This is a genomic window from Brachybacterium nesterenkovii (assembly GCF_900163655.1).
Lineage (GTDB): Bacteria > Actinomycetota > Actinomycetes > Actinomycetales > Dermabacteraceae > Brachybacterium > Brachybacterium nesterenkovii.
Genome location: NZ_FWFG01000108.1, coordinates 1 through 42,628, shown reverse-complemented (window position 1 = coordinate 42,628; position 42,628 = coordinate 1). Strand labels below are relative to the sequence as shown.

Annotated in this window: 33 protein-coding genes; 14 read left to right on the top strand and 19 right to left on the bottom strand. The window is 72.1% G+C overall.

Annotated features, from left to right (window positions below; all coding sequences use genetic code 11):
* Positions 1-94 precede the first annotated feature (94 nt).
* The 3 genes from FM110_RS12525 (at position 95) to FM110_RS12515 (ending at position 3,572) form a co-directional block, all read left to right on the top strand.
* The gene (locus FM110_RS12525; RefSeq protein ID WP_087105088.1) at positions 95-1,084 is read left to right on the top strand and encodes a PTS sugar transporter subunit IIA; all 990 of its coding nucleotides are present in this window, start codon (positions 95-97) and stop codon (positions 1,082-1,084) included.
* 172 nt (positions 1,085-1,256) lie between these two features.
* Positions 1,257-2,915, top strand: a complete 1,659-nt coding sequence (locus FM110_RS12520; protein WP_087105087.1) for a PTS ascorbate transporter subunit IIC — start codon at positions 1,257-1,259, stop codon at positions 2,913-2,915.
* A gap of 366 nt (positions 2,916-3,281) precedes the next feature.
* Positions 3,282-3,572 carry a DUF2316 family protein gene (locus FM110_RS12515; RefSeq protein ID WP_087105086.1) on the top strand — a complete coding sequence of 97 codons (291 nt, stop codon included), beginning with the start codon at positions 3,282-3,284 and terminating at the stop codon, positions 3,570-3,572.
* Between the two features lie 12 nt (positions 3,573-3,584).
* Here the strand turns inward: FM110_RS12515 and FM110_RS12510 are convergent, their stop codons facing one another.
* From FM110_RS12510 to FM110_RS14185, 4 genes are all read right to left on the bottom strand, one after another.
* Positions 3,585-5,150, bottom strand: a complete 1,566-nt coding sequence (locus tag FM110_RS12510) for a glycoside hydrolase family 32 protein (RefSeq protein WP_087105085.1) — start codon at positions 5,148-5,150, stop codon at positions 3,585-3,587.
* Positions 5,147-6,001 (bottom strand): putative RNA methyltransferase, encoded by an 855-nt coding sequence (locus tag FM110_RS12505; protein ID WP_200810246.1) that lies wholly within the window; start codon positions 5,999-6,001, stop codon positions 5,147-5,149. The genes FM110_RS12510 and FM110_RS12505 overlap by 4 nt, the downstream gene beginning before the upstream one ends.
* A gap of 426 nt (positions 6,002-6,427) precedes the next feature.
* Positions 6,428-7,402 carry a hypothetical protein gene (locus FM110_RS12500; protein ID WP_087105083.1) on the bottom strand — a complete coding sequence of 325 codons (975 nt, stop codon included), beginning with the start codon at positions 7,400-7,402 and terminating at the stop codon, positions 6,428-6,430.
* 434 nt (positions 7,403-7,836) lie between these two features.
* A complete protein-coding gene (locus FM110_RS14185; RefSeq protein WP_087105082.1) occupies positions 7,837-9,552 on the bottom strand; it encodes a RodZ family helix-turn-helix domain-containing protein in 1,716 nt (571 codons plus the stop codon).
* A 221-nt stretch (positions 9,553-9,773) separates the two neighbouring features.
* Between FM110_RS14185 and FM110_RS12490 the strand changes: the two genes are divergently transcribed.
* Both FM110_RS12490 and FM110_RS12485 read left to right on the top strand, forming a co-directional pair.
* A complete protein-coding gene (locus FM110_RS12490) occupies positions 9,774-10,265 on the top strand; it encodes a DUF3592 domain-containing protein (RefSeq protein WP_159458085.1) in 492 nt (163 codons plus the stop codon).
* A gap of 12 nt (positions 10,266-10,277) precedes the next feature.
* A complete protein-coding gene (locus FM110_RS12485; protein WP_234992454.1) occupies positions 10,278-10,955 on the top strand; it encodes an HAD family hydrolase in 678 nt (225 codons plus the stop codon).
* Positions 10,956-11,095: 140 nt separating this feature from the next.
* On the opposite strand, the gene FM110_RS12480 is transcribed toward FM110_RS12485, so the two are convergent.
* The 3 genes from FM110_RS12480 to chrA form a co-directional block, all read right to left on the bottom strand.
* The gene (locus tag FM110_RS12480) at positions 11,096-11,860 is read right to left on the bottom strand and encodes a class F sortase (protein ID WP_087105080.1); all 765 of its coding nucleotides are present in this window, start codon (positions 11,858-11,860) and stop codon (positions 11,096-11,098) included.
* 256 nt (positions 11,861-12,116) lie between these two features.
* Entirely contained in the window at positions 12,117-14,213 is a 2,097-nt protein-coding gene (locus tag FM110_RS12475; RefSeq protein ID WP_087105079.1) for a VaFE repeat-containing surface-anchored protein, read from the bottom strand.
* A 288-nt stretch (positions 14,214-14,501) separates the two neighbouring features.
* A complete protein-coding gene (chrA, locus tag FM110_RS12470) occupies positions 14,502-15,743 on the bottom strand; it encodes a chromate efflux transporter (protein ID WP_087105078.1) in 1,242 nt (413 codons plus the stop codon).
* Between the two features lie 140 nt (positions 15,744-15,883).
* On the opposite strand from chrA, the gene FM110_RS12465 reads away from it, so the two are divergent.
* The 6 genes from FM110_RS12465 (at position 15,884) to FM110_RS12440 (ending at position 24,977) form a co-directional block, all read left to right on the top strand.
* On the top strand, positions 15,884-16,732 hold the full coding sequence (locus FM110_RS12465) for a hypothetical protein (protein WP_087105077.1): 849 nt from the start codon (positions 15,884-15,886) through the stop codon (positions 16,730-16,732).
* 47 nt (positions 16,733-16,779) lie between these two features.
* Positions 16,780-18,753, top strand: a complete 1,974-nt coding sequence (locus FM110_RS12460) for a type I restriction-modification system subunit M (RefSeq protein ID WP_087105076.1) — start codon at positions 16,780-16,782, stop codon at positions 18,751-18,753.
* Between the two features lie 263 nt (positions 18,754-19,016).
* Positions 19,017-19,994 (top strand): restriction endonuclease subunit S domain-containing protein, encoded by a 978-nt coding sequence (locus tag FM110_RS12455; RefSeq protein ID WP_143276394.1) that lies wholly within the window; start codon positions 19,017-19,019, stop codon positions 19,992-19,994.
* Complete coding sequence (locus tag FM110_RS12450; RefSeq protein WP_087105074.1) at positions 19,991-23,107, top strand: type I restriction endonuclease subunit R; 3,117 nt, start codon at positions 19,991-19,993, stop codon at positions 23,105-23,107. Before FM110_RS12455 ends, FM110_RS12450 begins: the two co-directional genes overlap by 4 nt.
* Before the next feature lie 617 nt (positions 23,108-23,724).
* Positions 23,725-24,192, top strand: a complete 468-nt coding sequence (locus tag FM110_RS12445) for a hypothetical protein (protein ID WP_143276393.1) — start codon at positions 23,725-23,727, stop codon at positions 24,190-24,192.
* Positions 24,193-24,314: 122 nt separating this feature from the next.
* Entirely contained in the window at positions 24,315-24,977 is a 663-nt protein-coding gene (locus FM110_RS12440) for a nucleotidyl transferase AbiEii/AbiGii toxin family protein (protein WP_143276392.1), read from the top strand.
* 172 nt (positions 24,978-25,149) lie between these two features.
* Here FM110_RS12440 and FM110_RS12435 read toward each other — a convergent pair whose 3' ends face one another.
* The 9 genes from FM110_RS12435 to FM110_RS12395 form a co-directional block, all read right to left on the bottom strand.
* The gene (locus tag FM110_RS12435) at positions 25,150-27,372 is read right to left on the bottom strand and encodes a 3-hydroxyacyl-CoA dehydrogenase NAD-binding domain-containing protein (RefSeq protein ID WP_087105071.1); all 2,223 of its coding nucleotides are present in this window, start codon (positions 27,370-27,372) and stop codon (positions 25,150-25,152) included.
* 29 nt (positions 27,373-27,401) lie between these two features.
* The gene (locus tag FM110_RS12430; RefSeq protein WP_087105070.1) at positions 27,402-28,661 is read right to left on the bottom strand and encodes an acyl-CoA dehydrogenase family protein; all 1,260 of its coding nucleotides are present in this window, start codon (positions 28,659-28,661) and stop codon (positions 27,402-27,404) included.
* Positions 28,662-28,801: 140 nt separating this feature from the next.
* Positions 28,802-30,022, bottom strand: coding sequence for an acetyl-CoA C-acetyltransferase (locus FM110_RS12425; RefSeq protein ID WP_087105069.1), 1,221 nt, complete (start codon positions 30,020-30,022; stop codon positions 28,802-28,804).
* A gap of 248 nt (positions 30,023-30,270) precedes the next feature.
* Complete coding sequence (locus tag FM110_RS12420) at positions 30,271-31,458, bottom strand: type II toxin-antitoxin system HipA family toxin (RefSeq protein ID WP_200810248.1); 1,188 nt, start codon at positions 31,456-31,458, stop codon at positions 30,271-30,273.
* Positions 31,455-31,667, bottom strand: a complete 213-nt coding sequence (locus FM110_RS12415) for a helix-turn-helix domain-containing protein (protein ID WP_087105067.1) — start codon at positions 31,665-31,667, stop codon at positions 31,455-31,457. Before FM110_RS12415 ends, FM110_RS12420 begins: the two co-directional genes overlap by 4 nt.
* A 194-nt stretch (positions 31,668-31,861) precedes the next feature.
* On the bottom strand, positions 31,862-33,667 hold the full coding sequence (locus FM110_RS12410) for a dipeptide ABC transporter ATP-binding protein (RefSeq protein ID WP_087105066.1): 1,806 nt from the start codon (positions 33,665-33,667) through the stop codon (positions 31,862-31,864).
* On the bottom strand, positions 33,664-34,713 hold the full coding sequence (locus FM110_RS12405; RefSeq protein ID WP_234992455.1) for an ABC transporter permease: 1,050 nt from the start codon (positions 34,711-34,713) through the stop codon (positions 33,664-33,666). The genes FM110_RS12410 and FM110_RS12405 overlap by 4 nt, the downstream gene beginning before the upstream one ends.
* 65 nt (positions 34,714-34,778) lie before the next feature.
* Positions 34,779-35,867, bottom strand: a complete 1,089-nt coding sequence (locus FM110_RS12400; RefSeq protein WP_087105064.1) for an ABC transporter permease — start codon at positions 35,865-35,867, stop codon at positions 34,779-34,781.
* On the bottom strand, positions 35,864-37,501 hold the full coding sequence (locus FM110_RS12395) for an ABC transporter substrate-binding protein (RefSeq protein WP_087105063.1): 1,638 nt from the start codon (positions 37,499-37,501) through the stop codon (positions 35,864-35,866). The genes FM110_RS12400 and FM110_RS12395 overlap by 4 nt, the downstream gene beginning before the upstream one ends.
* Before the next feature lie 201 nt (positions 37,502-37,702).
* Here FM110_RS12395 and pdxH point away from each other — a divergent pair, with 201 nt between their 5' ends.
* Positions 37,703-38,470, top strand: a complete 768-nt coding sequence (gene pdxH / locus FM110_RS12390; protein ID WP_087105062.1) for a pyridoxamine 5'-phosphate oxidase — start codon at positions 37,703-37,705, stop codon at positions 38,468-38,470.
* Positions 38,471-38,680: 210 nt separating this feature from the next.
* Positions 38,681-38,974: a hypothetical protein gene (locus tag FM110_RS12385; RefSeq protein WP_087105061.1), complete on the top strand. Its 294-nt coding sequence runs from the start codon at positions 38,681-38,683 to the stop codon at positions 38,972-38,974.
* A 142-nt stretch (positions 38,975-39,116) separates the two neighbouring features.
* Here the strand turns inward: FM110_RS12385 and FM110_RS14785 are convergent, their stop codons facing one another.
* Positions 39,117-39,251, bottom strand: a complete 135-nt coding sequence (locus FM110_RS14785) for a hypothetical protein (RefSeq protein WP_268802204.1) — start codon at positions 39,249-39,251, stop codon at positions 39,117-39,119.
* 299 nt (positions 39,252-39,550) lie between these two features.
* On the opposite strand from FM110_RS14785, the gene FM110_RS12380 reads away from it, so the two are divergent.
* Positions 39,551-40,084: a GNAT family N-acetyltransferase gene (locus tag FM110_RS12380; protein WP_087105060.1), complete on the top strand. Its 534-nt coding sequence runs from the start codon at positions 39,551-39,553 to the stop codon at positions 40,082-40,084.
* A gap of 143 nt (positions 40,085-40,227) precedes the next feature.
* On the opposite strand, the gene FM110_RS12375 is transcribed toward FM110_RS12380, so the two are convergent.
* Together FM110_RS12375 and FM110_RS12370 are read right to left on the bottom strand one after the other, a co-directional pair.
* Positions 40,228-40,899 (bottom strand): response regulator transcription factor, encoded by a 672-nt coding sequence (locus tag FM110_RS12375; protein ID WP_234992453.1) that lies wholly within the window; start codon positions 40,897-40,899, stop codon positions 40,228-40,230.
* Positions 40,896-42,314: a sensor histidine kinase gene (locus tag FM110_RS12370; protein ID WP_159458084.1), complete on the bottom strand. Its 1,419-nt coding sequence runs from the start codon at positions 42,312-42,314 to the stop codon at positions 40,896-40,898. The genes FM110_RS12375 and FM110_RS12370 overlap by 4 nt, the downstream gene beginning before the upstream one ends.
* Between the last annotated feature and the right edge of the window lie 314 nt (positions 42,315-42,628).

The following is a 42,628-nucleotide window of genomic DNA, read 5'->3' as shown; positions in this document are numbered from 1 at the left end:
CGCCCGCTCCCTCCCCCCACGCGACGATTCGTACGAGTACCGTCAGGGTGGGCGCACAGTCGCGCCCCTCCTTCCCCACCCCAGCGAGGTCCCCATGTCCCAGCTCAGCGATCTGGTCGATCCCTCGGCCATCCGCCTCGACGTCCCCGCCGACGACTGGCGCTCCGCGATCCGCGCATCGGGCGAGCTCCTGACCGGCGTCGGCGTCGCCTCCGACGCCTACACGGACTCCATGGTCCGCACGGTCGAGGAGCACGGCCCCTACATCGTCATCGCCCCCGGCTTCGCGCTCGCGCATGCCCGGCCCGACGAGTCCGTCGCCCGCACGGGCCTGTCCTTCGTGCGCCTGGCCGAGCCCGTCGCGTTCGGCAACGCCGACAACGACCCGGTCACGATCGTGATGGCCCTGGCCGCGGCCGACTCGTCGGCCCACCAGCAGGCGCTCGCGAGCCTCGCCGGGGTGCTCTCCGACCCCGATCGGCGTCGTGCCCTCGACATCGCCGCCACCCCCGACGAGGTGCTCTACGCCCTCGGTGCCGGGGACGACGAGGCCCCGCGCGGGCGCCGCGCAGCCCAGGCCGACGATGCCGCTCACGCCGACGACGCCGCCGCAGCTGGCACCGCGGACGCGGCGGCAGGCGCCGCCGCAGCTGGCACCGCGGGCGCGGGGGCAGGCGCCGCCGCAGCTGGCACCGCGGGCGCGGGGGCGGGCGCCGCCGCAGCTGGCACCGCGGACGCGGCAGGCGCCGTCGCGGCGAGTGCGGCCGCCGTGCCGGAGAACGAGGACACCGTCCCGTCGAAGAACTTCATCCTGACCGTCTGCGGCAACGGCGTCGGCACGAGCCTGTTCCTCAAGAACACGGCCGAGAAGGTGCTCGAGCGCTGGGGCTGGACGCGGTTCGTCTCGATCGAGGCGACCGACACGATCTCCGCCAAGGGCCGCGCGAAGGAGGCCGACGTGGTCCTGACCTCGGGCGCCATCGCCGACGCGCTCGGAGACGTGGGCGTTCCCGTGGAGATCATCCGCGACTTCACCTCCCAGGCCGAGATCGACGCCGCCCTGCGCCGCACCTACGCGGTCTGATCCGCGCCGCCGCCGTCGCCCAGCATCTCCGCTGAGGCACGGCATCGCCGCCACCGCCGCACCCCGCACCGCCTGACGCACCCGTCACCGAGCTCCCGGCGCGGCACCGAGTCCCCGCGGGCACCGCCCGCTCCCCCGCCCCTATCCCCCCTTCTGCATCGGAGTGAGACCCATGGACGTCCTCCTCGCGATCGCCCAGTTCTTCGTCAACGAGATCCTGAGCGTTCCCGCCTTCCTCATCGGCATCATCACCGCGATCGGCCTGATCGCCCTGCGCAAGAGCATCGGCCAGGTGGTCGGCGGCGGCGTCAAGGCCGTCCTCGGCTTCCTGCTGATCGGTGCCGGCGCTGGCCTGGTCACCGCCTCCCTGACCCCGCTGGGCGCGATGATCCAGGGCGCGCTCGGCGCACAGGGCGTGGTCCCCACCAATGAGGCCATCGCCGGCATCGCCCAGGAGCAGTACGGCGCACAGGTCGCGTGGCTGATGATCCTCGGCTTCATCGTCGCGATCCTCCTGGCGCGCTTCACGCCGCTGCGCTACGTGTTCCTCACCGGCCACCACATGCTGTTCATGGCCACGTTGATCACGATCGTCATGGCGTCGGCGGGTATGCCCACCGTGGTCGTGGTGGGCCTCGGCTCCCTCCTGCTGGGCATCCTGCTGGTGGCGCTGCCCGCGCTCGCCCAGCCGTACACCCGCAAGGTCACCGGCGACGACTCCATCGCCATCGGCCACTTCGGCACCCTCGGCTACGTCACGGCCGGTGCCGTCGGCCGCCTCGTCGATCCGAAGGGCACGAGCCGCTCGACCGAGGACATCAAGGTCCCCGAGGGCCTGCGCTTCCTGCGCGACTCGATGGTCGCCACCGCCCTGTCGATGGTGCTCATGTACCTCGTGGTCGCCACCGCATACCTGCTGCGCGCCGGCCAGGAGACCGCGTTCACCGCGTTCGAGAACGGCGCGAGCGGCGTGGGCAACTACCTCATGCAGTCGGTGACCCAGGGCCTGCAGTTCGGCATCGGCGTGGCCGTGATCCTCTTCGGCGTCCGCACCATCCTGGGCGAGCTCGTCCCCGCCTTCCAGGGCATCGCCGCGAAGGTGGTCCCCGGGGCGATCCCCGCGCTGGACTGCCCGATCGTCTTCCCCTACGCGCAGAACGCCGTGCTGATCGGCTTCCTCTCGAGCTTCGCGGGCGGCCTCGTGAGCCTGCTCCTGCTGGGCACCGTGTTCGGCCCGATGTTCGGCCTCGCGCTGATCCTGCCGGGCCTCGTGCCGCACTTCTTCACGGGCGGTGCCGCCGGCGTGTACGGCAATGCGACGGGCGGGCGCCGCGGCGCGATCGCCGGCGCCTTCGCCAACGGTGTCCTGGTCACGTTCCTTCCGGCGCTGCTGCTGAAGGTGCTCGGCTCCTTCGGCTCGGCGAACACCACCTTCGGCGACACCGACTTCGGCTGGTTCGGCATCCTCATCGGCTACGGCGCGAAGCCGGGCGTGGTGGTCGGATCGATCATCCTCGCGGTGATCGGCCTGGTGATCCTGGGCCTCGCGATCCTCGCCCAGCGCACTCTGGTCGACGGCGGCTGGGATCCGGCCCGGGCCCGCGGCAACGCCGACGGCGCGCTCGCGGCGGTCGCCGGGGCCGGTGCGGCGACCGGTGCCGCAGCGGGTGCCGGTGCCGGCGTGGGCGCTGGCGTCGGGTCGGCGGGCACCGCGGCGGGAGCTGCGCCGCGCTCGACCGGTTCCGCAGGGGCCGACGGGGCCGCGCGCCGCTACCCGCGGGTGGCTCCGCCGGTCGGGGCCCCGCGGCCCCCGGCACCGCCGCAGGGCTGAACCGAGGCCCTGCACCGCCACCAGTCTGAACCGGTCCCCGGCACCGCCGCAGGGCTGAGCCGGCGGCCGGGCTGAGCCAGCGGCCGGGCTGCGCCAGCGGCCCGGGCTTCACCGGTATCCGGCACCATCGGCGGTGCTGAACCGGCGGCCGGGCTGCGCTGACGGCCGGGCTGGGGCGGGCCGCGACAAATATGGGCGCTGGAGAGCCGGTCACCTGCATATGTGCGGGTGACCGGCTCTCCAGCGCCCATCTTTGCTACGGGGTCCGCTGAATGTGGGACCCCGGGCACCCGTCCGGCCTGCAGATCCGCGACGGAGCCCACATCGGCCTCCCCCGCAGCCGCCGCGGGGCGACACAATGGGGGCATGTCGCTCTCCGCCGCACAGCGCGCCCGCACGGCCACCGAGTTCGCCTCGAATCTGGCGGCCTCGGGCCTGTCCCGGGACGAGCTGCGGGAACGCACCGGCCTGCTGCCCGCACGCTTCGACTCCGCGCTGTCGATGGCACCGGGGACGGATCCCGCCGATGCCTGGCTGGTGCGCGACACCCTCGAAGCCGCAGTCGCAGAAGCCGGAGCCTCGCTGACCCCGTTCACGGTCCTCACCGAGGAGGCGCGGACGGCGATCGACGGGTCGGGGATCACCGACCGCCGCTGACGCCGAGGCCGATCAGCTCTCGGCCGGGACCCGCAGCTCCCAGGCTCGCAGGCCGGAGCCGCCACCGAGTTCCGACCCATCGCGCAGGCCAGACCCATCAGCCGGAACAGCCCCGCCCCCCAGGCGCAACCCGCCACCGAGTTCCGACCCATCGCGCAGGCCGGACCGGTCGCCCGGGCCAAGCCCGTCGCCGAGGTCAGCCCCGTCTCCGAGATCAGACCCGCCTCCGAGGGCGCTCACCCGCAGATGCTCCCCTGCGGCGGGATGCACGCGCACCGTCTGCGGCGTGGCCGCGGTGGGCAGCAGCTCGACGATGCTCGCGTCGATGAGCACCACCGTCTCGTCAGCACCGGCCACCGCACCGACCTCCGCGACCGTGCGCACCACGGCACCATCGGCACCGATCAGGTCCACGCGCACCCCGTCACGGGTTCGCACCTCCGCCCGGGCGGGCGAGGGCAGGTCCAGCACGCCGTCGTCGTCGACCAGCGCCTCACCGCGCAGCGCCGCGAGCTCGGGCACCGGTGCGGACACCAGGAGTCCGTCGCGCAGGGACAGCTCGCGCGGGAACGTGAGGCAGCCCGCCCAGCCCTGTTCATCGGCCTGCTCGAGGGTGCGGTGCTCGCCCTCCCAGGACCAGCCCCACAGCATTGCGCGATCGCCGTCGACGCACACCTGGGGCGCGTAGAAGTCGGGGCCCTCATCGACGGTGCCGCCGGTCTCGGGGCTGAGGCGCGGGCAGCCGGCCGCGTCATCCCAGGTCAGCTCGCCGACCACATAGCCGACACCGCCGAGGGTGTCGGGCGCGCCGTCGTGGCCCTGGCGCCATTTGCCGCCGGTCAGGACCCAGCGCTCGCGGTCGCCGTCGGCCAGGCGCACCAGCTGCGGGCACTCCCACAGCTCGGCGGGGATGTGCCGGGCGGCGATCGGGTCCTCCCCCGTCAGGACGACGCCCAGGTAGGTCCAGGAGGCGAGGTCGCTGCGGTCCCAGGCGAGCAGGGCGGGGATGATCCGCTCGGTGCCGTCCGCCGCGGTGCGGCGCAGCCCGGCGCCCTGGACGGCGAGGCGGCGGCTGTCGAGCTCGAACAGGAACGGGTCGCGGACGCCGATGATCCCGGGCTCGGCGGGGACGTCGGCCGCGACGGCGGGCAGGGGCTCCCAGGTCCTCATCGTCGCATCGCCGCGGAAGACGAGGACCCGGGACAGGGCGAGGTCGCCGCCGGAGACGCCCGAGTACACGAGGTGGGGCACGCCGTCCTCGAGGGTCGCGACGCCGCTCCAGCAGCCGTCGGCGTCGGCGGTGCCGGGCCGGGGCTCGGGGCCCATCGGCTCGACGCGCCAGGTCACGAGGTCCGGGGAGGACATGTGGCCCCAGCGGATCAGGTGGTGGTGAGCGGAGTCCGGGTTGTGTTGGAAGAACACGTGCCAGCGGCCGTCGTGGCGGATGATCCCGTTGGGGTCGTTGAGCCAGCCGCGCGGGTGGACGCGATGCAGCGCCGGGAAGTGCGGATCGGCATCGGCAGGCGCAGGGGTCTCCAACGCGAGGCTCTCACCTGCAGGGGTCTCGGGCGCGGTCATGCTCGGCTCCTCGGGGCGTAGGCGCTGACCAGGACGGACAGCGTGACGGTCAGGCCCGCGCCGTCGGCGGCGAGGGCGGCAGGGTCCAGGTGGCGGGCGCTCGGGGTCATGCCCACCAGGTCCCGGGTCTGCTCCGCATCGAGGTCGATCGCGGTCTCCACGAGCTCGGTGCGCATCTCCCGGACGTGGGGCTCGAGCGCGGCGGCGAGGCGCTGCTCCTTGGCGGGGTCGATCGCGACCATCGCGGGGACCTCGGCCCGCAGCTCGGCCAGGTGGCGCTGGGTGGGGCGGGCGACGATCAGTCGGCCGTCGCGGCGCAGCACGCGCCGGAACTCCGCCGGGTTGCGCGGGGAGAACACGTCGAGCAGGACGTCGACGGAGGCATCGGCCAGCGGGAACGGCCTGAACGCGTCCCAGGTGGCGGCGACGGCGCGCTCGTGGCCGCGGGCCGCAGCGCGCAGGGAGCGCACGGAGGTGTCCAGGGCGATGCCCCGGGCGCGGGGCAGCGCGTCGAGGACACCGGCGAGGTAGTGGCCGGTGCCTGCGCCGATGTCGAGGACGACGGGGGCGTGGGCATCATCGCCGATCCCCTCGACGGCGAGCGCGACGATCCGCTCGCGCAGCGCCTCGTAGGCGCCGGAGCCGAGGAAGCGCTCGCGGGCGCGCGCCATGTCGGCGTCGTCCCCGCTGACGGCCTTGGACCCGCCGAGCAGCGAGACGTAGCCGTGCCGCGAGATGTCGAAGGTGTGCCGCTCGGGGCAGCGCAGCGCCGACCCCGCGGCGTCGAGCGGCCCCGCGCACAGGGGGCATCGCAGGAGGTCGCAGGCGGCCTGCACCGCGGATGGGCTCATCACCGCTCCAGCCTACGGCGCAGGTCCGACGGACGAGGACGGGCGCGGCGCGGTCGGCACTATCGGCGAGGTCGGGCGCACCGACTCCGCGGCTGACGCGGACGCGCCTGCGGCTGACCAGGCCGGGCGAGCCCACGATGCGGCCGACGAGGACGCGCGAGCCGACGGTTCCGCCGACGAGGACGTGCGAGCCCACGATGCGGCCGACGAGGACGCGCGAGCGGACGGTTCCGCCGACGCTGGCTGCCGAAGACGAAGAGACGCCCGACCAGGGCACGTGGGTGCAGAACGCCGACGGGGCGGCGGGGCGAGTGCCCCGCCGCCCCGTCGGGCAAGCGCGCCGTCCGCAGACAGCTGCACAGTCAGGCCCTCGATCGGCCCGGCTGGTCCGGCCAGCCGACCAGACCAGCCGACCAGGCCCGCTGATCAGGCCGGTGCGAAGAAGTACTGCTCGTTGTTGATGTTGAACAGCGGCTCGACGACGAACACGCCCTTCTGGACCTGGTCCGCGGGGACCTGGAGGATCACGTCGTACTCGACGGACCCGCCGTCGGTGATGTCGTTCGCCTCGATCTCGGGGCGCGGGGCCAGGGCTATGGCCGAGGTGGTGTCGTACACCTGGCCGTTATCCGCCGAGAAGCTGACCGAGGACTCGATCCACGGCGTGAGAGTGCCGGTGCCGTGGTACGTGACGGTCACGGGAACGACCACATAGACGTTGCCCGCATCCGGCGGCGTCGAGTACGGGTGAGCCTGCTCGACCGCGGCCTGCGCGTCCCAGTTCGGGGTGCCCAGCACGATGTCGGCCTTGCCGCCGTCGGAGGTGGAGATCGTGGCGGGGCCGCCGCCGATCGGGAACGGGTTGTCCTTGGTGCCCGCGTCGCCCGCGACCGGGCCCGCCGAGGTAGTCGGATCGGTCGTGGTCGGCGTGTCCGTGGTCGGGGCATCCGAGGTGGTCGGATCGGAGGCCGATGAGGTCGCCGTCGTGGTCGGATCCGTATCCCCTCCCCCGCCGCCGCGGACGAGCAGGATCCCGCATCCGCCGAGCAGTCCCAGCAGGGCCAGGACGGCACACCCGAGGCAGGCCCAGATCCACCAGCGGTTCTTCTTGGCCGGCGGCTGCATGGGGCCGCCCGCGGCGTTGTAGCCGCCCATCGCGCCGACCGGCTGGCCGTACCCGTTCGGGGAGGCCTGGCCGTACGGGCTCGCAGGTGCGGCGCCGTAGGAGTTCGCAGACGGTTGGCCGTACGCGTTCGCCGACGGCTGCTGGCCGTAGGCATCGGCGGACGGCTGACCGTACGGTGCAGAGGAGTAGCCGTCGGCAGAGGGCTCCGGGGCGGAGCCCCACTGGGGCGGCTGATCCGCGGAGCCGTCGGCGGGGAACTGGGGAGGCTGGGACATGGTGAGTGGGGCGCGACGCCGCGCCGCCCTCCTCTCAGGGATCGTGCAGACGGCATACGACGCCTGCGGATGCCCTCATCCTAGGGTTCGCGCAGGCACGAACCCAGGGGTGAACAGTCCCGGATCAGACGGGTATCCCGAGCGAGGTCCAAGAGAGCATCCCGGGGCGGGATTCAGGGGGCTCGACGGCCTGGCCCGAGCGGCACCCTCGAGACTGCTGTCCCGACTGTCGAGTGGTGCCCACGAAACCTGGCAGGTGCCCTGCGGAGCCCGGCGAGGCTGGCGGGAAAGCGATGGCCGAGCGAGGCCCTTCCGGCATAGAGGCGTGGCCTCGACGGCACACCTGAATGCTCCGCTGAACGGCTGAGCGCACGAGGCCATGCGATCCGTGACGGCACAGGGCGTCGAGCGTCCGATGGGAACGGATGTGCCCGTCAGCTCTCCGCGACGTACAGGTAGTCGCCGCCCCACGGTGCGACCGATACGAGCGCCGAGCCGACCTCGGCCTCGGGCACCGCGATGACCATCTGGCCGCTCGCGGACTCGCCGTCGGTGATGCCGCCCATCCGCCACAGCGGCTCGGGGGCGCGGATCTGGCCGTCGTCGTAGTACACGCCGGCGTCGGTCTCGATCGCGAGGTCGATGTCGTCGCCGAGCACCGCGTACTTCTCGCCCTCGTAGGTGCCGCGGATCGTGATGAGCGCGTAGTGCATCCCGGCCTCGGGTGCCGGCGCGGACGGGTCGGAGGCCTTGATGTCCTCATCGGCGTTCCAGGTCACGGACTCGATCTCGAGGGTGAGGGTGCCGCCGTCCTCGGTGGGCCAGCGCAGGGAGTTCTCGCCCATGATCGCGGGCGCATCGGGGGTGCCGAGGCCGTCGACCGGGGCGCCGGAGGAGTCGAGGACGGTCCCGGGGACGGTCTGGGGCTCGTCGCCGCCGGGTGTGCCGGGGGCGGGCGCCTGCTCGATCGTCCCCTCCATGCTCTGCAGGGAGGCGGCGACGTAGATGCCGGCGGCCGTCAGACCCGCCAGGAGCACCAGCAGGAGGGCGCAGAGTCCGGCGATCGCGGCGACGAGGCCGGCGCGGCTGCGCGGGGCACCCGAGCCGTGAGTCGTGCCCGGGACCGCGGGCCAGGGCTGGGCGACGAGCTCATGCGGCGCCAGAGCCGACGGGGCAGGTCCGGCGGACTGCGCGGGTATCGCCCCCGTCGCGGTCGGCAGCTGGGCCGTCGGCTGCACAGGGATCGCACCGGTCGCGGTCGGGAGCTGCCCTGTCTGCTGCGCGGGGATCGCACCGGTCATCGTGGGCATGGCACCGGGAACGCCGAACCCGCCGGGATGCACGGGCATCGCGCCAGGCTGCGCGGGGATCGCTCCGGTCGCGGTGGCCGGATAGGCAGCACCCGGCACCGGGAACGCCTCCCCCGCCACCGGGAACGCCGCTGCTGCGGGGTGCACGGGGAACTGCCCGGTGGGAACGGGGCCGTAGGGCGACGCGGCATAGCCCGCCGACACCGCCGCGGTCATCGGCGACCCCGCGTAGCCCATCGGCTGCGCATGCTGCGGGGCAGCGGGGCCTGCGGCAGCCGGATCTGCGGTCTCCTGGGTGAGCGCCGGGTCCGCGGCGGCCTGGGCGGACGCAGGCTGGGCAGGCCCGGGCTGAGCGGGCGCAGGCTGGGCAGGCTGGGCAGGCTGGGCAGGCTGGGCAGGCTGGGCAGGCCCAGGCTGAGCGGGCGCAGGCTGAGAGGGCGCGGGCTGAGAGGGCGCCCACCAGGCCTTCTCGTCGACACCCGCCGGGGCGGCGGTCTCGGGCCCGGTGGCCGCCGCATCGGCGACGGGTGAGGGTGGGAGGGTGTCGGCCCTCGTCGCGTCCACGGTCTCGGGCGCCGCGGTCTCGGGTGCCTCGTGCTCGGGCTCGACAGGAGCGGACGGGGCCTCCTCGAGCTCCTGTCCCTCGCCCTCCGACGCCGTCTCGCGCCCCGTCTGGGGCGCCAGGGTCTCCGCGGCGATACCGGACTGCGAGTCGGCCGCGGTACCGGACTGCAGGTCGGCCGCAGTACCGGACTGCAGCTCGCTCCAGTGATCGGACTGCGGATCAGCCCAGGGGTCGGACTGCGGGTCGCCCCAGGGATCGGTCGGGGAATCGGGCATGTCGGCGCCTCTTCTCGATGCGGCCCTTCCGGGCCGTCGCGGACACCACCTGCGCCGCTTTTCCGAAGAGTAGTCCGATACGCCGACGGACGACGTCGGGCGCGAGCACGACCGGGGAGACGTCCGGGACGCGACCGCGACGATGGGGACGAGTCCCCATCGTCCGAGGACGTCCGGGATGGCAGGATCATGCACCACCCGTCGCCTGCCCGAAAAGAGCCATGGTCTACCTGGTCCTGCTGGTCCCCGTCGCCTGGCTGTTCTGGGCGCTGTTCGTGCTTCTGCGCTCCGTGTTCCGCCTGATGACGCTCAGTCGGATGAACGGCTCCGGTGCGCGCGTGCAGGGACGCGTGGTGAGCGTCGAGAAGCGCAACCGCGCGACGAAGTGGATGTCCGAGCGGACCACGTACCGGACGGAATGCCGGGAGACTCTCGAGTTCCCCGGCCCCGACGGCCGTCCCGTCTCCGGGCCCGTCTTCTACTCCGATGTCGTCGACGTGGACCGCACGGGCCAGGAGGTCCTGGTCATCGTCGACCGCTCGAATCCGCAGCGCTTCTCGACCCCGCTCGACGGCCGCAGCATCGCGACGGCCACCCCACGCGCGCAGATCTTCTCCTCGATCACGATGATCGTCGTCGACACCGGCCTGTTCGTCGGTCTGCTGGTGATGATCCACCTGGCTCGCTCGGGCATGCTGCCCGGCGTGAGCTGACGGAGCGGTCACGTGAAGAGCCGAGCGACTCCCGCACCCGCCGGACGGTCCGATCCTGCGGGCCCTGAGGACGGAAACGATCTGCTCGACGGGGTCGACGTGCTGGTCACCGATCTCGACGGCGTGCTGCGGACCTTCGACGACGACCTGTGGACGCGCCTCGATGCGGATCTGGGGCTCTGTCCCGGCACCGCGATGCAGGCGATCCTCGGGCACCCTTTCCTGCGCGAGGTGATCCGGGGCCGGGGCACGCACGCCCAGTGGCGCGAGGCGGGCGCCGCGGCGCTCGTGGCCGACGGGGTCTCCCCCGACGCGGCCCGGGATGCGGTCGCGCAGTGGGCCGGCACCCCGGGGCGGGTGGACGAAGAGGTCGCGGCCCTGCTGCGGGGCGCCCGGGCACGCGGTGCCGCCGTGTTCGTGTTCACCAACGGGACAGACCGCGTGGCCGCCGAGATGGCAGAGCTGGGGCTGGACGAGTTCACGGCCCCGGCGGGCGCTCATCTGCTGAACTCCGCCGATCTGCGGGCCGCGAAGCCGGAGGTGCTCGCGTTCTCCCGCGCGCACGGGCGCATCGAGAACGCCCTGGGGCGCGGCGTGGTGCGCGAGCGGGTCCGATTCCTCGACGACCGCTCCGACAACGTCGCGGCTGCGGAGGCCTTCGGGTGGCGGGCGACGCTCTGGACCCGGTGAAGGGCCCGATGACAGGGCCGACCGGGTCCCGTGACGGACGGCACTCGACCCCGTGCCGCTCGGTCGCCTCGGGGTGGCGAGGGGCCGGCGGCTTCGAGCGCGGATCGCATCGGTCCGTGTCTGGTCATCCCTGTCGTGGTTCATCCCTCCATCGCATCGACCTCCTCCGCGATGATCACGGTGTTGGCGGTCGTGCGCTCGGCACCGGTCTGACGGCAGGTGATGATCACGAGACGCCCGGGCTCCTCCTCCCAGATGTCGCTTCGTGCGGGCAGCTGATCCTTGGGGATCTGCTCGCTGGCGGTCACGCGCCACGTGCGGCCGAGAGCCTCCACCTCGGCGCCGTCCGGCACGAGCACCTGACCGTCGTCGCCGACCAGATAGTTGCCCGGCGCGAAGCCCGTGCGCATCGAGTGCATCGCGATCACGACGGTCCCCTCGAGCTCACGGTCGATGCCGGCGTCGGCGGACCCATCGCGCAGCACATATCCGGCGCGGTATCCGGGCGGAGTGACGTCATCGCCGCGATCCATCGCCCCGAGGGGCACGTCCATGTCGACGGCCTCGATGCGCAGGCGTCCGACCGCATCGACCTGAGTGGTCTGCGATCTCGGTGCCGTCTCCGATGCCGAAGACGGGCGATCTGCCGCGCCGTCATCCGACGCTCCCGTCGCCGCGCCTGTCGGTCCATCTGTCGCCGCACCTGCGCCGCTCGCCTCCCCTGGCGCGCCCGGCTCCTCCTGGACGGGGTTGCCGAGCAGGTCGACGGGCTCCGAGTGGATGCCGTCGGCGACGATGCTGTCGGCGTCGAGACCGAGCGCCGAGCGCGCGGCAGCCTCCTGCTCGCTGTCCCACGGGGCGCGGGACGGGAGGGTCACGATGCCGATGGCCTGGGCGAGCCCCACGACGGCGATGATCCCGAGGACGGCCGCGAGCAGTCCGCGGAACAGGCGGCCCGGTCTCCTGACCGCACGGCGGGCCCGGCCGTCTGCACGGCCCGGCCAGCGTTCCGCGCGGTCCGGCCGCCGTTCCCCGAGGCGCAACCGGCGCTCAGGGTGGCGCAGCCGACGCTCCGGGCGACGCTCGGTCCGGCTCCCGCGGCGGGGCGCGGTGTCAACCGCACCCTGCCGCGGGATCCCTCTGGTCGTGTCCACCGCGCCCTCAGTCCCGGCGGTCCGTGCCGCGGCGGGAGCGGCTCCACAGGTGCGCGCCGATCCCGGTGCCGGCCGCGGTGAGGGCCGCGAGGAGCCCGGTGACGCGGGGCAGGGCCGGCTCGGCGGCCTCCCCGCCGGTGTGGACGGTCGACCCGACGACGGCCGGGCCGGGCTGGGGCGCCACGGGGGACGGAGCCTGAGTGGTCGGCGCCGCGGACGCCGGTGCCGGGGTGGTCTGCTCCGGGGCGGCCTCCACCGGGGCAGGCGTCTCGGGAGCAGGCGCGACGGGCTGTTCGGGCACCGGCGGGATGGCGCGCTCGACAGTCGGCGGCGTCGCGGGCGGCGTGGGCTGCGGCGTCACCGGCGGTGCCTCCTCGACGACGACGGTCTGCCCCTCGTCGGCCAGGTCCCGGTGCTCGGCGATCACGGTGCCCTCGGCGGAGACGAGGTCCTCGAACACCACGAGGGTGCGCCCGGCGACGGAGCCGTCGAGCACGAACTCGACGGTCGCCGTGCCCGATGCCTCCTCGGGGGTGAAGCGCGCGCTCGCGGTGACCTCGGCGCCGTCGGGGCCCCGCAGGGCCTCGCCCGTGGCCTTGTCCATCACGGTCCCCCGCAGCTCGACCTCCCGCCCCACCGGCAGGTTCTCGTAGGCGACGGTGTCGACGAGGGTGCCGCCGGTGCGGGCGATGGTCTTGTCGCCGTCGGCCTTGTCGGTGGCAGTGGTGCCGATCGTCGGGATCCCGACCGTGAACTGCTGGGTCTCGGTGGTCGTGCCGTCGTGGGTGTGCAGCACGGTGCCGTCGGGACCGTGGAGTACCTGACCGACGGCGTAGCGCCCTTCGGCGAGATCCGCGGGGAGCTCGACGGCGGTGACGGCGCGGACGTCGGCGGCCTCGGGCACGAGGTCGCTGGCGGTGGTGGCGACGGTCGTGCCGTCGGCCATCGACACGACTGTGGTCTCGAGCCGGTAGCCGGCACCGGGGGCGAGGCCGGTCGCGGTGTAGACGTCCTGGACGGTGCCGCCGGGCATGACGATCCCGTCGCCGTCGGCGGCATCGGCGGCCGCGGTGCTCACATCGGCGGGCGGGGTGTACGGGACGGTCCACGAGACCTCCGCGGAGGCGGTGCGCAGCTCGGCCGTGGTGGGGACGGCCCAGGCCATGACCTGGTAGGCGCGGCCGCGGGCGTCGGTGCCTGCTTGGCGGTAGGTCTGGATGGTGGTGGCGTGGGCGGTCACGGTGTCGTCGACGGGGTCGGCCGTGATGCGCACCGTGGCGGTCTCGCCCTGGGCGACGGTGCCGGCGGTGAGCGGGATCGTGCCGTCGGCCTCGATCACGGTGGTGACCTGGCCGTCCTCGAGGGTCGCGGGGCCCTCGACGCTGATCTCGGTGGGGTGGCCGTCGGGGACGTCGATGACGGCGGCGAGCGTGCCGTCAGCGGCGCTGCCGGTGATGGTGACGGCCGTGGCGAGCGAGGCCTCGTCCATCGGCGGCACCTGGTAGTCCTCGGCCTCGCGGACGATCTGCTGGGCGCGGTCGCGCACGGAAGCAGGAGCGTCCTCGAGGGAGGCGGTGAAGGCGGCGCGGCGGTCCTCGGCGGAGACGTCGGCGGTGCCGCGGTCCATGTAGGCGTGGGCGATCCAGGAGACGGCGGCCGTGGTGTCGCGGTCGGTCGCGGTCCCGTAGGCGGACAGGGCGTAGGCGACGATCGGGTCGGCCTGGCCGTCGATGGTCTCGGCGATGTCCGCGGCCTGGGAGTAGGGCAGGCCGGTGATGATGCAGTACGCGCCGGTGGCGTCGTTCTGCAGGTTGGCGTAGCGGCCCAGCTGGGCCTCGCCGCGCCCGAGGATCCCGTCGATCGCGTACCCCGGGGACATCATGGCGACGGCGTGCCCGTTGATCGGGTCGCCGGGGTCGATGGGGCGCCAGGTGGTGGAGTCCGCCCAGGCGACGCTCGGGGCGCAGACGGCTGCGAGGCCGCCGACGATGACGGCGGTCGCGGAGACGCGCAGCAGGCGCGGCGGGCCAAGGCGGTCGAGGCACGGGCGGTCGGGGCGCGGGGCGGTGGATCGGGTGCGGTTGATGACGGGCGACGAGGACATGGCGGCTCCTGGTGATGAGGGTGCTCGCCGGTCGGCGAGGCGGCTCGCGCAGCGGCGAGGTCCTCATCGTCGGAGCTGGGCTGACCTGGGGGAACAGGGGGCCGGCCGACTGTGGAGAAGCGAGGATTGGGGAGGAAACGCGGACGTCCCGGCCGGAACGCAGGTGTCACGGCGGGCAGGCGGATCTCCCGGCTGGCAGGCGGCTGTCCCGACAGCGGGCGCCTCAGCAGGCAGGCGGGCACCTCAGCTGGCCCGCAGATGTCTCAGCAGGCAGACGACTGGCCGCCGTCAGAGCGCGAGCTGCCCGATCACCCCGGTTGCGATGACCACCGCCCACGGCGGCGCCTTCCACCGCGTGAGCGCGATGAACGCGGCGATCGCGACGGCCAGCGCCGCCGGAGAGCCGATGCCCTGCGCGAACACCGGCAAGTACAGGGCGGCACCGAGGATCCCGACCACGCCCGCGTTGATCCCGGCGAGCGCGCGCCGTGCCCATGTCAGGCGCCGCACCGACGCCCAGAACGGGAGCACGCCGATCACCAGCAGGGCACCGGGTAGGAAGATCCCGATGAGCGCGACGGCGGCACCGGCGAGGGAGCCGGTGCGCGGGTCGATCGCCCCGAGGAATCCGGCGAGCGTGAACAGCGGGCCCGGCACGGCCTGGGCGGCGCCGTAGCCGGCGAGGAACTGGTCATGGGTGACGCCGCCCGGGGCGACGGACTGGGCCTCGAGCAGCGGGAGCACCACGTGCCCACCGCCGAACACGAGCGCGCCGGCGCGGTAAAAGCCAGCGAAGGAGGCGAGCCACGGGTTGCCGGTGGCGGCGGCCGCCATCGGCAGTCCGATGAGCAGCAGCGCGAAGGCCGCGAGCGCGCCGACCGCGAGGACGCGCGGAACCCGACCGCCCGGGGCCGCCTCATCGAGGACTCCGGTGTCGCCGTCCCCTGCCGCGCTCCCCCGCAGCCAGAGCCACCCGATCAGGCCCGTGACCGCGATGACAGCCACCTGCACGCCCGCCCCAGGCAGCAGCAGCACGACGATGGCGGCGAGCGCCGCGAGCGTGGCCCGCTCCTTGTCGGGGGCGAGGCTGCGGCCCATCCCGAGCACGGCCTGGGCGACGACGGCGACCGCGGCGGCCTTGGTGCCGAGGATCCAGCCGTCGCCGCTGACGTCCCCGAGGGAGGAGATGGCGAGGGCGAAGGCCACGAGCAGTGCGGCCGAGGGCAGGGTGAAGGCGAGCCACGCGGCGGCCATGCCCAGCAGCCCCGCGCGACGCAGCCCGATGGCCATGCCCACCTGGCTCGAGGCGGGGCCGGGCAGGAACTGGCACAGGGCGACGATCTCCGCGTATGCCGCCTCGGACAGCCAGCGGCGGCGCTCGACGAAGGCCTCGCGGAAGTAGCCGAGGTGGGCCACGGGGCCGCCGAAGGAGGTCAGGCCCAGCCGCGTGAAGACGGCGAGGACCTCGAGGGCGGAGCCGCGCTCAGGGGCACGCGGGGCGGCGGGGGAAGCAGGGGCGGGGGCGTCCACTCCGACATCGTGGCCGGTCACGGCCGGGGTGTCGAGGGACGGGAGGTGAACAGATGCGGGGGCTGGCGAAAGAGGCGGCCGTCTTCGTCTGTCGGGGGTCTCGTCCAAAGTGGGGCCTTCCCCGACGAAAGGCCTTCCTCATGCCCGACATCTCCCAGACCACCGCGTTCTTCGGTTCACTTGCCGGCCTCCTCGCGCTTCTCGGATCCACTACCCGAGCCCTCCGGAACCGGCGATTCACGTCACTGGAGCACGTTCGCACTGCACTATCTGCGGCGGATGGCTGCGCCGACTCGCCCCTGCGCCGCTCAGAACAATTCCGCCTAGCACGACTCGAAGCGCATGAAGACCTCCGCCCGCTTCTCGAGGCCCGACGACGCGAGTCATTCCTGTTCGGCTCCCTCTCGTACCTGTTCGCTGCACTCGCCGCGTTCGTAGGCGTCACCATCTATCTCACCCCGCCGTGGGGGTGGGCTGAGTGGCCGTACCTCATCCTGATCGTGCTCACAGCCCTGGGGCTGTGCGCCGGTAGCGTCGTCACGTTCGCCAACACGACCATCGTCGAGGACGAGGAGCAACGTCGCTTCGGCGAGCGGTTCCTGAACCCTGATGGTCCTTCACCCTTCGGTGTCGAACCGCAAACACTCGGCAGTCTGGGCAGCATGCAGCCCCGCGCACTGGTCATCGGCGCCAGCCAGGCGCTCCTGACCACCCTGAGCGGCAGCAGCACCGGCTTCCTTGGCATCGGTCTGCTTGCGCCATCCGAACTTCCGACCGGAATCATCGCTGGTGCTGGCACGATGCTCATTGCGCTCCTGCCCCTCCTCGTCCTGAGCGCACGGCACAGGCCCCTTAGCACAGAGACCATCTGGCGCCGGAGCATGCAGAAGTCCGAAGAGCAGCCGGTCAGCGATATCGAGCGAGACGAGCATTCTGCCCAGCTCCGCTCGGGCAGCCCCGAGCCAGGCACCTCCCCCTCCCCTGCCTGACATACCCTGACCCCACCGAGCACCTCGACGAAGCGAGCCTGACCACCGTGTTCAACCACGCCCAGTTCATCTGGAACGCCGCGGACATCCTCCGCAGCACCTACAAGCAGCACCAGTACGGGGATGTGATCCTCCCGTTCACGGTCCTGGCCCGTCTGGATGCGGTGCTCGCGCCAACGAAGGAGGCGGTGGTCCGCGAGCTCGCGGGCTTCGACCGGGACCGGATGCCTCCGGCGGCGATGCTGCGCAAGAAGGCCGGGCACGACTATTCGTTCTTCAACGCCTCGCGCCACGATCTGAAGTCCCTGCAGGGGGATCCGGACAATCTCGAGGAGAACCTGCGCGACTACGTGGGGGCGTTCTCGGAGAACGTGCGGGACATCTTCGAGAAGTACAAGTTCGAGGACGCGATCATCGATCTGGCCCGCAACGACCTGCTGCTGCAGGTGCTGCAGCATTTCGCGAAGGTAGATCTGCATCCGGATGCGGTGAGCAACGAGCAGATGGGCCACATCTTCGAGGAGCTGATCCGCAAGTTCGCGGAGGTCTCCAATGAGACCGCCGGTGAGCACTTCACACCGCGCGAGGTCATCGAGCTGATGGTGACGATCCTGCTCGACGGCGACCCTGACCTGGGCAAGGACCACGTGGTGCGCAGCGTGTACGACCCGACGGCGGGGACGGGCGGGATGCTGTCGGTGGCAGACGACAGGATCCGCTCGTTCAACCGGACGGCGCAGGTGAGCCTGCTGGGCCAGGAGATCAACCCGGCCTCGTACGCGATCTGCAAGGCCGACATGGTGGTCAAGGGCCAGCCGATCGACAACATCGCGCTGGGCAACACGCTCACGCAGCCGGCGTTCCGCGGGCAGTCGTTCCACTACGGGCTGTCGAACCCGCCGTTCGGCGTGGACTGGAAGCAGTTCAAGAAGACGGTGGAGGACGAGCACACGGTCCGCGGTTTCGCGGGCCGTTTCGGTCCGGGCCTGCCGCGGGTATCCGACGGCTCGCTGCTGTTCCTCATGCACCTGATCTCGACACTGCGGGACCCGAAGCCCGAGCAGGCCAACCACACGGCCGGGCGTGGCGCGATCGTGCTGAACGGCTCACCGTTGTTCACCGGCGGTGCGGGCTCGGGCGAGTCGAACATCCGCCGCTGGGTGCTGGAGAACGACTATCTCGAGGCGATCATCGGCCTGCCCACCGACATGTTCTACAACACCGGGATCGCCACGTACGTGTGGATCCTGTCCAAGGACAAGGCCCCGGAGCGGCGCGGGAAGGTGCAGCTGATCGACGCGACCGGCATGTTCGAGAAGATGCGCAAGTCCGTGGGCTCCAAGCGGCGGTACCTGTCGGAGGAGAACATCAAGGAGATCACCCGGCTGTATCACTCCTTCGTGGAGTCGAAGCACTCCAAGATCTTCGCGGCCGAGGACTTCTTCTACCGCACCATCACGGTGGAGCGCCCCCTGCGCCTGAACTACGCGCTGACTCCCGAGCGGATCGAGCGGGCGATGGCCGCGCGGCAGATCGCCAAGCTGAAGGATGCTGACCGCGACGCTCTGCGCCGCGCCCTGGATGCGGCAGCCGACGAAACCGGTGGCGTGATCTCCGCCTGCCGCGAGGCGTTCGCGAAGGACGTGAAGGCCGCACTCGACAGTCACAGCGTGAAGCTCACGCCCGCGGTGCTCAAGGTGGTGATCGCGGAGCTGTCCGAGCACGACGATGACGGCGAGCTGGTGACCGGCAAGGGTGGCAAGCCCGAAGCCGATGCGTCCCTGCGGGACACCGAGAACGTGCCGTGGGGCGAGGACGTCGAGGAGTACCTGCAGCGCGAGGTGATCCGCTTCGTGCCCGACGCCTGGATCGACCACGCCAAGACCAAGGAGGGGGCGGAGATCCCCTTCACCCGGCACTTCTACGAGTACGTCCCGCCGCGCCCACTCGAGGAGATCGACCGCGACCTCGACGAGGTGCTGGGGCGGATCCGGGTGCGACTGGCGGAGGTGAAGGGGTGAGGTTCCCGCTAGTCCCATTGAAATTTGGCGCCACCCTAAACGGAGCCACCCTGCCCGAAACCACAAATCCTGATCACGAAATCCGTTACTGCGAGATCAGCGACATTTCCTACGGCAAGACCATTTCGTGGCCAGAGCCAATAGCGTTCAAGGAAGCGCCGTCACGAGCGCGTCGCGTAGTAAGGCCCGGAGACACACTAGTATCGACGGTTCGCACTTACCTCAAGGCAATCTCGACCGCAGACATCGCGCCCTGCAATGCTGTGGCCTCAACCGGATTCGCAACCTTGACTCCGGCCAACCACCTCGAACCTCGGTTCCTAAAGTACGCAGTCCTGAGCGACAAGTTCGTTTTCGAGGTGTCACGTAGGTCGACGGGGGTTAGCTACCCGGCCATCACCCCTCAGGAGCTCGTAAGGATCCCTATTCATCGGCCCGCAATCGAGGTGCAGCGCACCATAGCCGACTACCTCGACCACGAGACCGCCGAGATCGACGCGCTCATCGCTGATCTTGAACACACTTCCCGTCTCTTCTTTGAGCGCCTTACCGCTCGACGGGACGCGGCGTTCGCGTCCGCACGCGCCAAGCACCCCTTACGCCGTCTGAAGACCGTCGCTTCACTTCGCGGCGGCAACGGGTTCCCTCATGCGGAGCAGGGTCACGTAGATCGCGAGCTCCCGTTCTTCAAGGTCGGCAGTCTCGCTGGCGCTGAGAACGGCGTGCTCCGAAGCAGCGAAAACACGATCGATCACGAGACTGCCTCCCGACTCGGAGCCACGACGTTTGCGCCGGGAACTTGTGTCATGGCCAAAATCGGCGCGGCTCTTCTCCTCGCTCGGACGGCGACTCTCGCGGTTCCCTCATGCATCGACAACAATATGCTCGGCATCACTCCAGTTGGCGATATGGATCCGACGTACCTCCGCTTTGCGCTCGGCTCGATTTCCATCGCTCCTTTCGCCCTCCCTGGTGCCGTCCCCTCACTCGATGTCGGAGCCTTCCGGGACGCCGCCATCCCGGTACCCTCCCTGACCGAACAGCGTGCCATCGTCGAGCGCCTCAACCACGAAACGGTGACATCTGACGATGCTGTTGCCGACCTCACCCGCGCCATCACCCTCGCCAAAGAGCGCCGCGCCGCGCTTATCACGGCCGCTGTCACGGGCCAGATCGACGTCACCGCCACGCACCGTCCCGCGGCAGAGCAGCTCGCGGACGACATCAAGGAGCTGTCATGAGCACGTCCGGCCTGCACCAGGAGCTCGCCTTCCAGGATGAGATCGCCTCCCACCTGGAAGCCAACGGCTGGCTGCGCTCCCACAACTCTGCCGGCTACGACAAGGAGCACGCCCTCTTCCCCGAGGACCTGCTGGGCTGGCTCGCCGAGACCCAGCCGAAGGAGTACGAGAAGATCGTCGCCCCCGGCCTCACCGGCGAGGCACGTTCGAAGGCCGAGGCGCGGATCCTCGACCGCGTCGTCAAAGTCCTCGCCTCCGACGAGGCCCACGGCGGCGGCACCCTGGGCGTGCTGCGCAAGGGCTTCGACATGGTGGGCCTGCGCCACGGCTTCAAGACCATGCAGATGCCCCCCGCGGACGACCGCAACCCCGACCTCACGGCCCGGTACGCCAAGAACCGCCTGCGCGTGATGCAGGAGGTCGTGTACTCCCAGGACAAGGCCGACCGCATCGACCTGGTGCTGTTCTGCAATGGCCTGCCCGTGGCGACTATCGAGCTCAAGACGGACTACACGCAGAGCCTCGAGAAGGGCATCGCCCAGTACCGCACCGACCGCTCCCCCCTCAACGAGCCGCTGCTCACCGAGTTCCGCGGCGCCCTCGTGCACTTCGTCGTCACCGACACCCGCGTCGCGATGACCACCAAGCTCGAGGGCCCCGCCACCACCTTCCTTCCCTTCGACATGGGCCACGACAACGGCGCCGGGAACCCGCCCGGCACCGGCACGTCGTTCTTCTGGAAGGACGTCCTGGACCGCGACTCCTGGCTCGCGATCCTCGCGAAGTTCATCTACGTCAGCCACGAGACCCGCGAGGACCCGCTCACCGGCGCAGTCACCGAGAAGCGCCGCATCCGCTTCCCCCGCTTCCACCAGTGGCGCGCCGTCACCCGCCTCACCGAGGCCGCCCGCACCGAAGGCCCCGGCCACCACTACCTGATCCAGCACTCCGCCGGCTCGGGGAAGACCGACTCCATCGCGTGGACCGCGCACCGCCTGGCCACCCTCCACACGCCCGAGGGCACCAAGGTGTTCGACACCGTCATCGTCATCGCCGACCGGCAGGTGCTCGACCGCCAGCTGCAGGACGCCGTCGACCAGCTCGTCACCACCACCGGCACGTTCCAGGCCGTCACCCGCGGATCCGGCGGCTCCAAGACGAAGGAGCTGACGGAGGCCCTGAAAGCGGGCGTCCCGATCATCGGCGTCACCATCCAGACGTTCCCCTACGTCCTGGAGGCCATGAAGAAGGCGGCCTCCGACGGCGAGGACACCACGATCGCGGGCAAGCGCTTCGCCGTCATCGCCGACGAGGCCCACTCCTCCCAGTCCGGGGAGGCCTCCGCCGCCGTCCGCAAGGTCGTCTACCTCAACGACCCTGCCGCCGGCCTCGACGAGGACGCTGAGCCAGGCGCCGACCAGGACGCCCTGGTCGCGATGGCCGCCAAGGCCGACGCCGACCACCGCATCTCCTTCTTCGCGTTCACCGCCACCCCCAAGGCCAAGACGCTCGAGCAGTTCGGGCGCCCCGGCCCCGACGGCAAGCCCGTCCCCTTCGACCTGTACTCCATGAAGCAGGCGATCGAGGAGGGCTTCATCCTCGACGTCCTGAAGAACTACACGACGTACGAGCGAGCCGCCCGGATCTCCCTGAAAACCGGCGGCGAAGACATCGAAGTCGACACCCGCACGGGCACGAAGGCCTACCTGACGGCGGTGAACCTCCACCCCACGAACATCGACCAGAAGGTCCGCGAGATCATCCGGCACTACCGCGCCGCCGTACAGGGCGAGCTCGGCGGGCGCGCCAAGGCGATGGTCGTCACCGACTCCCGCGCCGCTGCCGTCAAGTACGCCCGGTCCTTCCGCCGCATCTGCGCCGAGGAGAACCTGGACCTCCAGGCCCTCGTCGCCTTCTCCGGGGACGTGCCCGACCCGGAGATCAGCGTCCTGCCCGGTGGCACCGCACCGACCGTCACCGAGGCCAGCGAGAACCCCCAGCTGGACGGACGCGACCTCGCCAAGGTGTTCGCCCGGCCCGACGAGCACGTGCTGATCGTCGCCAACAAGTACCAGACCGGCTTCGACCAGCCGTTGCTGGTGGGGATGTACGTCGACAAGCAGCTCTCGGGCATCGCGGCCGTGCAGACGCTCTCGCGGCTCAACCGCATGGCCCCGGGGAAGACCGACACGTACGTGCTCGACTTCGTGAACGACCCCGAGCAGATCCTCGCCGCCTTCCGCGAGTACTACGAGGACGCCGAGATCACCACCGAGTCCGACCCGGACCTCGTGATGGACCTCCTCGCCAAGCTCGACCAGGCCGGGATCCACGCCCCGCAGGACGTGGACCTGTTCTGGGAGGCGTGGACGCGCAAGGGCGCCCGGCACACCGATCCCGAGCGGCACCTGGCCCCCGCCATCGACCGCTTCGCCGACCGCTGGAAGCACGCGATCCAGACCGAGGACCGCACCGAGCGCGACACCCTCGTCGACTACCGCTCCACGCTCGCCCAGTACATGAAGGCCTACGCCTTCTTCTCCCAGCTGGTCGACTACGGTAACCCGCGCTTCGAGAAGTTCAGCGCCTACGCAGACCTCCTGGCCCGGCGCCTGCGGAGCTTCACGGATGAGGATCCCGAGCCCGACGACGTCGATGTCTCCGACATCGTGCTCACCCACTACCGGCTCGAGAAGATCCGTGAGGACGACCTCAAGCTCGGCGAGGCCGAGCCTGAGGGCCTGACGGGCATGACCGAGGCCGGCATGGCCGCCGCCCGCGAGCGCAAGCGGGAGCGCAAGACCGAGATCATCGACAAGGTCAACCGCTACCTGGGCGGGCTCAACGTGCCCGACGACTACAAGATCAGCGGCGTCGAGAACCTGCTGGCCGAGGTCGTCGCCGACCAGACCATGCAGGCCATCTCCCATTCCAACTCCCGCGTCGACTTCGCGGAGGCTCCCGGGTTCCGGACCGTCGCCGAGAACGCCGTCTGGAGCGTCGAGGAGTCCAGCGGCGCCGTCATCAAGCACATGCGCGAGATGCCGTGGGAGGAGCTGCGGGGGCTGCTGCTGGACATGGGGCTGTACGAGCGGCTGCGGGACGTTGGGTAACGGAAGCCCAGCACCCCGCACCAGACCTCGCCTATACCCCACTGATACGATTCCTGTCCAACAAGCAAAGGTCCGTTCTGCAGGTCCATAGTTGTGAGGGGTAGCTCGTGAGCATCGATGTCGCGGCGGCCCTGCACGACCTCGCGGCGAGCATCTCCCCAGGGGCGCGCATGGGTTCCTGGGTGGTGCGCGTTCCGGGCCAAGAGCCTCGAGAAGTGATGCCCGCGACCCCCGTCGACCGACTCAGCGCACGGAGCTTTCGCCATGCACGTCCGAGCGGCCGCTCAGAACCGCCTCCCCTGCTGATCGGCCGCACCGCCACCGACGCGGTCGTCCGTCGTGCCCAGGCCGGGGAGTTGGACATTCTCACGGTGGATCCGCTCTGTCTCGTGCTCGCTGGCCGCACCCACACGCTTCCCACCCCGCCCTCACGAAGGCCCGAGCGCCCCCGTGGCGGAAAGCCTGCGTGGGTTCGATGGGCCGTCGTGCGCTACCTGCTTCTGAGCGCCGGTCCCGTCCGGCAGCGCACGATCGCGGACGCGCTCGGCACGAGCCAGCAAGCGGTCTCCCAGGCAGCGAAGCGCCTCGGACCTCTCCTCGCATCCGAGGAGCACGGCATGATCGCGAGCAACCGACGTGCTCTGCTCGAGCACTGGCTCACCGATTACCCAGGTCCAGGGGGTCCGGAGTTCGGTTGGTACGGTCTCGACCCCGCCACCGACCAGGTGCGAGCCGCCGTCCGGGAATCGTCCGCGATGGGTGCCGACCCCATCGTCAGCGGTGAGGTCGCGGCGGATCTCATCGCACCCTGGAAACTGCCCGCCCGAGGAAGGATCTACCTGCGCGAGCCCGTTGATCTGGCGGACCAGGGCTTCGCCCCTGCCCCTCTGGTCGAGGCGACCCTCATCGCCTGCGTGCCACGGGATCCGACCCTGTGGAACCTCGTCGACCTCCACTCCGAGAGCCGCTCGCTGCCCACGGTGGATCCACTGATCGTGCTGTGGGATCTACACCGCAGCGGGGATGCCGACAGCCGCGCCGCCGCCGAGAAGGTGGCCGAGCTCGTGATCGGGCCGGCTCGATGAGCGACGTGATGCGGCTCGAGACGCGGGCACTCAGCAACGCCGATGCGCTGGGCTACCTGGGGCAGTCGGCCATCGCGGAGGCGGCCGGGGCGCACCACCGGTATCTGATCATCGGCGGGCACATGGTGCGCCTGCATCTCCTCGCGCACCCGACGCCCCAGGCCGTCCCGCGGTCGACGCTCGATGCCGACACAGCGGTGCCCGACGTCGAGGTCGTCGGAGCCCTCATGGCCGATCTCATCAACCAAGGCTTCACCCCGGTCAAGGGAAACGTCCTGATCAAGAAGGTGGACGCCGACCGCGAGATCGAGATCAACGTGCTGCTGCCTCGCGCCGACCACACACAGGGGATTCGCGCTCAGGACGTACCGGAGGTCGGGCAGGTCGACACCCTGTCCGAGCTGACCTTTGCCCTGGCCGGCCCAGCGGTGGAGCTGGAGATGATCGTGCACATGCAGGACGAGAGGGTGCTCCGATACCGGACCCGCATCCCGAGCCTGGAGGCGGCCGTGGTCCTGAAAGCACACAGCTGGAAGGCGCGGGGACGTCGGAGCGAGCGCGATCTTGCGGACCTCCACACCCTGTTCGAGATCCGCGAGGCGCATCCCGACATCCCGTGGCGTCTTTCCGAGGCGCCTTTGCGCGGCCGCCGCAGGGATTGCGCCGTGATCCTCCACGACCTTGCGGAACGGATGGGCCGCTCCAGCAGCGTGATGCCCGTCCCCACCCATCTGAGCAGGCCCCGCATGGCGGCTCTCATCCGGAAGCACATCGCGCGCCCCTGACAGCTCGACACGAGCGGGGCACCATCACCCCTACCTCCCGGGGCATGTTCCGATCCTCCTCCAGATGGATCGGGACTGAGCCCAGGATGCTTCGACTCGGCAACGGCCCAGGCCCGACCGAGGGACGCCTCACCGCCGCCCACCAGCCGCCACGGCGAAGCGCCCCTGCACCTCACCCCGCGAACCGCTTCCCGTGGAACGCCCCGCCACCGGCCGCGGCGCTCGCCCCGGTCTGGTCCAGGTACGGCGTGAGCCCGCCGCGGTGGCGCGGGAACCCGGCGCCGAGGATCATCGCGAGGTCGATCTGCTCGGGCCGCTCCACCACGCCCTCCTCGAGCATCAGGCGCGACTCCTCGGCGAGCCCTCGCATCACCCGGTCCAGCAGCTCCTGGCCCACCGGCGCCTCAGCTCCATCACGCTCGACTCCGCCGTCGCGTGCCGTGCCAAAAGCGTCTTCGACCTCGGGCGTCACCTGAGGATGCACCTGGCCGCCCACCCGCTCGGTGAAGCGCGCGGAGCGCTCGACCATCGTCGCGAGCCCCGGCGAGACGGGGAAGCGCTCGGTGCCGAGCTCCTCGGCCAGCACCTTTCCCACATGGTCGGCGACGGCCGTCCCGACCAGGTCCAGCAGCGCCAGGGGCCGCATCGGCATGCCCATCGGGTCGAGCGAGGCGTCGACGGCGGCGGGGTCGGCGCCGGCGTCCATCGAGGCCAGCACCTCGGAGAGCACGCGGAACAGCAGGCGGTTGACGATGAACCCGGGGGCGTCGGCGCTCTCGACGGCGAACTTCCGGCAGCGCCGCACCACCTCGCGGCCGGTCGCGAGCGTCGCCTCGTCGGTGGCGTCGGTGTGGATCACCTCCACCAGCGGCATCTTGGCGACGGGGTTGAAGAAGTGCAGGCCGACCACGCGCTCGGGGTGCTCGAGCCCCTCGGCCATCGCCGCCACCGACAGCGAGGACGTGTTGGTGACCAGCAGGGCCTCGGGGGCGAGCACTCCCTCGAGCTCGCGGAACACGGACTGCTTGACCTTCAGGATCTCCGGCACGGCCTCGAGCACCAGGTCGCAGTCGGCGAGGTCAGCCACGTCCGCGGTGGCCGAGAGGAGGCGCGCGGCAGCGCTGGCATCGGCCTCGCTCAGCACGCCCTTCTGCGCGGCCTGGGCGATCACGTCCCGGGCGCTCGCGAGACCGCGCTGGGCGATGGCCTCGTCGAGGTCGCGCAGCACGACGGGGACGCGCAGGCCCAGCACCAGCTGGGCGGCGATCTGCGAGGCCATGAGCCCGGCCCCGGCGACGCCGACCTTCCGCAGCTCGCGGGCACCCTCGACCGCGCTGCGGCCGGGCTTGCCGCGGCGCAGCAGCTCAGCCGCATACATGGACCCGGCCGCGCCGTCGGAGGCGACGAGCTCCTCGAGCCCCGTGCGCTCCCGGGCGAGCGCCTGCGTCAGGTCCGATCCGGGCAGGACCTCCAGCAGCTCGACCACCCGGGCGAGCGACGGGGCGCCGACCTCGCGCATCCGCTCCGCCCACGCCCGACGGGACTCGACGGGCGAGTGCGGGGCGTCGAGCGCGGCGAGCAGCTCGCGCGCCACGTCGGAGTCGGCGGCGGGGATCGCTGCGCGCCGACCGGCCCAGACGCGATGCGCGGCGGCCGCGTCGCTCCCGGCGGCCGCGCTGTCGTCCCTCGTCTCCCCCGCGGCCTCGGTGGCGGCACCACCCGCACCGGCCCGCTCCCGCACGATGTCGGCGAAGTCGTCGAGCGCGGCGTCGAGGTCGCCGGCGAGCGCGTCGACCAGCCCGATCTCCTGCGCGGCCTCGGCGCTCAGCTGCCTATCGCGCGCGGGGTCCTCGAGGATCATCCGCACGGCGTTCTCGCCGCCGACGACGCCGGCCAGCAGCGTGGTGCCGCCCCAGCCGGGCAGGATCCCCAGCGCCGTCTCGGGCAGGCCGATGCCGCGGACGCCCGGCGCGGCGGTGCGGACATCGGCCATCAGCGCGACCTCGAGGCCGCCGCCGAGGGCCGCCCCGTTCAGATGCGCGAGGATCGGCACACCGGCACTGCGCACGCGGACCTGCAGGTCATGGGCGCGCTCGGTCATCGGCCCGACGGCCTCGGGCGCGGCGGGGTCGGCGAACATCGCCAGATCCGCACCGGCGAGGAACACCCGGTCGGTGCCGGTCAGGGCGATCACGCGGATCTCCCCGCGCGCGGCCCGCTCGAGCGCAGTGTCGATCGCGGAGGCGACGGCCTCGAGCGACTGCGGGCCCAGCGTCGCGGGGCGGCTGCTGCCCTCGGCGGGGGCGAAGGTCACCACGGCGACGGTGCCGAGCTCGGAGTGCTCGCGGTCGGTCGAGTCCACGCGGGTCACATGCTCGGTGTAGGTGCTGGTCATCAGGGGGTTCCTCTCGTCGTCGGGGGCGGTCACACGAACGCGCCGGTCCCGGTGATGCGCCGCCCCACGATGAGCGACTGCATCGTCTCGGTGCCCTCGTAGGTGTGGAGGGCCTCGAGGTCGGCCATGTGGCGGATCACGTGGTTCTCGAGCAGGATCCCGTTGCCACCCAGGAGGTCGCGCGCGTCGGCGGCGATGATCCGCGCGGTCCGTGTGTTGTGGACCTTGGCGAGCGACGCCTGCTCGGGCTCGAGGCGCCCGGCCGCTTCGAGGTCGGCGATGCGCCGGCAGTACAGCGCCATCGCCGTCAGCCCCTGGAGCATCGAGGCCAGGCGCACCTGCACGTGCTGGGACTTCGCGAGCGGCCGCCCGAACTGGACACGGGTGCGGGCGTGCTCGAGGGCGGCCTCGTAGCAGGCGATCGCGTGCCCCAGGGCGCCCCAGGCCACGCCGGCGCGGGTCGCGAACAGCACTGCGGAGGTGTCGCGGAAGGACCGGGCCCCGGGCAGGCGGGCGTCGAGCGGGACGCGGACGTCGTCCAGGCGGATGTGCGCCTGGTGGATCGCGCGCAGCGACACCTTGCCGCCGATCACCTCGGCCTCGTAGCCGGGCAGGTGCTGCTCGACGAGGAAGCCGGAGACCTGGCCGTGCAGGGCCGGGTCGGACTCGTCGTCGACGCGGGCCCAGACCACGCTCACGTGCCCGCCGGCGCCGTTGCCGATCCACCGCTTCTGCCCGCGGATCACCCAGGCCTCGCCGTCGCGGCGGGCGGCGGTCTCGAGCGAGACCGAATCGGAGCCGTGGTCGGGCTCGGTCAGGGCGAAGGCGCCGAACTCGGCCCCGGTCACGAGCGGCTGGATCCAGCGGTCCTTCTGGGCGTCCGAGCCGTGCAGGACGATCGACCGCAGCGCGAGCCCGCCCTGGACGCCGATCATCGTGCCCACCGAGCCGTCGAGGCGGCTGGCCTCCATGTTGACCAGGCCCGCGCCGAGCGGGGAGAGTCGCCGGTGCCCGGGGATGTCGAGCCCGTCGACCAGCAGATCGAGCTCGCCGAGGCGGCCGATGAGGTCAGTCGGGTACTCCGCGCGGTCCCAGCAGTCGGTCAGGCGCGGGAGCACCTCCGGGGCGATGCCGCGGATCGCGCGCCAGGCCTCGAGGTCATCGCCGCTGACGTCGGCGAACAGCCCGAACAGGTCGGTCGCGCCGTCGAGGAGCGCGCCGGGCTCGGACGCGCCCGGGAGCAGGCCGGGTGCGAGCGGCATCGTCTCCACGCTGGTCGGGTCCGTCATCGTCCGCTCCTCACCATCGTTCACCGCACACCCTTCGCTCTCGCCGACCGCTCGCTCCGCCGCGCCGGTCACCGCTCGCTCCGCCGCGCCGTTCACTGCTCGCTCCGCCGCGCCGGTCACCGCTCGCTCCGCCGCGCCGTTCACTGCTCGCTCCGCTCGACGATCAGCGCCATGCCCTGGCCGCCGCCGATGCACAGCGTCGCGAGCCCCCGCCGCTCGCCGCGGGTCTCCAGGCCGTTCAGCAGGGTGGTGATCATGCGGGCGCCGGTCGATCCCCACGGGTGTCCGAGCGCGATCGCGCCGCCGTGCACGTTGAGCTTGTCCTCGGGGATGTCGAGGTCCTCGGCGCTGGGGATCACCTGCGCGGCGAAGGCCTCGTTGAGCTCGACCAGGTCGATGTCCTCCATCGTCAGCCCGGCGCGGCGCAGGGCCCGGCGGCTCGCCTGGACGGGGCCCAGGCCCATGATCTCGGGGCTCAGCGCGCTCACGCCGGTGGCGACGATGCGCGCGAGCGGGGTGATGCCGAGGTCCCGGGCGCGGTCCTCCGACATGATCACGAGCGCCGCCGCCCCGTCGGACAGGGGGCAGCAGTTGCCCGCGGTCACGGTTCCGTGCTCGCGGAAGGCGGGCTGCAGGGCCGCGACCGCGTCCTCGGTGACGCCGGGTCGCGGGGAGTCGTCGGCGGCGACGACGGTGCCATCGGGCAGGGTCACGGGGCAGATCTCGCGGGCGAAGAACCCGCTGGCTACGGCCTCCTCGGCGCGGTTCTGGGACCGGACGGCGTACTCGTCCTGGGCGGCGCGGGAGACGTGGCGCAGCTCGGCGACGTTCTCGGCCGTCTGACCCATCTCGATGTAGGCGTCGGGCACCTCCCCGTCCTCGCGGGGGTCGTGCCAGGGCGTGCGCTCCTCCTCGCGGGCGCGCCGCGCGGTGCGCTCCCCCGCCTGCGCGAAGTAGGGGTTGCGGGCCTCATCGGGCAGGAGCTTGCCGGACAGGTGGCTGAGGGACTCGACGCCCGCGGAGATGATCACATCGGCCTCGCCGGAGCGGATCGCGTGGAAGGCGGCGCGCGTGGTCTCCAGGCTCGAGGCGCAGAAGCGGGTGACGGTCGCGGCGGGCACGGCGTCCAGGCCCAGGCGCAGCGCGACGGTGCGGGCGAGGTTGCCGCCCTGGTAGCCCTCGGGGAGGGCGCAGCCCAGCTGCAGGTCGTCGATGTCCCGCACGTCGAGCTGGGGGACCTGGTCGAGGGCGGCCCGGATGGTCTGGGCAGCGAGCTCGTCCGGGCGCAGGGACGCGAGGGATCCCTTGCGGGCGCGGCCGATGGGCGAGCGGGTGGCGGCGACGATGACGGCCTCGGGCAACTCTGCCTCCTGGGGTCGCGAGCCGGGGGCGGCTCGGGGCGCGGCAATGCGCGATGTATGCGGTACTCCCGGTGTCTGCTACCGCGAGTCCTAGTAATCGCGTTCCATTGTGACCTACGCGACGCTGTCCGTCCAGAGGGCGGGGCGGATGGAGGCCAGTCGGATGGACGCCGAAGCACATGGAGGCCAGGGCAGATGGAGGGCGGGGCGGATGGAGGGCGGGGCGGACAGAGCCCGCGACGCTCACCTCAGTCCTCGAGCTGGGCGCGGCGGGCCCGCAGCTCCCGCTGCGCGCCATGGAGCACGGACCCCTCGAAGGGCAGGTCGTCGAGGCGGACCACACCTGCCGCATCGAGCGCCAGACGGTTCGCGCTGAGTGCGGCACGCTCCGGGAGCCCGATCGCGTCGGCGAGCGCCGCCCAATGCCGGGCGCGGATCCGCGTCGTGCGGCCGTCGACGGGCAGCGCCATCGTCATGTCCCGGTAGACCGCAGTGCAGGCGACGTCGTAGACGGGCGCGACGGACCAGCGCCCGTCCGGGGCCTGGAGGATCGACAGGTTCTTGGCGTGCAGATCCCCGTTGCCGACCAGCCAGGCGAACACGAGCTGCAGGTATAGGTTCCGCGCGGCGATCTTCGGCGCATGCGCCGCGGAGACGAGCGCGAGCACGGCGGCCTCGCTGCCGACGGCGTACTTCGCGGCGGGGAGGATGCCCATCACCTGCGCCGCATCCTCGAGAGCCAGGCGCTCGATGTCGCCGCCGGGACCGATCACGCGGTCGAAGCGGTCGACGAGCAGCCCCTGCACGCCGATGCCGTCGCGGACGAGGGAGTGCTCGGCGACGGGGATGCGGAGCCGTCGGGCAGCCGCGAGATGCGCGGCCTCGTTGACCACCAGATGCGGATAGCCGGCCGGGTCGACCTTGAGGATCGCCCGCGACCGCGCCAGCGCGACAGGAACGGTGAGCATCGTCGCCGACGCCTTGGCCTGCACGCCCGGGATCCCGTGCCGGTCCGGCGCATCGGTCAGGGCGCCGAAGTCCGCTCCCCGGAGGTCGTCGGGGACGAGGGGCGGCGTCTCGAGGGGCACCTCGCCCGCCGGAACGACCTGCGCATCCCCCGGCACATCGGAGCCGACGGCGAGCAGCAGCGACAGCTCATCATCGGGCGACGTCTTGACGGCGCGCCGCAGCGCCGTGAGCCGGTGCCCCTCGGGGAGCAGGCCCGCGAAGAACGGCGGGAGACCGGCGCCTGTCGCCTCGTCGGCCGGAGTGCCGACGGGGAGGGTGGTCGCGATCGGCGGCCCGTCGTAGGGACTGCGATAGCGGAAGACGACCTCCCCGCGCGCGCCGCGCTCCAGCATCCCTGCGAGATGCCCGGCCTTCCAGACGTCCGCGCGCTGGACGAAGCGGAGCCCCTCGAGCGCATGAGGAGTCACGCCGTGACCTCGAGGCCGAGGCCCAGCGCGTCGAGCACGGCGACGACGGTCCCGATGCTGGGGCTCCCCGCGCCGCGCTCGATGTCGCGCAGCGTCCGGTCCGAGCATCCGGCGAGCTCGGCCAGCTGCGTCTGCGTCAGCTGAGCCGCACGGCGCTCGTCACGGACGGCCGCGCCGAGGGTCTGCAGCGGGCTGTCGGCAGCGATCATGGCGGAAGGATCCTTCCGATACGGGGACGATGGCACCCAGCATGGCACGCGCAGTCCCGAAACGGAAACATTCTGCCGAAAGCACACAGGCAACCCCGCACTCACGCGCGCCACCCCTGCATTCGGAAGGATCCTTCCGAAAGCTATACGCTCACGCCACGGGAGCCCACGGCGACTCCCCCGCACCCCCGCCCTCAGTCGACCCGGTCGCCCCAGTTCTTCTGGAAGACGCGCCGCCGCTCCGCCTGCTCGACCGGGTCGGGCACGGGCAGGGAGGCGATCAGGCGCCGCGTGTAGTCATGGGTCGGACGGTGCAGCACGTCGGGCCCGTGCCCGGACTCCACGAGCTCGCCGCGGTACAGCACGCCGATCCGGTGGGCCAGGGAGTCGACCACCGCGAGGTCGTGGCTGATGAACAGCGCCGCGAAGCCCAGCTCGGCCTGGAGCTGGCGGAACAGCTCGAGCACGGTGGCCTGCACGGACACGTCCAGCGCGCTCGTGGGCTCGTCGGCGATCAGCAGCGTCGGGTTCAGCACGAGCGCCCGGGCGAGCGATACGCGCTGGCGCTGACCGCCGGAGAGCTCGTGCGGGAAGCGCCGCGCGTAGTCGCCGGGCAGCTCGACGGACTCGAGCAGCGAGCGCACGCGGGCGGTGCGGTCGCGCGCGGACATGCCGCGCTCGTGCACGACGAGCGGCTCGGCGATGCACTCCTCGATCGTCAGGTGCGGGTTGAAGCTCGTGGCGGGGTCCTGGAACACGAAGCCGATCTCGCGCCGCACGGGCTTGAACGCGCGCTCGGAGATGCCGATCATCTCGTGGCCGAGCACGCGCAGGCTGCCGGAGGTGGCCTTCTCGAGCCCGGCGATGGTGCGCCCGATCGTGGTCTTGCCGGAGCCGGACTCGCCCACGAGGCCGTACACCTCGCCCTGACGGATCATGAGGTCGACGCCGTGGACGGCCCGGAACGCGGGGCGCCCCAGCCGGCCGGGGTACTCGATGACCAGGTCCTTCGCGACGACGACGGGCTCGGCCGCCTCGATCGCCTCCTGCTCGGCCGTCGACAGCGCCGTCCACGCGGAGTCGCCTCCCAGGTGGGGCACCGCTCCCAGGAGCTTCCTCGTGTACTCCTCGCGCGGGTGCGCGAACAGCTCGCGCACGTCGGCGCGCTCGATGATCCGCCCGGCGTACATGACGGCCACCTCGTCGGCGAGGTCGGCGACCACGCCCATGTTGTGGGTGATGACGATGATCGAGGTCCCGAAGCGGTCGCGCACGTCGCGCAGCAGCTCGAGGATCTCGGCCTGCACGGTCACGTCGAGCGCGGTCGTGGGCTCGTCGGCGACGATCAGCTCGGCCCCCAGCGACAGCGCCATTGCGATCATGATGCGCTGCTTCTGGCCGCCGGAGAACTCGTCCGGGAAGCGGTCGATGCGCTCCTCCGGGTCGGGGATCCCGACGGCCCGGAGGGACTCGACGGCCTTGGCCCGGATCTGCTTGCGGGTGATCTTCGGGTCGTGCGCCCGCAGGCCCTCCCCCATCTGCCACCAGATCGGGAACACGGGGTTCAGGGCGCTCGAGGGCTCCTGGAACACCATCGACACGTCCTCGCCGCGCACCGCCCGCAGGCGTGCGCCGGACAGGCCGACGACATCGGTCCCCGAGACGAGCACGGCCCCGCTCTGCGTCGCCGTCTCCGGGAGGAGGCCGAGGATCGAGCGCGCCGTCACGGACTTGCCCGATCCGGACTCGCCGACGATCGCGAGGATGCGGCCGGGGTCCACGTCGAGGCTCACGCCGTCGACGGCGCGGACGTCCCCGCCGTCGGTCGCGAAGGTGATGCCGAGGTCGCGGATCGACAGGCGGGCCGCGGAGGCGTCCGCCTCGGGGCGGGCGCCGGCCTCGAGGCGGGCACCGTCGACGGCGGACCGGGTGCCGTCGGCGGCGTACCGGGTGCCGTCCGCGCCCCCGGACGGGGTGCTGTGGGGTGCGGCGGCGCTCATGCGCGGGCCTCCTTCGCGGCGGGCGACGACGCGGCAGCGGTCGCGGACGTCGCAGCAGTCGCGGCGGTCACCGAGCCGGAGCGGCGGCGGGCCGGGCGCCGGGTCCGCAGGCGCGGGTCGTTGAGATCGTTGATGGACTCGCCCACGAGGGTCACGCCCAGCACGGACAGGACGATCGCCAGGCCGGGGAACAGGCCGGTCCACCAGATGCCCGAGGTCGCGTCCGACATCGCCCGGTTGAGGTCGTAGCCCCACTCGGCGGCGCTGGTGGGCTCGATGCCGAAGCCCAGGAAGCCGAGGGCGGCGAGCGTGAGGATCGCCTCCGAGGAGTTCAGCGTGAAGATCAGCGGCAGGGTGCGGGTCGCATTGCGCAGCAGGTGCGTGCCCATGATGCGCCCGTGCCCGGTGCCCACGACCTTCGCGGCCTCGACGAACGGCTCTGCCTTCAGCCGCACCACCTCGGCGCGGATCACGCGGAAGTACTGCGGGACGAACACGACGGTGATCGAGATCGCCGCGGCGAGGATGCCGCCCCAGGCGCTCGACTGGCCGCCCGAGATCACGATCGACATGACGATCGCCAGCAGCAGCGAGGGGAACGCGTACACGGCGTCGGCCAGCATCACGAGGATCCGGTCCAGCCAGCCGCCCACGTAGCCGGAGACGAGCCCCAGCAGCACGCCGATGAACAGGGAGGCGACGACGGCACAGGCCATCACGGCCACGGCCGTGCGGGTGCCCCAGATGACGCGGGAGAGCACGTCGAAGCCGGAGACGGTGGTGCCCAGCAGGTGCCCGGGCGAGCCGAGGGGCAGCTGGGTGCCGAAGTCCTGCCCGTCGGCGCTCGTCGCGGAGAACGAGTACGGCGCGATGATCGGCGCGAGCAGGGCGGTCAGCAGCAGCGCCGCGGTCAGCGCGAGGCCGACCACGAGCATGGCGCGCTGCAGGCCGACGCTGCGGCGCAGGTGGGAGACGAGGGGCAGGCGGGCGAACCAGGGGGCCTGCGCGTCCTGGGCGACGAGGGCGCCCTCGGCCTCCAGCTCCATGTCCTGGGCCAGGCTCTCCTCGCCGGGCGGGAGGGGGTTCGAGACGGTCATGTCCGGCGCTCCTCTCAGTACCGCACGCGCGGGTCGATGAGGGCCGCGATGACGTCGACGATGAAGTTGGAGACCGCGACGATCACCGCGAGCATCATGACGATGCCCTGCACGGCCACGTAGTCGCGGGCCTGCATGTACTGCGCGAGCATGTAGCCCAGGCCCTTCCACTCGAAGGTGGTCTCCGTCAGCACGGCACCGCCGAGCATCATCGCGATCTGCATGCCCATCACGGTGACGATCGGGATCAGCGCGGGACGCAGCGCGTGCCGGGTGGCCAGGCGCACCTCGCTCACGCCGCGCGAGCGGGCCGAGTCGACGTAGGGCATCTCGAGGGTGCCGATGAGGTTGGTGCGCACCAGGCGCAGGAAGATCCCGCCGGTGAGCAGGCCCAGCGCCACCGCGGGCAGCACCGCGTGGGTGAGGACGTCGACGATCAGTCCCCCGTCGCCCAACCGGATCGCGTCCAGCAGGTAGGAGGGCGACGGGTTGGTGATCCGTCCCATCGTCAGCTCGCCGCGGCTCGAGATGCGCCCGGCGACCGGGAGCCAGCCCAGCTGCACGGAGAACACGAGCTTGAGCAGCAGGCCCACGAAGAACACGGGCGTCGCGTAGCCGAGGATCGCCCCGACGCGCAGGACGGCGTCGGGCCAGCGGTCGCGGAAGCGGGCGGCGACCATGCCCAGCGGGACGCCGACCACGAGGGCGACAATCACGGAGTACACGACGAGCTCCGCCGTGGCCGCGCCGTACGTCGCCAGCACCGTCGCCACCGGCGTGTTGTCGGTGTACGTGGTTCCGAAGTCCCCGCGCAGCACGCTGCCGAGGTAGTCGAGGTACTGGACGAGCAGGGGCCGGTCGTAGCCGGCGGCGGCCCGGCGCTCGGCCAGCTGGTCGGGCGTGAGGCGCCCGCCGAGGGCCGCCGTGATCGGGTCGCCCGTGATGCGCATCAGGAAGAACACGACGGTCATGAGGATCCAGACCGTGGGGATGATCAGCGCGAAGCGCACCAGGATGTAGCGGCCGAGGCCCCCGCCCGCGCGTCGCCCGCGACGGGCGGTGGGAGCGGTGGGGGCCTCGGCGGTGGTCGTCGGACTGCTCACTTGCTCAGCGGCCCGTACCGGAACTTGAACGACGAGTCGAGCTCGACGCCCTGGAGATCCTTCACCGACACGGCGATCTGCGAGCCCTGGAGCAGCGGGAGGGTCGAGACGTCCTCGGAGACGAGGTCCTGGATCTGGCCGAACAGGGCCTCGCGGGCCGCGGCGTCGTCCGTCGAGCGCTGCTGCGTGATGAGCTGGTCCACCTGCTCGTTCGCGTAGTGGTTGACCAGGAAGTTGTCGATCATGAAGAACGGCGACAGGTAGGTATCGGCGTCCGAGTAGTCCGGGAACCAGCCCAGCTGGTAGGCCGGGTAGACGTCCGCGACGCGGTCCTTGGAGTACTGGACCCACTCGGTGGACTGCAGGTCCACCTCGAACAGGCCGTCCTTCTCGAGCTGGGCCTTGACGGCCGCGTACTCGTCGCCCGAGGACTCCCCGTAGTGATCGGGGTTGTACTGCAGCGAGAGCTTGACCGGGGTGGGCACGCCCGCCGCCTCGAGGCGGCCCTTGGCCTTGGCGGCGTCGGGGCCGCCGGCGCCGTCGCCGTAGTTCGTCTTGAACTGGGACCCGGCGCCCGGGAGGCCGTCGGGGATGTACCCGAACAGCGGGGTGAAGGTGTCCTTGTAGACGTCCTTGGCGATCGCGGCGCGGTCGATGAGGTCCGCGGCGGCCTGGCGCACGGCCTTCGCCTTGGCGGGATCGGCCTCGGCGGTCTTGGCGCCGAAGGGCATCGTGTCGAAGTTGAAGACGATGTAGCGGATCTCGCCGCCGGGGCCGTCGTGGACGGTGACCTTGGAGTCCTTCTTCAGCGAGTCGATGTCCGTGGCCGACAGCGAGCGGTAGACGACGTCGACATTGCCCTGCTGCACGTCGAGCTTCATGTTGTTCGCGTCGGCGTAGTAGGTGGTCGAGACGCTCGTGGCCTTCGGGGCGCCGTAGAGGCCCTTGTAGCCGTCGAACGCCTCGTAGGCCACGAGCTCGTTGAGCTTGAACGACGTGATCGTGTACGGGCCGCAGAAGGCCTTGGCCTTGACGATGTCGGCATCGGCCAGGAGCTTGTCGGCCGGGAACGAGGCGGCCTCGACGATCGGGCCCGCGGGGCTCGACAGGACGTAGGGGAACGTCTGGTCCTTGGGCTCCTTGAGGTGGAACACGACCGTCTTGTCGTCGACGGCCTCGACCGAGTCGAGGTTCGCGAGCAGGCTCGAGGGGCCGTTGGGGTCGGCGATCGCGAGCTGGCGGTCGAAGCTGTGCTTGACGTCCTTCGAGGTCAGCGGGTTGCCGTTGGCGAAGGTGAGCCCGTCCTTGAGGACGACCGTGTAGTCGGTGTCGCCGGTGAACTCGGCGGACTCGGCGAGGTCCGGCTTCGGCATGCCGTCGGTCGAGCCGATCTCGATGTTCAGCAGATACCCGTAGCACTGGGTCCAGACCATGGACGAGCCGTTGTCGTACGCGCCCGCCGGGTCGAGGGCCGTGACCTTGTCGGTGGTGCCCGCGGTGATGCCGTCGGCGGAGCCGCCGCCTCCGTCGGAGCCGCCTCCCTCGGTCTTGGCGCAGGCGGTCAGGAGCACGGGGACTCCGGCCATGGCGAGCAGGACGCTGCGGCGGCGGGGATGGAGGACGGCGTCGAACATGGGAACCCTCCGGGGGGTCGGTGCGCGGGAGGCGCGAGAGGAGGCAGAGCGGGATTGCCGGGAAGGTAGCACCGTTCGACCCGCCTGCATGCGATGCCCGCTTGTCCCGAGACGACCGATACGAGATCGTGACCTGGGACACGGGCCGACGATGCCGGACGCGCGGCTCGCGCACGGCCGGTCGGCACCTACGCTCGAGGCATGGTCACCGCGGATCTTCCGAGCAGCCCCGTCCCCACCGGGCCCGCCGATGCCCCCGGCACCGCGGCGGCTCTGGCCGCCGAGCGCCTCGACTACCGGGCGGGAACCCTCGACGACGGCCTCCTGACCGGTGCGGCCACCGGCGGCGAGGTCGATCCGCTCCCGCTGCTGGGCCGCTGGCTCGACGACGCCTTCGCCCGCCGCGACTCCCACGGCGACGTCCCCGAGCCCAGTGCCGTCGTGCTCTCGACGGTCGAGCTGAGCGACGCTGCGGAACCGGCCGCACCCCCGCGCCCCCGCTCCCGCACCGTCCTGCTCAAGGGCTTCGACGAGGCCGGCTTCGTGGTCTACACGAACCAGGAGTCCGACAAGGGCCGTCAGCTCGCGGCCGTCCCCTGGGCGTCGCTGCTGCTCGCACACCTGCCGCTGCAGCGCCAGGTGCGTATCGACGGGCGCGTGGAGCACGTGGCGGACGCCGAGGCCGACGCCTACTGGGCATCCCGCCCGCGGGCATCCCAGCTGGGATCGGCGGCCTCGGAGCAGTCGCGGCCGATCGCCTCCCGGGCCGCGCTCGAGGAGCAGCTGGCCCGCGCGGCGGCCGAGCACGAGGGCACCGAAGTGCCGCGGCCGCCGCACTGGGGCGGGTACCGCGTGGTGCCCGATCGCATCGAGTTCTGGCAGGGGCGGCCCGGGCGCGTCCACGACCGGATCGTGTTCACCCGCGACGACGCGGGCGGGCCCTGGGCGGCGCAGCGCCTGCAGCCCTGAGCAGGGGTCGAGCACGGCGGCGGAGCAGGGGCGGGATGATGCGGGGCGCCGCGGAATCATCCCGGGGTCTGACTCCGTCGCGCCGCCGGTCCGATGCCCGGGGCGCCCCGCACGACGGAGAGTGGAGCCATCACCGAGAGGGACGCTCCACAGGCACCGCACAGGCCGCCGACGGGAGCACCCACAGGCACCCGAAGGAGAGTCGTCGCCATGACCGCCACCGTCCCCGCCCTCACCGCCGCTCCTGTCACCGTCGAGGCCGGCCCGGCGCCGATCGTCTACCGTCCGCTGCACGAGGCGTGGGGCGACGCCGATGCTCTCGCCGAGCTGCGGGCCCTGCGCGCTCAGCGCACCGCCGCCCACGATCAGCGCCTGGCCCAGATCGAGGCCGCCGACGCCCGGGCCCGCGCCCGCCGTCGCGCGGACGCCGAGGATCGTCGTCGTCGCCGCCATGACGGTCGCCGTCAGGGCCGCGGCGGCCTGTGGGGCCTGCTGCCGGCCTGATCCGCCGATCGACGCCAGCCGCTCATCTCCGCTCACTGCCAGAACTGGTAGTCATACGTGTAGACGGGCACTCCAGGACGGGTGTGTGCACGAATGGCTACCAGTTCTGTCAGGCCGAGGAAGTCGCCGCGGGCCCCGCCGCTCAGTGCAGCGACGACTCCAGAGCCCTCAGGGCAGCGGCGCCGCGCTGCTGCGGGCGCAGGCGCCGGCGCATCCGCGCCGCGGCGGAGCGCAGGAGGAACGGCCGCCGGGTCCGCAGCAGCACGACGATCTTCATGAGCGCGCGTTCTCCGTCGCCGTGGAGCGGCCGATGCTCGGAGGCATGACGCGGAGCAGCGGTGCGATAGCCGCGAGAGGCGGGACGGCCTGCGCCGGGCAGGGGTTGGGGTTCGGTGTCGTGCTGGATGTCATGGGGATCCGATCACCGCGGGGATGGGTGCTCCCTGAATAGACCTCGCAGGTCACGGGCGGGTGAACGGGCGATGGCGCAGGGCCGAGCGCCGGAGGGCGGAGCGGAGCGGCAGGGGCGAGGCGGGCGACTGCCCCCACCGCCGCGCGGCCTGGAAGGATCGGCCCATGGCTCCGACCTACTTCCTCGACGTGCCCACCATCGCGGACGCCGCGGCGATCGCTCGCGTCCACGTGGAGGGCTGGCGCTTCGCGTACGCAGGCCGGGTGCCGTCGGAGCACCTCGGCGAAGGCGCCATCGCCCGCCGCACTGAGAGGTGGGAAGGCACCCTCGCCGAGCTCGATCCGGCACGGCTCGCCGCCTCATATCGTGTGGCACGCGACGCCCAGGGCGTCGTGGTCGGCTTCTGCGTCGTCGCGGCTGCACGAGACGAGAACTCACCGGCCGAGCTCGAGATCTGGTCGCTGTACGTCCGGACCGAGCTGCACGGCTCCGGTGCCGCCCGTGCCCTGGTCGAGGACCTGCTGGATGGCCGTCCCGCATACCTGTGGGTCGCCGACCCGAACCCTCGCGCCCAGGCCTTCTACGCCAAGCTCGGCTTCAGCGCCGACGGCGCCGTCATGCTCGATCCGGACCTCGACGGCCTCCGGGAGATCCGCATGGTCCGGACTGCCGCACCTGCCGACGTGCCCCGCGCCTGACCCGTCCGACGCCGCGAGCAACGGCCACAAGGCGGACGGGCAGGGCCCGGCAGCGTCACAGGGCCCACGGTCGCCGCTGACGCGGGCAGGCCCGGGGGCCGCCGTCTGAAGGCACGGCTCCTATCCCGCACGCCCCGCAGCCCTCACCCTCGCATCGTCTTGTAGAGCGCGAGCGCGAGGCCCGTGCGGTCGCGCTGGTCGAGCTTGCGCAGCAGCGAGGACACGTGGTTCTTGACGGTGCCCTCGGCGAGCACCAGGACCGAGGCGATCTCGGCGTTGGTGCGGCCGTCGGCGACCAGCTCGGCCACGAGGCGCTCGGTGCGCGTGAGGACGGCCAAGGGGTCGGCGGCGGCCGCTCCCCCGCCGGCGGGGTCCCGGGACAGGGCGATGCGCGCGACCCGCGGGTCGATCACCATGCCGCCCGCGGCGACGGCCCGCAGCGCATCGGCCAGGGCGTCCGTCGAGGTGTCCTTCAGCAGGAAGCCCGAGGCCCCGGCCCCCAGGGCCCCGCGGACCACGGCCTCGTCGTCGAAGGTGGTGAGCATGAGGACGGGCAGGTCGGGCCAGCGCTCGCGGCAGGCGGCGGTGAGCTCCATCCCGTCCATGCCGGGCATCCGGGCGTCGGTCAGGAGCACATCGACACCGTCGCGCTCGCGGCCCAGGACGGCGAGCGCCTCGGTGCCGTCGGCGGCCTGGCCGACGACGTCGATCCCGTCGGCGGTGGACAGCAGCATCGCCAGGCCGCGGCGCAGCAGCTGCTGGTCGTCGACGAGGAGCACGCGCAGGGGTGCGGCGGCAGCGGCATCAGCGATCACGGTTCACCTCGGGCGGGCTCGGAGGGGGCAGCGACAGGCACGCGCACGGTCAGCACGACGTCATCATCCACCCGCCGGGCTGACGCCGAGCCGCCGAGCGCCGCCGCCCTCCCGGCGAGCCCGCGTAGCCCGAAGCCGCGGGGCAGCGGGCCGACGGGCGTGCTGTCCCGGGCGGCCGCGTCGAGATCGCTGGTCATCGTCACGGTCACGCCGCCCGCGCCACTCGTCCCGGCGCATGCCCGCGCGTCGACGTCGATCGCGACGTGCCGGGCGCGGCCGTGGCGCAGGGCGTTCGTGAGGCCCTCCTGCACGGTGCGGTAGAGCAGCAGCGAGGCGTCCTCCTCGAGCTCGACCGACGCCGCGTCGCCGTGCCGGGCGACCGTGACGTCCAGCCCCGTCCCCCGGAACGACTCGGCGATCGCGTCGAAGGCGGCGAGCCCGGTGGCGTCGGCATCCCGGACGGGACTCAGCGCCCGCACCCACGTGCGCATCTGATCCATCGCCTCCGTCGCCGTGCCGCGCGCCGTCCCGACCTCCGCCCAGGCGGTCTCCGGGTCGCGCTCGCGCATCCGCTCGGCGAACTCGAGGCTCATCGCGATGAGGGTCAGGCGGTGACCCAGCCCGTCGTGCAGGTCGCGAGCCGCACGGGTGCGCTCATCGGCAAGGACCAGCTCCTTCTCGGTGTCGGCCGCGCGGCGCAGGCGCTCCATCGCCTGTTCGAGCCGGCCCACCGCCTCATCGCGCTCGGCCAGCAGGCGCCGATCGGTCTCGCCCCGCTCCTCGTGGGAGCGCCACAGGAGGCCGAGCGCGAAGCCGAAGCCCTCGAGGGACCCGACCCCGAACAGCGAGGTCGCCACCTGGTAGGCGCCCGCCCCCGTGGCGATCAGGAGGATGGGCGGGACCAGCGCCATCACGGCCCACCCGATGGCGCCGGCACGACGGGAGACGTCGAGGACCAGGAGCGCGAGCGCGAGGATCAGGACGGGGAACACGAGCCCGAGGGTCCCGTAGAGCGTCAGCGGAACGGCGAGGACCAGCACCACGACGGCGAGCGCGACGCGCAGGCGGCGCGATCGGGTGCGGGCTCGGACGGCCCAGCAGCCCGCGATGACGACCCAGCCGCCCACGAGGATCGCCGTGAAGATCCGTGCGGCCCGAGCGCCCTCGGCCCCGGGGTCCGGGATGTACATGGCGGCCTCGGCCGCGACGAACCCGAGGCAGATCAGGGCGAGAACCTGCAGCAGCGGCATCATGCGCTCGGTCACGGGGCGCAGGGCCGAGCGCGGCGCGACGACGGCCTGCGCGGATGCCCGGACGTCCGAGGATGCGCTGGTCGACGGGGCCTCCCCGGCCGGTGGGGCGGCGGCGGCCGGAGGCGATCCGACAGCGTCGCCGGACGGGGTGGCTGTGCTCATCCGCCGAGCGTATCCGCGCAGGTCATGCCCCGTCCCATGACCACGGTCGCGGGTCAGGCGGACTCGGGTCATGCCAGCGCATGACCCGAGTCCACGAGACTCCTCGCAGGTCGTGACGCCAGGCCGATGGATCGGTCGCGCAGCCTCCATAGCGTCGTCGTCATGAACACCGCTACCCCCACCCCGTCCACCGTCCCCTTCGATCTGGGCTCCGAATCCGTGCACCGCGCGACCGGCGGCATCGACGACCCCGCGGCCACGGTCACGACCGCCGGCGCACCCGGCACCCCGGCGACCGCCGCGCCCTCCCCCGC

Bases quoted from the DNA above. Each gene is read 5' to 3' on its own strand.
- pdxH (WP_087105062.1), top strand. From the start codon at position 37,703: ATGGTCACCGCGGATCTTCCGAGCAGCCCCGTCCCCACCGGGCCCGCC.
- FM110_RS12525 (WP_087105088.1), top strand. From the start codon at position 95: ATGTCCCAGCTCAGCGATCTGGTCGATCCCTCGGCCATCCGCCTCGAC.
- FM110_RS12500 (WP_087105083.1), bottom strand. From the start codon at position 7,402: ATGTCCCAGCCTCCCCAGTTCCCCGCCGACGGCTCCGCGGATCAGCCG.
- FM110_RS12445 (WP_143276393.1), top strand. From the start codon at position 23,725: ATGATCGCGAGCAACCGACGTGCTCTGCTCGAGCACTGGCTCACCGAT.
- FM110_RS12450 (WP_087105074.1), top strand. From the start codon at position 19,991: ATGAGCACGTCCGGCCTGCACCAGGAGCTCGCCTTCCAGGATGAGATC.
- FM110_RS12515 (WP_087105086.1), top strand. From the start codon at position 3,282: ATGTCGCTCTCCGCCGCACAGCGCGCCCGCACGGCCACCGAGTTCGCC.
- FM110_RS12415 (WP_087105067.1), bottom strand. From the start codon at position 31,667: ATGATCGCTGCCGACAGCCCGCTGCAGACCCTCGGCGCGGCCGTCCGT.
- FM110_RS12440 (WP_143276392.1), top strand. From the start codon at position 24,315: ATGGTGCGCCTGCATCTCCTCGCGCACCCGACGCCCCAGGCCGTCCCG.
- FM110_RS12505 (WP_200810246.1), bottom strand. From the start codon at position 6,001: ATGAGCCCATCCGCGGTGCAGGCCGCCTGCGACCTCCTGCGATGCCCC.
- FM110_RS12435 (WP_087105071.1), bottom strand. From the start codon at position 27,372: ATGACCAGCACCTACACCGAGCATGTGACCCGCGTGGACTCGACCGAC.
- FM110_RS12430 (WP_087105070.1), bottom strand. From the start codon at position 28,661: ATGACGGACCCGACCAGCGTGGAGACGATGCCGCTCGCACCCGGCCTG.
- FM110_RS12380 (WP_087105060.1), top strand. From the start codon at position 39,551: ATGGCTCCGACCTACTTCCTCGACGTGCCCACCATCGCGGACGCCGCG.
- FM110_RS12395 (WP_087105063.1), bottom strand. From the start codon at position 37,501: ATGTTCGACGCCGTCCTCCATCCCCGCCGCCGCAGCGTCCTGCTCGCC.
- FM110_RS14185 (WP_087105082.1), bottom strand. From the start codon at position 9,552: ATGCCCGATTCCCCGACCGATCCCTGGGGCGACCCGCAGTCCGACCCC.
- FM110_RS12520 (WP_087105087.1), top strand. From the start codon at position 1,257: ATGGACGTCCTCCTCGCGATCGCCCAGTTCTTCGTCAACGAGATCCTG.
- FM110_RS12370 (WP_159458084.1), bottom strand. From the start codon at position 42,314: ATGAGCACAGCCACCCCGTCCGGCGACGCTGTCGGATCGCCTCCGGCC.
- FM110_RS12385 (WP_087105061.1), top strand. From the start codon at position 38,681: ATGACCGCCACCGTCCCCGCCCTCACCGCCGCTCCTGTCACCGTCGAG.
- FM110_RS14785 (WP_268802204.1), bottom strand. From the start codon at position 39,251: ATGAAGATCGTCGTGCTGCTGCGGACCCGGCGGCCGTTCCTCCTGCGC.
- FM110_RS12490 (WP_159458085.1), top strand. From the start codon at position 9,774: ATGGTCTACCTGGTCCTGCTGGTCCCCGTCGCCTGGCTGTTCTGGGCG.
- FM110_RS12405 (WP_234992455.1), bottom strand. From the start codon at position 34,713: ATGGAGCTGGAGGCCGAGGGCGCCCTCGTCGCCCAGGACGCGCAGGCC.
- FM110_RS12510 (WP_087105085.1), bottom strand. From the start codon at position 5,150: ATGACCGCGCCCGAGACCCCTGCAGGTGAGAGCCTCGCGTTGGAGACC.
- FM110_RS12410 (WP_087105066.1), bottom strand. From the start codon at position 33,667: ATGAGCGCCGCCGCACCCCACAGCACCCCGTCCGGGGGCGCGGACGGC.
- FM110_RS12465 (WP_087105077.1), top strand. From the start codon at position 15,884: ATGCCCGACATCTCCCAGACCACCGCGTTCTTCGGTTCACTTGCCGGC.
- FM110_RS12475 (WP_087105079.1), bottom strand. From the start codon at position 14,213: ATGTCCTCGTCGCCCGTCATCAACCGCACCCGATCCACCGCCCCGCGC.